The organism is Kitasatospora sp. NPDC085879, from assembly GCF_040686255.1.
Taxonomy (GTDB): domain Bacteria; phylum Actinomycetota; class Actinomycetes; order Streptomycetales; family Streptomycetaceae; genus Kitasatospora.
The window spans coordinates 1-55,370 of record NZ_JBFBJZ010000051.1; the positions used below are offsets into that span (position 1 = coordinate 1).

General features: G+C 74.0%; 46 protein-coding genes and 2 pseudogenes. 9 read left to right on the plus strand and 39 right to left on the minus strand.

All coding sequences use genetic code 11. The annotated features are described in order from the left end of the window. Window positions 1-115 precede the first annotated feature (115 nt). Together AB0P35_RS30225 and AB0P35_RS30230 are read right to left on the minus strand one after the other, a co-directional pair. Entirely contained in the window at window positions 116-415 is a 300-nt protein-coding gene (locus tag AB0P35_RS30225; protein ID WP_363517009.1) for an SHOCT domain-containing protein, read from the minus strand. A 110-nt stretch (window positions 416-525) separates the two neighbouring features. Continuing rightward, a pseudogene (locus tag AB0P35_RS30230) lies at window positions 526-723 on the minus strand (LuxR C-terminal-related transcriptional regulator); the annotation flags it as partial. A gap of 75 nt (window positions 724-798) precedes the next feature. Between AB0P35_RS30230 and AB0P35_RS30235 the strand changes: the two are divergent. Further along, window positions 799-1,371, plus strand: coding sequence for an MBL fold metallo-hydrolase RNA specificity domain-containing protein (locus AB0P35_RS30235; protein ID WP_363517012.1), 573 nt, complete (start codon window positions 799-801; stop codon window positions 1,369-1,371). Between the two features lie 142 nt (window positions 1,372-1,513). Here AB0P35_RS30235 and AB0P35_RS30240 read toward each other — a convergent pair whose 3' ends face one another. Next, complete coding sequence (locus AB0P35_RS30240) at window positions 1,514-4,258, minus strand: GNAT family N-acetyltransferase (protein WP_363517015.1); 2,745 nt, start codon at window positions 4,256-4,258, stop codon at window positions 1,514-1,516. A gap of 322 nt (window positions 4,259-4,580) precedes the next feature. Between AB0P35_RS30240 and AB0P35_RS30245 the strand changes: the two genes are divergently transcribed. Next, on the plus strand, window positions 4,581-5,117 hold the full coding sequence (locus AB0P35_RS30245) for a flavodoxin domain-containing protein (protein WP_363517018.1): 537 nt from the start codon (window positions 4,581-4,583) through the stop codon (window positions 5,115-5,117). A gap of 252 nt (window positions 5,118-5,369) precedes the next feature. After that, entirely contained in the window at window positions 5,370-7,757 is a 2,388-nt protein-coding gene (locus AB0P35_RS30250; protein ID WP_363517021.1) for a glycosyl hydrolase family 65 protein, read from the plus strand. Window positions 7,758-7,779: 22 nt separating this feature from the next. Here the strand turns inward: AB0P35_RS30250 and AB0P35_RS30255 are convergent, their stop codons facing one another. From AB0P35_RS30255 to AB0P35_RS30270, 4 genes are all read right to left on the minus strand, one after another. Then, window positions 7,780-8,418, minus strand: a complete 639-nt coding sequence (locus AB0P35_RS30255; protein ID WP_363517024.1) for a hypothetical protein — start codon at window positions 8,416-8,418, stop codon at window positions 7,780-7,782. 61 nt (window positions 8,419-8,479) lie between these two features. Then, on the minus strand, window positions 8,480-9,004 hold the full coding sequence (locus AB0P35_RS30260; RefSeq protein WP_363517027.1) for a flavodoxin domain-containing protein: 525 nt from the start codon (window positions 9,002-9,004) through the stop codon (window positions 8,480-8,482). Between the two features lie 282 nt (window positions 9,005-9,286). After that, window positions 9,287-12,214, minus strand: a complete 2,928-nt coding sequence (locus AB0P35_RS30265) for an FtsX-like permease family protein (protein ID WP_363517030.1) — start codon at window positions 12,212-12,214, stop codon at window positions 9,287-9,289. A gap of 3 nt (window positions 12,215-12,217) precedes the next feature. After that, window positions 12,218-12,949: an ABC transporter ATP-binding protein gene (locus AB0P35_RS30270; protein ID WP_363517033.1), complete on the minus strand. Its 732-nt coding sequence runs from the start codon at window positions 12,947-12,949 to the stop codon at window positions 12,218-12,220. A gap of 234 nt (window positions 12,950-13,183) precedes the next feature. On the opposite strand from AB0P35_RS30270, the gene AB0P35_RS30275 reads away from it, so the two are divergent. Continuing rightward, window positions 13,184-13,423 carry a DUF1918 domain-containing protein gene (locus tag AB0P35_RS30275; protein ID WP_363517036.1) on the plus strand — a complete coding sequence of 80 codons (240 nt, stop codon included), beginning with the start codon at window positions 13,184-13,186 and terminating at the stop codon, window positions 13,421-13,423. 418 nt (window positions 13,424-13,841) lie between these two features. Here AB0P35_RS30275 and AB0P35_RS30280 read toward each other — a convergent pair whose 3' ends face one another. The 23 genes from AB0P35_RS30280 to AB0P35_RS30390 all read right to left on the minus strand — a co-directional run bounded on the left by AB0P35_RS30280 (window position 13,842) and on the right by AB0P35_RS30390 (window position 44,782). Next, entirely contained in the window at window positions 13,842-15,017 is a 1,176-nt protein-coding gene (locus tag AB0P35_RS30280) for a SpoIIE family protein phosphatase (RefSeq protein WP_363517131.1), read from the minus strand. A gap of 379 nt (window positions 15,018-15,396) precedes the next feature. Further along, a complete protein-coding gene (locus AB0P35_RS30285) occupies window positions 15,397-16,281 on the minus strand; it encodes a hypothetical protein (RefSeq protein WP_363517039.1) in 885 nt (294 codons plus the stop codon). Between the two features lie 91 nt (window positions 16,282-16,372). Further along, window positions 16,373-17,329: a helix-turn-helix domain-containing protein gene (locus tag AB0P35_RS30290; protein WP_363517042.1), complete on the minus strand. Its 957-nt coding sequence runs from the start codon at window positions 17,327-17,329 to the stop codon at window positions 16,373-16,375. An 85-nt stretch (window positions 17,330-17,414) separates the two neighbouring features. Continuing rightward, window positions 17,415-18,185, minus strand: coding sequence for a BTAD domain-containing putative transcriptional regulator (locus AB0P35_RS30295; protein ID WP_363517045.1), 771 nt, complete (start codon window positions 18,183-18,185; stop codon window positions 17,415-17,417). A 355-nt stretch (window positions 18,186-18,540) separates the two neighbouring features. Continuing rightward, window positions 18,541-20,133, minus strand: a complete 1,593-nt coding sequence (locus AB0P35_RS30300) for a hypothetical protein (RefSeq protein ID WP_363517047.1) — start codon at window positions 20,131-20,133, stop codon at window positions 18,541-18,543. Next, entirely contained in the window at window positions 20,130-21,500 is a 1,371-nt protein-coding gene (locus AB0P35_RS30305) for a hypothetical protein (RefSeq protein WP_363517050.1), read from the minus strand. Before AB0P35_RS30305 ends, AB0P35_RS30300 begins: the two co-directional genes overlap by 4 nt. A 236-nt stretch (window positions 21,501-21,736) precedes the next feature. Beyond that, window positions 21,737-23,869 carry an ATP-binding protein gene (locus AB0P35_RS30310; protein WP_363517053.1) on the minus strand — a complete coding sequence of 711 codons (2,133 nt, stop codon included), beginning with the start codon at window positions 23,867-23,869 and terminating at the stop codon, window positions 21,737-21,739. Next, on the minus strand, window positions 23,862-25,562 hold the full coding sequence (locus AB0P35_RS30315; RefSeq protein ID WP_363517056.1) for a hypothetical protein: 1,701 nt from the start codon (window positions 25,560-25,562) through the stop codon (window positions 23,862-23,864). Before AB0P35_RS30315 ends, AB0P35_RS30310 begins: the two co-directional genes overlap by 8 nt. Next, complete coding sequence (locus tag AB0P35_RS30320) at window positions 25,559-27,703, minus strand: phage tail protein (RefSeq protein ID WP_363517059.1); 2,145 nt, start codon at window positions 27,701-27,703, stop codon at window positions 25,559-25,561. Before AB0P35_RS30320 ends, AB0P35_RS30315 begins: the two co-directional genes overlap by 4 nt. After that, window positions 27,703-29,895 (minus strand): putative baseplate assembly protein, encoded by a 2,193-nt coding sequence (locus AB0P35_RS30325; protein ID WP_363517062.1) that lies wholly within the window; start codon window positions 29,893-29,895, stop codon window positions 27,703-27,705. Before AB0P35_RS30325 ends, AB0P35_RS30320 begins: the two co-directional genes overlap by 1 nt. 21 nt (window positions 29,896-29,916) lie before the next feature. Then, on the minus strand, window positions 29,917-30,348 hold the full coding sequence (locus AB0P35_RS30330) for a GPW/gp25 family protein (RefSeq protein WP_363517065.1): 432 nt from the start codon (window positions 30,346-30,348) through the stop codon (window positions 29,917-29,919). A gap of 52 nt (window positions 30,349-30,400) precedes the next feature. After that, window positions 30,401-33,292, minus strand: a complete 2,892-nt coding sequence (locus AB0P35_RS30335) for a hypothetical protein (RefSeq protein WP_363517068.1) — start codon at window positions 33,290-33,292, stop codon at window positions 30,401-30,403. Further along, a complete protein-coding gene (locus tag AB0P35_RS30340) occupies window positions 33,282-34,838 on the minus strand; it encodes a hypothetical protein (RefSeq protein ID WP_363517071.1) in 1,557 nt (518 codons plus the stop codon). The genes AB0P35_RS30335 and AB0P35_RS30340 overlap by 11 nt, the downstream gene beginning before the upstream one ends. Beyond that, the gene (locus tag AB0P35_RS30345; RefSeq protein ID WP_363517074.1) at window positions 34,835-35,500 is read right to left on the minus strand and encodes a phage baseplate assembly protein V; all 666 of its coding nucleotides are present in this window, start codon (window positions 35,498-35,500) and stop codon (window positions 34,835-34,837) included. Before AB0P35_RS30345 ends, AB0P35_RS30340 begins: the two co-directional genes overlap by 4 nt. Continuing rightward, entirely contained in the window at window positions 35,500-36,585 is a 1,086-nt protein-coding gene (locus tag AB0P35_RS30350) for a contractile injection system protein, VgrG/Pvc8 family (protein ID WP_363517077.1), read from the minus strand. The genes AB0P35_RS30345 and AB0P35_RS30350 overlap by 1 nt, the downstream gene beginning before the upstream one ends. Next, entirely contained in the window at window positions 36,578-36,760 is a 183-nt protein-coding gene (locus AB0P35_RS30355; protein WP_363517080.1) for a hypothetical protein, read from the minus strand. Before AB0P35_RS30355 ends, AB0P35_RS30350 begins: the two co-directional genes overlap by 8 nt. Further along, window positions 36,757-38,235: a hypothetical protein gene (locus tag AB0P35_RS30360; protein ID WP_363517083.1), complete on the minus strand. Its 1,479-nt coding sequence runs from the start codon at window positions 38,233-38,235 to the stop codon at window positions 36,757-36,759. The genes AB0P35_RS30355 and AB0P35_RS30360 overlap by 4 nt, the downstream gene beginning before the upstream one ends. Next, window positions 38,235-38,804 carry a phage tail protein gene (locus AB0P35_RS30365; protein ID WP_363517086.1) on the minus strand — a complete coding sequence of 190 codons (570 nt, stop codon included), beginning with the start codon at window positions 38,802-38,804 and terminating at the stop codon, window positions 38,235-38,237. Before AB0P35_RS30365 ends, AB0P35_RS30360 begins: the two co-directional genes overlap by 1 nt. Before the next feature lie 3 nt (window positions 38,805-38,807). Then, window positions 38,808-40,772 (minus strand): phage tail sheath C-terminal domain-containing protein, encoded by a 1,965-nt coding sequence (locus AB0P35_RS30370; RefSeq protein WP_363517089.1) that lies wholly within the window; start codon window positions 40,770-40,772, stop codon window positions 38,808-38,810. A gap of 88 nt (window positions 40,773-40,860) precedes the next feature. Next, on the minus strand, window positions 40,861-41,316 hold the full coding sequence (locus tag AB0P35_RS30375) for a phage tail protein (protein ID WP_363517092.1): 456 nt from the start codon (window positions 41,314-41,316) through the stop codon (window positions 40,861-40,863). Between the two features lie 62 nt (window positions 41,317-41,378). Further along, entirely contained in the window at window positions 41,379-43,271 is a 1,893-nt protein-coding gene (locus AB0P35_RS30380) for a phage tail sheath C-terminal domain-containing protein (RefSeq protein ID WP_363517095.1), read from the minus strand. A 66-nt stretch (window positions 43,272-43,337) separates the two neighbouring features. After that, window positions 43,338-44,186, minus strand: coding sequence for a hypothetical protein (locus AB0P35_RS30385; RefSeq protein ID WP_363517098.1), 849 nt, complete (start codon window positions 44,184-44,186; stop codon window positions 43,338-43,340). Beyond that, a complete protein-coding gene (locus AB0P35_RS30390) occupies window positions 44,183-44,782 on the minus strand; it encodes a DUF4255 domain-containing protein (protein ID WP_363517101.1) in 600 nt (199 codons plus the stop codon). Before AB0P35_RS30390 ends, AB0P35_RS30385 begins: the two co-directional genes overlap by 4 nt. A gap of 146 nt (window positions 44,783-44,928) precedes the next feature. Between AB0P35_RS30390 and AB0P35_RS30395 the strand changes: the two genes are divergently transcribed. Beyond that, complete coding sequence (locus AB0P35_RS30395) at window positions 44,929-45,804, plus strand: hypothetical protein (protein WP_363517104.1); 876 nt, start codon at window positions 44,929-44,931, stop codon at window positions 45,802-45,804. A gap of 205 nt (window positions 45,805-46,009) precedes the next feature. Here the strand turns inward: AB0P35_RS30395 and AB0P35_RS30400 are convergent, their stop codons facing one another. Beyond that, window positions 46,010-46,750: a VOC family protein gene (locus tag AB0P35_RS30400; protein WP_363517107.1), complete on the minus strand. Its 741-nt coding sequence runs from the start codon at window positions 46,748-46,750 to the stop codon at window positions 46,010-46,012. A 410-nt stretch (window positions 46,751-47,160) separates the two neighbouring features. Here AB0P35_RS30400 and AB0P35_RS30405 point away from each other — a divergent pair, with 410 nt between their 5' ends. Then, the gene (locus AB0P35_RS30405) at window positions 47,161-48,471 is read left to right on the plus strand and encodes a hypothetical protein (RefSeq protein WP_363517110.1); all 1,311 of its coding nucleotides are present in this window, start codon (window positions 47,161-47,163) and stop codon (window positions 48,469-48,471) included. Next, window positions 48,468-49,211 (plus strand): hypothetical protein, encoded by a 744-nt coding sequence (locus tag AB0P35_RS30410; protein WP_363517113.1) that lies wholly within the window; start codon window positions 48,468-48,470, stop codon window positions 49,209-49,211. The genes AB0P35_RS30405 and AB0P35_RS30410 overlap by 4 nt, the downstream gene beginning before the upstream one ends. A gap of 58 nt (window positions 49,212-49,269) precedes the next feature. Here AB0P35_RS30410 and AB0P35_RS30415 read toward each other — a convergent pair whose 3' ends face one another. Both AB0P35_RS30415 and AB0P35_RS30420 read right to left on the minus strand, forming a co-directional pair. Then, a complete protein-coding gene (locus tag AB0P35_RS30415; RefSeq protein WP_363517116.1) occupies window positions 49,270-49,437 on the minus strand; it encodes a transposase in 168 nt (55 codons plus the stop codon). Between the two features lie 57 nt (window positions 49,438-49,494). Then, window positions 49,495-50,604 carry a mechanosensitive ion channel family protein gene (locus AB0P35_RS30420; protein WP_363517119.1) on the minus strand — a complete coding sequence of 370 codons (1,110 nt, stop codon included), beginning with the start codon at window positions 50,602-50,604 and terminating at the stop codon, window positions 49,495-49,497. A gap of 304 nt (window positions 50,605-50,908) precedes the next feature. Between AB0P35_RS30420 and AB0P35_RS30425 the strand changes: the two are divergent. After that, window positions 50,909-51,010, plus strand: a pseudogene (locus tag AB0P35_RS30425) (IS982 family transposase); the annotation flags it as partial. 119 nt (window positions 51,011-51,129) lie between these two features. On the opposite strand, the gene AB0P35_RS30430 reads toward AB0P35_RS30425, so the two are convergent. Further along, a complete protein-coding gene (locus tag AB0P35_RS30430) occupies window positions 51,130-51,465 on the minus strand; it encodes a hypothetical protein (protein WP_095878375.1) in 336 nt (111 codons plus the stop codon). 40 nt (window positions 51,466-51,505) lie between these two features. Between AB0P35_RS30430 and AB0P35_RS30435 the strand changes: the two genes are divergently transcribed. Further along, window positions 51,506-51,757, plus strand: a complete 252-nt coding sequence (locus AB0P35_RS30435) for a hypothetical protein (RefSeq protein ID WP_363517134.1) — start codon at window positions 51,506-51,508, stop codon at window positions 51,755-51,757. A gap of 379 nt (window positions 51,758-52,136) precedes the next feature. Here the strand turns inward: AB0P35_RS30435 and AB0P35_RS30440 are convergent, their stop codons facing one another. The 5 genes from AB0P35_RS30440 to AB0P35_RS30460 form a co-directional block, all read right to left on the minus strand. Beyond that, the gene (locus tag AB0P35_RS30440; RefSeq protein WP_095878373.1) at window positions 52,137-52,358 is read right to left on the minus strand and encodes a helix-turn-helix transcriptional regulator; all 222 of its coding nucleotides are present in this window, start codon (window positions 52,356-52,358) and stop codon (window positions 52,137-52,139) included. Then, complete coding sequence (locus AB0P35_RS30445) at window positions 52,358-52,843, minus strand: DUF2975 domain-containing protein (protein ID WP_095878372.1); 486 nt, start codon at window positions 52,841-52,843, stop codon at window positions 52,358-52,360. The genes AB0P35_RS30440 and AB0P35_RS30445 overlap by 1 nt, the downstream gene beginning before the upstream one ends. A gap of 103 nt (window positions 52,844-52,946) precedes the next feature. After that, window positions 52,947-53,690, minus strand: a complete 744-nt coding sequence (locus AB0P35_RS30450; protein WP_363517122.1) for a class I SAM-dependent methyltransferase — start codon at window positions 53,688-53,690, stop codon at window positions 52,947-52,949. Window positions 53,691-53,915: 225 nt separating this feature from the next. Next, window positions 53,916-55,034, minus strand: coding sequence for a serine hydrolase domain-containing protein (locus tag AB0P35_RS30455; protein WP_363517125.1), 1,119 nt, complete (start codon window positions 55,032-55,034; stop codon window positions 53,916-53,918). A 57-nt stretch (window positions 55,035-55,091) separates the two neighbouring features. After that, window positions 55,092-55,370, minus strand: a 279-nt coding sequence (locus tag AB0P35_RS30460) for a DUF4097 family beta strand repeat-containing protein (RefSeq protein WP_363517128.1), incomplete at its 5' end; no start/stop codon positions are given.

Here is a 55,370-nt window from a genome sequence, read left to right on the forward strand (position 1 = left end):
AGTGCCAGGGCTGGCTGTTGTGGATGGACGGCGCGGCGACCGCCGCGGCGACCAGCGTCTCCAGGGCGGCGGCGTCCAGGGCGATGGCGGGCATGAGGGTTCCTCGGTGATCAGGTCAGCCGGAGGCCGGCCAGTGCGCGGCGCCCAGGGCGTCCAAGCGCCGCCGGTACTCGTCCGTGTCTATCTCCCCGCGGGCCAGGCGCTCGGCGAGCAGCGTCTCGGGGGCGCGGGGCTCGGTGTGCGGTGCGGCCGGGGGTACGGCCGGTGTGCGGGCGGGCGGCTGGACGGTCGCGTGGCCGAGGTAGCGGGCCAGCAGCACGACGCCGGCGGTCAGCAGCCCGAGGACGAGCAGGGTGGTGAGGCTCATCATGGCGATGCCCCACCCGTTCATACCGTGGTTGTTCCAGTACATCATCGCGGGCTCCTTGGCCGGCGGGGGTGGGGGCGGATGCCCTCACCCCTACGGTGCGCCTGCGGCGCCGGACGCACATGGGCCGAGCGGCCCGATCCGCCGGGTCGTGCGGCTCAGTGGAAGTGCGACGACCGGTGCTCCGTGTCGGCCTGTGCGGCGAGTGCGGCAGCGTGGAGGCGCCGCTCGACACCGAGTTTGGCGAGCAGCCGCGACACGTGGTTCTTGACCGTTTTCTCGGCGAGATAGAGCTCCTTGCCGATCTGCCGGTTGGTCCTGCCCTCGCCGACCAGTGCGAGGATCTCCCGCTCGCGGGACGCCGCACCGAGGTCGTCCTGCACCAGCTCGCCGAACTGCGCCGCACCGGACGGCTGCCCGCCGGCGCTCCGGTGTACGTGGACAGCCCGATGGCCCTGGCCGCACTCCAGGTGTACCGCGACGCGTTCGCCGTCCGCTCCCCGGAGTTGCGGCCCGACGTGCTGAACGACACGACGGCCCTCGGCCCCGAGCCGTTCCAGCTGATCCACTCGCTCCAGGAGTCGCTGGCCCTGGAGCGCTCCGCCGTGCCGTGCGTGCTGGTCTCCGCCTCGGGCATGGCCACCGGCGGCCGCGTCGTGCACCACCTGCGGCGGCTGCTGCCCGACCCACGCAACACCGTCGTCGTGGTCGGCTACGCGGCGGAGGGCACGCGCGCCCGCCAACTGGTCGACGGAGCAAGGGTCCTGAAGATGTACGGCACTTACGTGCCGGTCCGTGCGGAGGTGGTGAACGTTCCGGCGTTCTCCGCCCACGCCGACGCGGCGGAGATCATCGACTGGCTGCGGGCCGCACCGCCGCCGAGCGCCACCTACCTGGTGCACGGCCAGCCCGAGGGGGCGGAGGCCCTCCGGGACCGGATCGACCGCGAACTCGGCTGGACGGCCGTGGTGCCGCGCTCGGGCGAGCGCGTCCTGGTCCACTGATCGGGACGGGCGGGCTCAGCCCGCCGCCGGTGGTGCGCTGTCGTCGGTCTCCCACCGGACGTGGTCCGTGAGACCGGTGGGGCCGTCGATCCGCGCGATCCGCCGGTGGAGTGCCACCGCCCGTTCCTGGTCCGCACCCGCCTCACGGCCCGCTCGCCTCGCCGGCCAGGGCCGGACGGCGCAGTCGCCGCAGGTAGGGATCGAAGGAGGGCCTGGGCTCGACCCGGATCCGGGCGTCCACGCAGACGACGCCGTCGGGCCGCGCGATGAGCGGGTTGAGGTCGACCTCGACGGCCTGGGGCTGGTCCCAGGCCAGGGCGGACACTCCGGCGAGCACCCGGCGGAGCGCGGCGAGGTCCGTCTCCGGCGCGCCCGGGCGGCCGAGGATCAGTGGGGCCGCCCGCAGGTCGGCGGGCATGGTCTCCACGTCCCGTTCGGTGAGCGGGGCGAGCCGGGCGGTGCGGTCGCCGAGGACGTCGGTCGCGGTGCCGCCGAGGCCGAGCAGGACCAGCGGCCCGAACACCTCGTCCTGGACAGCGCCGACCAGCAGTTCCAGGCCGGGCGCGGCCATGGGTTGGACCACCAGGCCGGCCATCCGGTCGCCGAAGCGGGCGCGGAAGTCCCGGTAGCACTCCCGCGCGTCGGTGTCGCTGCCGATGCCGAGGCGGACGGCGCCTTCGGCGCTCTTGTGCACCTGGCCGGGCCAGTAGGCCTTGGCTGCGACGCGGCCTTCGTGGCCGAGCGGGCGCAGCGTCCGGCCGGCGAGCACGGCCTCGTGCTCGCTCCGGGCGCGGATCGAGGCGGTGAGCGGCAGCCGGTAGCAGTCGAGCAGGTCGGCGGCGGTCTCGGGGTCGAGCCATCCGCCGTCGGGGTGGGTGGTGAGGAACGCGTCGATCAGCCGGCGGGCGCGGTCGGTGTCGGCGGCCGGCGGCGCGGCCGGAGCGGAGGGCGGTTCGGCCAGCCATCTGGCCCGGTCCCGGGCGTGGGCGAGGGCGCGCGCGGCCGCGGCCGGGTCCGCGTAGGACGGCAGCCGTCCGCCGTCCGCGCAGGTCCGGTACTGGACGGGCACCTCCTGGTCCAGCAGGACGGCCGCGACCGGCAGGTGCCGGCGGCCCGGGCCGTGCAGCAGCGCGTGGAGCGGCTGGTCGGCGTCGTCCTGGACGAGGGCGGTCGGCACGAGGCAGACCAGCAGTGCGTCGACGGTGTCGGCCCGCGCGAGTGCGTCGAGGCAGGCCCTGAGCTCGGCCGGGCCGACGGCCGCGGTCGTGTCGACGGGATTGGCCGTGCCCGCGCCGGCCGGCAGCAGGTCGCGCAGCTCCGCGACCGTGTCTGCGGGCAGCGGCGGCAGTTGGAGCCCGGCCTCGGCGCAGGCGTCCGCGGCGAGGATGCCGATCCCGCCGGCGTTGGACACCACCGCCACGCGGCCGCGTCCGTCGGGCAGCGGCTGGGTGTGGAGCAGGGCCGCGGCCTCGACGAGTTCGGCGACGCTGTGCGCGGCGGTGATCCCCGCCTGGCGGAAGAGCGTCTCCCGGGTGACGGTCGGCGTCGCGGCGGCCGCGGTGTGCGAGGCGGCGCCGCGCCTGCCGGCGTCGGAGCGACCCGCGTCGACGGTGAGCACCGGGAGCGTGCGGGTGACGCGCCGTGCCGTCCTGGCGAAGGCGCGCGGGCTGCCGAAGGATTCGAGGTGCAGCAGGGCCAGGTCGGTCCGGCCGTCGCTCTCCCACCACTGCAGCAGGTCGTTGCCGCTGACGTCGTACTTGTCCCCGAGTGAGACGAAGGTGGAGACGCCGATGCCCAGCCAGGCGAGCCGTTCGAGCAGGGCGATGCCCACTCCCCCGGACTGCACGGCGACGCCGGCCGTGCCCGGCAGGGGGAAGGCGCCGCCGAACTCCGCGTCGAGCCGGATCTGGGGATCGGTCTGGGCGATGCCGAGGCTGTTCGGGCCCACGAGACGCATGCTGTGGCGCCGGCAGCTGTGCATCAGCCGCCGCGCCTGCGCCGCGTCGAGGCCGGAGGTGAGCACCACGAGCGCCTTCGTGCCGGCCCGTCCGCAGTCCTCGGCCGCGCCCGGCACCGCCGCCGGCGGCACGGCGAGCACGGCGAGGTCCGGTACCCCGGGCAGCTCGGCGATTCCCGGGTAGGCGGGCTCGCCGGCGATCACCCCGGTGTGCGGGTTCACGGCCCACAGTGGCCCGGTGAAGCCGCCCCGGCGGATCTTCAGCAGTATCGTGCGGCCCACCGAGCCGGTGCGGCGGGACGCGCCCACGACCGCGACCGTCCGCGGGCGGAGCAGCGCGGCCAGGCTGGCCAGGTCGGCGGTCCGGCCGCGTTCGTCGACGGCACGGAGGTAGCCCTCGTCGTCCTCGTCGAGCGGGACGCGCACCCGGATCTCGCCGTGGTCGAGGTGCCGGTGCACCGGCAGCCCCAGGTCGGAGAAGACCCGGTGGACGGACCGGTTGCCGGCCAGCGTGTCGGCGACGAACTCGCGGATGCCGCGCTTGCGGGCGGCGTGGACGAGGTGCTCGACCAGCAGGGTGCCGACGCCGCGGTGGTGCCAGGCGTCGGCGACCGCCATGGCCAGCTCGGCGCTCCCGCTGCCGGGGGCGGTGGCCTCGCAGTCGGCTTCTCCCACCAGGCGGCCGTCCGCCCAGGCCCCGAGGGCCAGCACCCCGGACCGGCCGGGGCCGCACAACCGGTCGGCAACCATCTGGGGAGCCACGCGGCTGGCCCCGAGGAACCGCATGCGGCGGCTCGTGTCGGACATCCCGTGCTCGTGCAGTTCGAGGACGGCGGCGCGGTCTCCTGCCTCGACGGGACGGACGAGGACGGTCGTCCCGTCCGTCAGCAGGGCCTCGGCCGCGGACACCGGCGGCTCGGTGATGGACATGGCGGCTCCCTCGGTCCGGTCCGGTGGCACGGTCGACGGGCCCCGGGCTCCCTCCTTCCACCGTCCTCCGCCGCGGGAGGCATCGACAGGGCCGACCGGCCCCGGTGGCCGGTCCACCGGGGCGGGCCCGGGACGCCGGGACCCGCACGGCCCACCCCGTCGGGTCCGGTCGGCCCTGTCGGCCGCCGCCCCACCGCCCGACCATGGAGGTAGGTGATCGAGCCGAGCCGCACCGGAGGCCGCCGTGTTCATGAGTACGGCAGACAGCGCCCGGACCGTGCCGCGCGGCGGAGATCCGGATACACGACGAGGTGACCTAGTCATGCAGGCAGTGATCGTCTACGAGAGCATGTACGGCAACACCCGGCAGGTCGCCGAGGCGATCGCCGCGGGCGTGCACGAGGCCGCGCCGGACGCGGATGTCAGCTGCCTGCCGGTCGCCGAGGCGACCGCCGACGCGACCCGGGCGGCCGACCTGCTGGTGGTCGGAGGCCCGACCCACATGCACGGGATGTCCTCCGGGCTCAGCCGCAGGCTGGCCCACGGCGCGCAGGCGCAGAAGGCCGCCCGGGAGAGCGGGGCGCTGGCGTCCGACCCCGAACCGGACGAGAGCCCTGGCCTGCGCGCCTGGTTCCACAGGCTGCCGGAAACGGAGAGCGGCACGCACGCCGCGGCCTTCGACACCCGCGCCGACTTCCGGCTGAGCGGCGGCGCCGCGGAGGGAATCGCCCGGAGGCTGGCCCACCACCACTACGACGTGCTCGCCGAGCCCGAGGGCTTCATCGTCGAGGACGCCGAGGGCCCGCTGCGGGCCGGCGAACTCGACCGTGCCAGGACGTGGGGAGCGGCGCTGGTCTGACCACCCGCCTCCGCTACGGCGTGTCCGGCCGTAAGCTCCGGCTCCCGGCAGGCGTCCGCGAGGAGGAGGACGTCAAGGCCTCTTACCAGTGGCGGGAGGACGGTGCCGACCGTGACCGCGCCCGTCGCGGCGGAGGAGGCACCCGCCCGCGCCATCGGGAGCACCGCGGGTGGGCCGACCAGCGGATGCCGACACCCGGGCAGCGGCATAGCGTGGCTGCCCGGGTGTCGGCGCAGACGGGAGGTGGCGTGCATGGGCCCTCCCAGGGACGCATGGCGCCTCGTCCACGAGGGCTTCGACCCGTCCGCGGAGGGTGTGCGCGAGACGCTCTGCGCTGTGGGCAACGGTTACCTGGTCACCCGAGGCGCCGCACCGGAGTCCACGGCCGACGGAACCCACTATCCGGGGACGTACCTGGCCGGCTGCTACGACCGCGCGGCCACCGTGATCGGCGGACGGCAGGTCGAGAACGAGGATCTGGTCAACTGCCCGAACTGGCTGCCGCTCACCTTCCGGCCGGCCGGCGGCGCCTGGTTCACCGGGCCGCCCGCCACCCAGCGCCTGGAGCTCGACCTGCGCCGGGGCGTCCTGACCCGCCACGCCCTGGTGGAGGACGGAGAGGGACGCCGGACCCGGCTCGTCCAACGACGGATCGCCAGCCAGGCCCAGCCGCACCTGGCGGCGCTGGAGACCGAACTCCTGCCGGAGAACTGGTCCGGGCCGCTGGAGGTCCGCTCGGCGCTGGACGGCACCGTCACCAACGCCGGCGTCGCCCGCTACCGCGGCCTGACCGGTCGCCATCTCCGCCCGGTGGACCAGGGCGCCGGCCCCGACGGCCTGCTCCTGCTGCAGGTCGCCACGGTGAACTCGCCGCGGTACATCGCCCTCGCCGCCCGCACCCGGCTGCTCCGGGAGGGCACTCCCGTGTCCACCTCGACGGCCGTGCGGACCCGGCCCGGCTGGGCGGCACAGATTCTCACAGCCGATATCGCGCGGAGGGTGCCCCTGACGGTCGAGAAGACCGTGGCGGTCTTCACCGACCGCGATCCGGCCGTCGGCGCGCCGCTGCGCTCGGCGGCCGCCCTCGCGGCCTCGGCCGGGGACTTCGAACAGCTGCTGGCGGAACACGCGCTGCGGTGGGCCGAGCTGTGGCGCCGCTGCCGGATCGACGCCGACTTCGACGGGATCGGCACGCTCCGGCTGCACCTGTTCCACCTGCTGCAGACCTACTCCGAGCACTCCGTCGACCTGGACGTCGGCATTCCCGCCCGCGGACTGCACGGCGAGGCCTACCGCGGCCACGTCTTCTGGGACGAGCTCTTCGTGCTGCAACTGCTCAACCTGCGCTTCCCGGAGCTCGCCCGCGCCGTGCTCCGCTACCGGCACCGCCGGCTCGGCGCGGCCCGGACGGCCGCCCGCGAGGCGGGCCTTCGCGGCGCCATGTACCCGTGGCAGAGCGCGAGCGAGGGCCGCGAGGAGTCGCAGCAGCTGCATCTCAATCCGCTCTCGGGCCGCTGGCTGCCCGACCACAGCCATCTCCAGCGGCACGTCGGCTCGGCCGTCGCCTACAACGTCTGGCAGTACTACCAGGCCACCGGCGACCTCGACTTCCTGGCGACCACCGGCGCCGAGACGCTGCTGGAGATCGCCCGGTTCTGGTCCTCGGCCGCCGAGTGGAATCCGCAGCGCGAGCGGTACTCGATCCGCGGTGTGCTCGGGCCGGACGAGTACCACGACGCCTACCCGTGGGCCGACCGGCCGGGCCTGGACGACAACGCCTACACCAATGTGCTCGCCTCCTGGGTGCTGGCCCGCGGCCTGGACACCGTCGACGCCCTGCCCGGCTACCGGCGCGACGAACTGCTGGAGCGCCTCGCCCTCGACCGGGGCGAACTGGAACGCTGGCAGGACGTCGGCAGGCGCCTGCACGTACCGTTCCACGACGGCGTGCTCAGCCAGTTCGAGGGCTACGAGCGCCTCGACGAGCTCGACTGGGACCGCTACCGCCGCCACTACCCCGACCTCCGGCGCCTCGACCGGATCCTGGAGGCCGAGGGCGACACCGTCAACCGCTACAAGGCCTCCAAGCAGGCCGACGCGCTCATGCTCTGCTATCTCTTCTCCACCCACGAACTGCGCAACCTGCTGCGCCGCCTCGGCTACCGGGCCGGTGAGGAGCTGCTGCGCCGCACCGTCCGCCACTACCTGCCGCGGACGGTGCACGGCTCCACGCTCAGCGCGGTGGTGCACGCCTGGGTGCTGACCCGGTCGAACCGCCAGGCGTCGTGGCGGTTCTTCCGCGACGCGCTGGCCGCCGACCGCGACGACCTGCAGGGCGGCACCACCGCCGAGGGCGTCCACCTAGGCGCGATGGCCGGCACCGTGGACCTGCTGCAGCGCTGCTACACCGGACTGGAGATCCGCGAGGACGCGCTCTGGCTCGACCCGCGGCTGCCCTCGGCCCTCGGCCGCCTGGAGCTCGACCTCCGCTACCGCGGTCACTGGGGGGTGACCGTCACCGTGGACCGGCGCACGGTGGCCGTCTCGCTGCACGAGAGCCGCCAGGAGCCGATCCGGGTCCGCCTGCGCGGGTCCACCACCAGCGTCCGCCCGGGCGAGTGCCGGACGTTCTCCCTCTGACCGAACGGGACCGGTGGCCGTCCTACCGCTCGCCGGTGCCGGGCCGGTCCGTACGGCCGGACCAGAGCGGTTCGACCATGTCCCAGTCGCCCTCCCAGGCGTCGGCGGCCCGGTGGTCGAGAACGCCGCGGCGCAGGACGAGAACGACGGCGGACACGGTACCGGCGCCGGCCAGCGCGATGAGGCCGTAGCCGGCCGCCGACACCGCCAACTGACTGTCCGGCGGGGCCGGTTGGGCGGGCGATCCGGCATCGTCGACCCACAGCGGCACCTCTGCGCCCTGCGGCGTGCCGCCCGGCACCTCGACGGTTCCCGTCCGATCGGCCCCGGCGGCGGTCCACGTGGCCCGGACATGCGCCGTGCCGAGGGGCCGGTCGGGGTCGCCGACGGCCGCTGCCAGCGTCGTGGCGGTGACCCGGTGGCGGTGCTCGGCCGTTCGGCGGGCGTCGACGCGCAGGTCGTGCAGCAGCACCTGGGCGGTGACCAGCGCGGCGGCGACCGACAGCACGGCCAGCAGGACGGTGGCGACCAGCAGCCGGCTGCGGGCCCGGTCCGCCCTGCGGCAGAGCGGGTTGTGGTCGAGGCCGGCGGCCCGGCGGAGATGGCGCCGGAACGCTCGGCCGGCAGCGGCCCGACGGGGCGAGGTGGATGCGGCGGGCATGGCGCGCCTCCTCTGTCTGCCGCGGCGACTGCCGCGGACTGTCCGCGGCCCGAACGGACCGTCAGGCGCCGGTCGGACCGCGGTCCTCGCCGGCGCGGAGCGCGGCGCCGATCTCCCGCGCCCAGCGCCGGATGTGCTCGGGGTTGCGGAAGTCGCCGCCCTTCTCGTGCCTGACCATGCCGCGCGCGACGAGGCCCGGCGTTTCGGCGGTCACGCTGCCGCCGAAGGTGACGTGACCGCGGGCGCCGAGACGCTCCAACTCCTTCGCCACCTGGGCGACCGGCGGGATCTCGTGCTGCTCCGCGGAGCTGTCGACCGGCCCGCTGCTGAAGAGCCAGACCGGCCGCCGCGCCAGTTCGTCCGCGTGGCGGTGGGCGCAGCCGAGCGCGTCCCGCTGCCAGTGGTTCAGGTAGAGCGCGCTGCCGAGGACCACGGCGTCGAACGCCGCCACCGTGCGGACCTCGGCGGCCGGGACGACCTCGGTCGCGAACCCTTCCTCGCCCAGCACTCGACCGATCTCCTTGGCGATGCCGGCCGTGGCTCCGTGCTTGCTCCCGTAGGCCACGAGGACCCGCTGCTGCGTCATGGCGTGCCTCCCACGGTGTCGACTCCCGGACGGGTGCGGTACCGGCTGCGCTTCCAGCTTCGGCCCGCCGCGGGCGGCGGCGACAGGGCCGCGTGTCCCGATCCGAGGGCCGAACGGACCCGCTCGGGCAGGGCGGGAAAGGGGGTGTGACGAGACGGACCCGGGGAAGCCGGTACCGGAGCGGGCGGGCGGTACGGCGGACACACCGACTGGGGCGAGGTGGACGCGTGGACGGCGGCCGTCGCTGCGGCGCTCACGGCGACGGCAGGCGGCCGAGCACTGTCAGTCCGGGAGGCGGACGGCGAGGGCGGGCCTGATGCGTGCGGCGTGCCGGGCCGGTCCGGCGGCGGCCAGGAGGGAGGCGGCGAGGGTGAGGGTGGCGAGGACGGCGATCTGGGTCCACTCGACGGGGAAGCCGCCGTCGAGGCCGGTGAAGGCGGAGCTCCTCTGGTACATCAGCCAGGTGGTGAGCACCCCGAGCACGGCGCCCAGCAGGGTGCCCTCCAGTGCGACGATCCCGCTCTCCCAGAGGAAGGACCGCTCGACCGTGCGGGCCTGGCAGCCGAGGGCGCGCAGGACGCCGATGGTGCGGCGGCGTTCGCGGACGGCGCGGACCATGACGACGCCGAGTCCGGTGATGCCGATGAGCAGGCCGAGGGCGAGGAAGCCCTGCATCAGCCGGAAGAAGGCGGTGTTGGCGGCGAACAGCCGGTGCACGTCGGCGGCGATCGGTGTGGCGACCAGGCTCGCGGAGAGGTGGCTGCCCTGCAGCCGGCCGGCGAGGTCCTCCGGCGAGGTGCCGGGGGCGGTCCGGATCAGGGCGGCGGCGGTCCGCGCCTGTGGGTCGAACTGTGCGTGGACTGCCTGCTCGCCCATGACCAGCGGGAAGACGGTGGCGCTGCTGCCGGTGCCCGGGTAGAAGGCGAGCCCGCTGGTGAGCACGCCGGCGATGGTCTTCGGCTCGGCGCGGCCGGTGACCGGGTCGGTCAGGGTCAGGGTGTCGCCGGGGGCGTAGAACCGGCCGCTGGGGCCGCCGGTGTGGCCGAAGAAGTTGTCCAGGACGACGTAGTCGGGGTGGGTGGCGAGGGCCGCCCAGACCGCCTTGTCGTCCGGCAGGCCGGGCAGGCGGTCGCGGAAGGCGAATCCGCTCGCCGCCCCGTCGGGCACGCCGACGACGGCGGTCTCGAGCAGCTTGGCGGTGCGGTGGCCGGGGTCGGTTGCCTGCCCGCGGGCCTCCAGCAGCGGGGCGACGGCCTCGATCTGCCGCGCGAGCGGGCCGGTGCGCAGGTCTGCAAGGGGGCTCGGACCTGCCGTCTGCGGGTTGTAGTCCACCCGGAGGGTGTAGCCGGCGGTGGCGTCGGCTGCGGCCTGGTCGATGCTGGCGTTCATGATGCCGCTGATCTCGGTGAGCAGCACCAGGACGAGCACGATCAGGGTGTACATCACCATGGTCGAGCCGGTGCGGAACCGTTTGGCCAGCGGGTACGCCGCGGCGAGTCGCGCGGCGAGCCCCTGCTGGGTGGGGCGGTTCGTCAGGCGCCGCAGCGGTCGCAGCACGGCCTGCTGGTTCTCGCTGACCAGGACCACGGCGGAGAAGGCGGCCAGGGTGCCGAGGATGACGTAGACCGCCATGGACGGGGTGTCGAAGACACGGGGGCGGATCACGCTCGCCACCAGCGTCCAGAGCAGGACCAGCGCCGCCGCGATGCTGGTGGCAGCCCGGCGCGGCATCATCCGCGATGCGGCGGGCACTGCGAGGGCGACGGCCAGGGCGGGCAGCAGATAGGTCTGTTCGGCCTGGCTCCGAGCGAGGGCCGGGACTGCGGCCAGTGCGCAGAGCAGGCTCAGGGCGGTGCAGACGGCCACCCGTCGGCGGCGCGGGCGGCGGCCGGACTCGACCGGTAGGTCGCGCACGGCGGCGATGACGTTGAAGCGGCTGATCCGGGCGCTGGTGGCGGCGATCGCCGCCAGGGCGATCACCAGGCCGAGTGCGGCGCCGTTGACCAGGCTGGTCGGGGTGACGGCGAAGGCGATGTCGAGGCCGCTGCCGTCCACCGACCAGCTGCGGAAGATCTGGGCGGCGGCCACGGCGACGCCCCAGCCGACCGCGATGCCGATGGCCACGCCCGGCAGTGCGGCGGCCAGCGCGTAGAGGGCCCCTTCGATGCTGAACGAGCCGACCAGGTGGGCCCGTTTGAGTCCGACCGCCCGCAGCATGCCCAGCTGGGTCTTCCGCTCCTCGGCGAGCATCACGAAGATGTTCACCAGCAGCAGCGCACCGGCGATGATGCTGAAGCTGCCGATCATCAGGAAGAGGGCGCCGAGGGCGTCGCCGGTCGCGTCGGCCTGCGCGAGGACGGTGTGCTTCGGGGTCTCGACGGCGGCCCGGCCCGCGTCGGGGCCCAGCGCGCTGCGGATCTCGGCGGTGACGGGGTCGGTGAGCTTCTCCCCCGCCTCGACGCCGCCGCGGTTGGACACCAGGGTCACCGAGTGTGTCTGGCCGGCTCCGGCCGCGTCCAGCGTGCCGGGCGGCAGGAAGGCGTCGCGGTTGACCCGTCCGCCGAGTCCGGCGCCCGCGAGGCCCTGCTGCGGGACGATCCTGGCCACCGTGAAGTCGGCGGCGTGCCCGTTCAGGTACAGCGTGACGGGACGGCCGACGCCGGTCTTCAGCGAGCGGGCGAGGGGTTCGTTGAGGACGACCTGGCCCGGGGGTGGTGTCGGTCCGGCGAGCCCGGAGGGACCGCCGTCGGCGCCGAAGCGTCCGGCCGCGTCGAAGTCGAGCTGCCAGGCGAGCACCCGGGGTTCGGCAACGGGTTGGGCGGCGTGGGTGTTGACCGCCGCGGCCTGCGCGACCTCGGCGGTCAGGACACCGTCGACGTCGGGATCGGCCGCCAGGGGCAGCAGCCGGTCGGCGATCGCGCGTCCTGCCGCCGGGCCGGTGCTGACGATCCGTTCGTCCACCGGCCCGAGGGTGCGGTACGCCTCCTGGCGGACCGAGAAGTTCAGGGTGTCACCGACCACCAGGGCGCCGACGATGATCGCCGTGCCGAGCACGGAGCCGGTGACGACCAGGGCTGCCTCGGTGCGGCGCCGGGCGACCTGGCGCAGCGCCAGGCGGCGCACCACGGGCTTGCGGACGGCGACGAGCAGCAGCGTCAGCAGGGCGACGCCGAGGACGGCGAGGAGCGGGAGGAGGAGGTTCGGGTACATGGGTCAGCCCGCCGACTGCAGCGTGGGCTGCCGGGTGTCGGAGACGAGCCGCCCGTCGCGCATCCGGATGACGCGGGGCAGCCGGGCGCCGATGGCCTCGTCGTGGGTGACCAGCACGATGGTCTGGCCCTCGTCGCGGTTGAGGGTGTGCAGCAGGTCCATCACCTGGGCGGCCATGGTGCTGTCCAGGTTGCCGGTGGGCTCGTCCGCCCACACCACGGCCGGGCGGGCGACCAGGGCGCGGGCGATGGTGACCCGCTGCTGTTCGCCGCCGGAGAGTTCGCTGGGCCGGTGCGTCGTGCGGTGGCCGAGGCCGACGCGTTCCAGCATGGCCCCGGCCCGGGTGCGGGCCTCGCGTGGTGCGGTGCCGGTGAGCAGCAGCGGGAGTTCGACGTTCTCGGCGGCGGAGAAGACCGGGATCAGGTTGAAGGCCTGGAAGACGAAGCCCATCGTGCGGGCGCGGTGCTCGGTGCGTTCGGCGTCCGACATGGCGAACAGGTCGCGGCCGTCGACCTCGACCCGGCCGGCGTCGATGTCGTCCAGACCGGAGAGGCAGTTGAGCAGGGTGGTCTTGCCCGATCCCGACGGGCCCATCACGCCGACGAGTTCGCCGGGCAGGACGGTGAGGTCGAGGTCCCGCAGGGCGGTCACCTGGACGGTGCCGGTCCGGTAGACCTTGCGGACACCGGTGGCGGCCAGCAGCGGCACCGGCGCATCGCTCGTCCGGGTGGCCATGGCCGTCTCCTGTTCGTCGCCGGGCGGTCCCCGACTCCGAGCCTCGTCCGGGTTCCGTCCGGTCCCAAGTGCCGACCGGCTCCAATCCCCGGGCGGACGGGGCCTCCGGTCGACGGGCCGTTCGGCCCGGGTGAGGGGTCCACCCGGCCCTGGTGGGACCTCGGGGCTTCTGTTGGTCTGGACCCGAGGAGGGGGCCCGGATCGCCCGGGACCATTCGAGGGCGGAGGCCCGCCATGAAGGCCGACATCGGAGATCGGGTCATCGTGAACGCCACCCGGCCCGGCGCCGCGCGCCGTGACGGGGAGATCGTGGCGCTGCACCACCCGGACGGCAGCCCACCGTGGGACGTGCGCTGGTCCGAGACCGGCCGGGTGTCGATGTTCTTCCCCGGCCCGGACACCCAGCTGCACCACTTCGAGCACCACGGGCAGGACTGGCGGGCGGCCGGTGTGTTCCACACCTTCACCGACTGAGGACGGCCCCCTCCGGCACGGTCAGGTGCGTTCGGCCGGGAGGGCCGCGCTCCCGGCGAGTGTGGCCATGCGCGGGTAGTCGTCCTCGTCGATCCGGGACCGCACCCTTGGGGGTGCCGGTGATCCCGCTGGTGAAGTGGAGCAGCTCCATGTCCTGCGGGTCGGTGTCCGGGACGGTGAAGTCGTCGGACGCGCCGGCCGTCAGATGGACGCCCGCCGTCTCAACGCCGGCCCGCACATCTCGCCCACACCCACACGGTGCCGTCCTGGCTCAAGGCCAGGACCGGTCCTGTCACTGGCGGGCGAGGGCGGTCATGACGATGCGGGTCTTGGACTCCTCGGGCTCCCACCGGTGCGGGTTGCTCGCTTCAGGCCTGTCGCCGGGCCCGGTCGGCGGCTGCGCGGGGCCTGCGGCGGTTCAGAGCCGGACGACGACGAGTGCCGTGTCGTCGGTGGCGCCTCCGGGCGGTAGCAGTTCGGCCAGCACGCTGTCGGCCAGGGCTTCGGGCAGGGCGGCCGGTCGTGCGGACAGCGACCGGGCGAGGCGGTCCAGTCCGACGTCGATGTCCTCCCGGCGGCGCTCGATCAGGCCGTCGGTGTACAGCACGAGCGTGTCACCGTCCTCGAAGCGCACCTCGGCCTGCGGACGCGGTACGTGCTCGGGCCGGGCTCCGAGCGGCGGGTCGGTGGCCCGGTCGAGGAACTCGACGACGCCGTCGCGGTGCAGGAGTGCGGGGGGCGGGTGCCCGGCACTGCTGTAGGCGACCGTCCGGGTGTCGTGATCGATGAAGGCGGTCGCAGCGGTCGCACTCTCGGCACCGTCCACGAAGCGGGAATAGAGGCCGAGTACGTCCAGCGACCGGGCCGGCCCGTCGGCGACCCGTGACGCGGCGCTGAGGGCGCTTCGGAGCTGGCCCATGACCCCTGCGGCGGCGAGTCCGCTCCCGACGACGTCGCCGACGGCGACGGCCGTCCGATGCCCGGGCAGGGCGACCAGGTCGTACCAGTCCCCGCACACGTGCAGCGTGCCGACCGCGGGCCGGTACCGAACGGCCGCGCGGACCTCGCCGATCGCCGGCAGGGTGGGAAGCATGGCCGCCTGGAGGGCGAGGGCGACCTCCCGCTCACGTGCGTGCGCCTCACGCAGGCCCTCGTTCACCTCCTGCAGTTCCCGAGCACGGGTGTAGAGCTCCGCCTCCAGGACACGGGCACGGTTTCCCTCGGGGAGGCCGTGGGCCCGGATCAGCTCGGTGATCTCCTCGACCCGGTGCACCAGGAGCACCACGCTGCCGTCCGGTCCCAGGACGGGGGCGTTGACCGGACTCCAGTAGCGTTCCTCCCACTCCCCGGGCCGCTCCGGGTTCTCCACGTCGTAGCGTTGCAGAGCCATGGTGTCGCGCTCGCCCGTCTCCAGGACCCTTCGCAGGGACGCCTCCAGGTTGCGGGCGCCGGTCGCCTCCGGATCGTTCGGATTGTCGGGGAACACGTCGAACAGGTAGCGGCCGACCAGTTGGTCGCGTGTCCGGCCGGAGAGCCGGGCGAACTCCTCGTTCGCGTCGGCGTACACCAGTTCCGGGGTGAGCAGGGCGACCATGCCGGGCAGGGCCTGGAAGACCGCCCGATAGTCGATCACCGGTCCGTCGCAGGTTGTGGACGGTCCGCGGCGCGAACCGCGGCCACGGGGCCTTGCGCATGCCGGACGCGGTGCTGCCCCACCGGTCCGAGCAGGGCCGTCCGGGCGGCTTCCGAACCGTCCACTCCGACCACGATCCCCGGCTCATCGCCGTCTCGGTCGTCCACTGTGTGCCTCCCGGTTCGCGTCCTCCTTCACGGCAACGATCCGCACAGCGCGCCGGGGATGCCATCCGAGCGCCTCCGGTCGGGCTCCTCTGCACCCGGCCGAGCCGGACGCGGCGTCCCCATGGCGGCCGGGGCGCCGCCACCGCTCGGCCCGCCCGACTTCGGCTCGCCTACTACTCGGGAATGAGCTCGGTGCGTAGTTCGTGGCTGCCGTCCGAGGTACGCGCCTCGTAGTAGATCCGGTGACCGCCTGCAGGCAACGCCAGCACCTCAAGGTATCGAACGTCCGCCACCGGATCCTTGGTGAAGGCCATGAGCGGCGAGCCCCCGGTACTCACAGCGGGTGCCGCCAGGCCTGTGCGTTCGAACCAGTTCTCCTCCGCGGTGGCTCGCCCGTCGTAGGAGAAGCGGCCGTCGGGCAGGACGCTGGTCACTCGAGCGCCGCGGGCATCCCAGGCGCCCTCGCGACCGGCCAGGACCGTACCGTGCCAGTGCCAGGTCAGTCCGTCCTCGCTGGTGGCGTATGCAGTGCTCATCCGGTCCTCGGCTCCCGGAACGTCCAGTGGATGACAGCAGATCCATGCGTGCCAGACCCGACCGTCGTAGCGGATCAGCGGATCCTTCACGGCCGTGGCCTGGTCGCCGTCGAAGACGTGATGCACATCGGCATCGGCCAGCCCTTCCGGATCGGAGGCCTCGAGCAGGCCGATCCACCAGTGCTTGCTGTCCGGGGTGGCGCAGCTGACGTACAGCCGCCATCGGCCTTCGTCGGTGCGCACCAGTGCCGGGCGCTCCACCATGCTCGCGCCGAGGTGGTCCCGAGTCAGTGTGCAGACGGGGGTGAAGCGTTCCCCGTCGCCGGAGCGGGCGATGACGTTGAAGTCCTCTCCGGCTCGTACGCGGTAGGCGAGGAGTACCGACCCGTCCACGTCCAGAGCGGCACTCGGTGCTCCGGCCCAGCGCTGCGGTCCTGCTTCCGGCGCCGGAACCGCCACGACCGCGGGGGAGGTGCCCGGCAGCGGGAGGTCATGGCCGGTCTTCGGTCGGATGGCTGTCATGCCGGAAGTCTCGGCTCCCGGCGTCCCGCGGGAACAGTGGCACAGATGCCATGGTGCGGGAATTTTCTGCCGGGCGGACTGCATGGAGGCGCTATGCGGAGCGGAACGTGCGCCGATGGGTCGCGGGGCCGACGCCACGCCGGGCGGCGAAGTGGTGGCGCAGGGTGTCGGCGCTGCCGAAGCCGGCGCGTCCGGCCACCGCGTCCACGGTCAGGTCGGTCCGTTCGAGGAGTTCCTCGGCGAGCTGCAGCCGCTGGTCCAGCAGCCAGCGGTGCGCCGTGGTGCCGGTGGCGGCTTTGAACCGTCTGGCGAACGTCCGAGGCGACATCGCTGCCCGGGAGGCCAGCGCGTCCACGGTCAGGGGCTGGTCGAGATTGGCCTGCATCCAGTCGATCAAATCGGAGAGGCCATCCTCCGCTGCAGGGGTGGGCATGGGCATCTCGATGAACTGGGCCTGCCCACCGGAGCGGTGTGCCGGCATCACCATGCGGCGCGCGAGAGCGTTGGCTGTGGCGGCACCGTGCTCCTGGCGCACGAGGTGAAGGCAGGCGTCGATCCCGGCAGCTGCTCCCGCGCTGGTGATCACCGGTCCGTCTTCGACGTACAGGACGTCACTGTCGACCTTCACCTCGGGATATCGCTCCGCGAGTCGGTCGGTGAACTGCCAGTGCGTTGTGGCCCTGCGCCCATCGAGAAGGCCTGACTCGGCCAGCAGAAAGGCACCCGTGCACACGGACAGCACGCGGGCCCCGCGGCCGGCCGCACCACGCAGTGACTCCAGCAGCAGCGGCGGGGCCGCACGGTCCATCTCCGGCCAGGCCGGGACGGTGATGAGGTCGGCCTCCGCGATCCGGTCCAGCCCGTGGTCGACCTGGATCGGGAAGCCCGACGTGGTCATCACGGGCCCTGGGTCGGGCGAGCAGACCGCGAAGTCGTAGCTCGGCAGGCCGGCGGTGTCGTCGGAACGGTCGAGGCCGAATGCCTGACACACGACACCCAGCTCGAAGGCTGCAGCCCTGCCTCCGACCACGGCGACCACGTTCGTCATCACTGAACCACCTTGGCACAATATGCCCGGCTACGAAATTTCTGCCACGGTCCGGCTGGAATACGCCCGCGGCCCGGTCCGCCGGTCAGCCACCCGCCGCCAGCCGGTCGGGTGTGCGCACGCCCGACCGGCGGACCGACTCGCAGTGCGTCCGCAGCAGCAGCGAGAGCTCCCGGCCGGGCTCGACCCCGAGTTCGCGACAGGTCATGCCGCGGTAGGCGTCGTAGCTGCGCAGCGCCTCGACCAGGTTCCCCTCGGCCAGGTGCGCCTCGATCAGGACCCGCTGGGCGCTCTCCCGGAGCGGCTCGACGCCGACCGCCACCATGGCCGACTCCACGGCCTCGGCGCAGCGGCCCGCCCGTACGAGATGGCGGCTCAGAGCCTCCAGGCCGTGCAGCAGCCGCTGCCGGATCCGCTCGCGCTCGATCAGCACCCAGTCGTCGTACCAGCCGGGGAGCAGGTCCAGCGCGTCGGCGCGCCACTTGAACGTGCAGAGGTCGGCGGGGGTGGCGGTGCCGGCGATCAGGCGCCCGGCCCAGTCGCACAGGACGTACAGGTCGACGACGGTGTGCTCGCGCACCGAGAGGGAGCACTTGTCGGAGTCGAGCACGTCGATGCCGGCCGCCTTGAGCCGCCACAGCGCCGAGCGGAGGTTGCCGGCCGCCCGGAGGTCGTCGCCCAGCGGCCAGAGGGTGCCGGCGGCGTGTCGGCGATCCACCCACCCGCCGTTGAGGGCGACGAACGCGAGCAGCCGCTTACTGCCCTCGGGCACCTCCAGCCGGCGCCCCGCGTGCTCCACCCGCGGAGTGCCGAAGAGGTGCAGTATCGGCGCGTCGCCCTGAGCAGGGATCAGCATCGGAGATTTCAGGAACGGTGCACACATGGCGGTCCTCCCGGTCGAAGCCCGGCCCCGATGCTATGCGCGCCCCGTCACTCATTCGTCACTGTGCGCAACCGGATGGTGGCTCTGCCCGTCCTTCTCTCCCGTGCACCCGGTCGGCTCTGCCCGCTTCCGACGCAGCAGCCCCGCAGGAAGTCCGCCACGAGGGTCAGAACGGCTCCCGCATTGGTCTCCCGGCTCCGCGACTCGGCCGACGAGCGCCGCAGGTCGGTGGTCGCCGTGACCGTGATCAGGAACCGGCCCGGTGCCTGCGGCTCCACCCGCACCACGCACACCCCTCCGTAGGGCGGTTCCTCCTCGTCCACCTGTCTCACGGCCCGTCACCCGACCCGGCGAGCGGCGACTCGTCAACGGTCCGCTCGCTGTCACCGTCCTGCGCGTCCCCGGTGGCCTGCGGCACGTCGTCGCCGGGCGGAACACCGGCCGGAACGCCGGACGGAACATCCGTGCCCTGTGCCTCCCCCCGTTCCACGGGGCCGGCCGCACCGTGCCGGTCGTCTCCCGGCGACTGGCAGTAGACCTGCCGGCTCCGGGCGAACGCGACCCACCCGCCGGTCCACGTGCCGCCCTCCCCGAAGGTCGTCACCGGGATCAGGATGTCCACGTCGGCGCCCGAGTCGAGCGGGATGCGGTCACGGTGCTGTGCCTGCTGCACGGCCTCCGCGATGTCGGCCCGCGAGGCGAAGCAGAAACGGAGACTGAGCGTGTCGCCGAGCACTCTGTACACCTCGCGCTCCACCAGGTCGCGGTCGCTCTGGAGTGGCAGGTAGCCGGCCGGTGGCAGCTCGCCGAAGCCGCGCCCGGTGAGCGGGGGCAGGGGCCGTTTCGCGCCGCCCGGCTCGGCCGCCCGCTGCTGACGGACCTTCTCCGCGATCTCCTCCAGGGCGTTCTTCATCTCCACGGCGATCCGCGACCGGGCCGCCCGGGCCTTGCCCAGGACCTCCCTGAGCTCCGCCTCCAGCTCCACCAGCGCCTCGCCCGTCGCCGGATCGGCCGCCGTGTCCGGGAGGACGTCCCGCCACTGCGCCAACTGGGCCTGGAACTGCAGGATCTGTGCCACGTAGACGTTCCACGGCCGCATGCCCAGCCGGCCCTGCCACCAGCGCTCCGGCGGCGGCGCGCCCACCTCGCGGCGGGCCGACCAGGCGTCCACGATCCACCGGCCGACGTCCGACCCGACCGGGATCACCAGGGCGACGCGGACCGGGGGCCGCGCGTGGTCGACCGGTGGGTCCCACGCGGCCGGCAGGACGGACGGATCGGCCGGCCAGGGCGTGTCGTTGTGCTGCTCGGTCTCGAACAGCCGGGAGGCCAGCCAGTTCCGGCGGTTCGGGCTCAACTGCTCCTCCAGCCCCGCCACCCTGTCCGCCCTCAGCTCGATCCGCACGCCCTCGGCGGTGAACTGCCGGTTGGTCGTGGCGCCCGAGCACGGGTCCTCGCAGAGCAGCCCCTGGACGGCGGTCTCTCCGTAGTCCCAGGTCGCGCGGGACACCTCCACCCACCAGAAGGTGTCGTTGCCCGCCCGCAGGTCCTTGAGCGGCAGCGACACCTCGTGCCGGGAGCGCAGCGGCCGCCCCGCCGCGTCGATCGCCAGCCCCGCGCCGACCTTCAACTCGCCGTTGTCGATGGCCACCTGGAAGCCGTCGACCACCCCGGGTCCGCCGGACCTGCCGACGGCCGAGCCGAACTCCCGGGCGTAGTCCTGGATCCGGTTCAGGTGCTCGGCCCGCAGGAACAGCCCGTCGAAGACGTGCAGGCGGTCGATGTCGCCGCCCGCGGTGTCCGGCGTTCCGGCGGAACGCTCGTCCGGCGGGCCGGCCGACGGGGTGGTGGTCCCGGCGGCTCCTCCCGATCCTGAGGCTCCGCCCGGTCCCGCGGCGGCGCCGCTCTCGGCGATGGTCATGATTCGGCCCTCCCGGCGCCGGCGGCACGGTTCTGCAGGTACATGGTGACCACGGCGTCATGGCCGTCGTGCCGGCCGGCCGCCGGCCCGTCCTTCACTCCGGCGAACGGCACCCACGGGTCCGTCCCGTAGCAGGGTTCCGGACCGGTACCCCGGATCAGGACCCGTACCAGCCGGTGCGCGGGCGGGTGTTCGAGGTCGACGACCGCCCGGGTGCCCTCGTCGGTCAGCCGCACCCCGGCCACCCCGCTCTGCGCCCAACCCGCGCCGTGCTCGGAGAGCGAGGTGATCGTGACGGCCTGCTCCAGCGACCGGCGGTCCACCGGCTTGTCGAAGCAGAAGTTCAGGCAGGTGTTGCCGCGGGACCACTGCAGCGTGCCCGGATCCAGCCGCGGCCCCCCGGCGTCCTCCCGCAGGGTCTCGCCGAGCAGGGCGGGGGCAAGTCCGCACAGCAGCTCCTGGATGGTGCCGGTGGGCAGCAGCACGGCCCGGGCCTGCTGATCCACCTCCACGTTCGCGATCTGAACGGGCCCGGGCCGGGTGACTATGTCGAAGGTCAACCTGGCCAGCGCCACCGGTGCGTGGTCCTCCGTCACCGGGAAGAGCTGCGGGCAGCTGTCACCCTCCTCGTGTTCCGGTGCGTCCTGGACCGCGTCGCACGCGGCCAGCCGACTGAACTCCGCCAGCAACCGCTCCGGCCTGCGCCCGGGAGCTGCGGCCCGCACCCGTTCGGCGGCCTCCGCCGCCTGCAGGCCCGCCGCGTCGTCGGGGCCTGCGACCTCGTCCAGGCCGAACAGCACCCGCACCCTGTGGTACGGGCGGCGGCGGGGCGGTTCGTCGCCGCGGATGACCACCCGGACGGTCTCGGCGATCCGGGAGTAGTCGTCGTGGCGACGGGTGATGTCGCACGGGTCGGCCAGGGCGGGTACCGGCCGGCCCGCACAGGTTCCGAACTCGGCCACCAGCCAGGCCGTCACCCGCCGGCCCTCTCCGGGGTAGGGCTCCCGTCGCCCAACGGGCTCGGCCCGGCCGGACGTTCCCCCGGACGCGTCCTCGCCGTTCCGTTGCGAGCCGCCCGACGCAGGGTGGTCCGTGGCCCACCGGGTGGCCCACTCGGTCAGCGACGCGCACGCCTCGGCCTCCAGGGCGAGCTCGCGGCCCCAGCCGTCCACCGCGAGGCCGGGCCCGACCCGGAGCCGCTCGCCGTCGGCGTCGAGCCGCACCCCGTACCCCCGGACCACGCCGGGGCCGTGCAGCCAGGCCGAGTGCAGCATCTGCTTCCCGCGCGGATTGCCCATCAGCACCCGGAAGTCGTCCTCGCCGAGCAGCATGCCGAAGGCCACTCGCAGGGCGTTGAAGGGGGTCACCGGCAGCTCGTCCTGCCGGCACGGGCCGTCGGAGGTGCCCCTCGCCGAGCCGCACGGGCCGCACGGGGCCGACGCCCCGGAGCCGCCCGGGTAACCCGCGGCTCCCGGGTAACCGGACGGGTCCGGGGAGCCGCCGCCGGACGTGCCGGTCCCCGGACCGGTCGCACCGCCACCGGCCGCACCGCCACCGGCCGTTCCGCCGCATCCGCACGGTGCGCTGCTGCTGCCGAGCGCCGTCATGGCTTCTCCTCCCTGTTGGACTGGGTGGTGGTCGCGCCGAGCGCGCACCGCGCCCGTTCGTCCGCGGCCTCGCCAGGTGACACGGCCGCATCCGCCGGGAACGGCCGGTTCGCCTTGGCGTACTCCCGACGCATCGCGTCGATCAGCTGCGGCTGTCCGACCCGCCCGCCGGCCGCCGCCGCACGGAAGGCCGCGGCGATCGCGGCGTTGCGGATCCAGCCGCCGGGGACGGGGTAGCGGTGGGCGAGCGCGGCGAGGTCGACGCCGTCGTCCCGCACGGGGGCCGGCAGGTGCAGCTGCCAGAGCCGGTGGCGGTCCGGCTCGCCCGGGAGGTCGAAGGTCACCACGAAGTCCATCCGGCGGACGAACGCGGCGTCGATGTTCTGCCGCAGGTTGGTGGCCAGCACGGCCAGACCGTCGAAGCGGTCCAGCCGCTGGAGGAGGTACGCCGTCCCCAGGTTGGCGAAGCGGTCGTTGGCCTCCGAGATCTCCGTCCTGGTCCCGAACAGGGCGTCCGCCTCGTCGAGGAGGAGCACCGCCTGCATGCGCTCCGCCACGTCGAAGGCGGCGGAGAGGTTCTTCTCCGTCTCCCCGATCCACTTCGAGACCACCTGCGAGACGTCCACCACCAGCAGGTCCGTCCCGGCCGCCGTCGCCAGCACCTCGGCCGCCAGCGACTTGCCGGTGCCGGGCGCCCCGCTGAACAGCAGCCGGACCCCACGGTCGGCGCGGGCCGCGTCGCGCAGCCGCCAGTCGTCCAGCACCACCGACTGGTACGCCAACCGGGAGACCGCGTCGCGGAGTTGGCGGTCGGGCTCGGCCGCGAGCACCAGCCGCTCCCACGGCGACTGCGGGCTGAGCAGGTCCACGCCCGGCGGGAGGACGGCGCCGGCCCTGGTCCGGATCGCGGCCGAGACGTCCGTCCGGCCGCCGTCCGGCAGGAGCTCGTCGCAGCTGTGCACGTCCAGCGCGACCTGCGCGGTCAGCGCCGGGTCCAGTGGGTGACGGGCCGCCAGCTGCGGGGCCTGCCCGGCCGCGTCGGGCAGCGCCGCCCGCCAGGCCGCCCGGCGGTCCTCGGTGTTGATCGGCCCGACCGGCACGGTGAGCACCGGCCGCTCCGGACCGGGCCGCACGGCACCCGGCTCGGCACAGACCAGGATCGGCCCGACCACCCGGCGCAGGTCCAGCAGCGCAGGTCCCGCCCCCTCCTCCGGCCGGGGCGCCACCAGGACGGGCACCCCGCCGCGGGCGGCCGCGTGCAGGCCCAACAGGCCCAGCCCCGAAGGGTGTTCGGGGCGCGCCCGCCCGGCGACCGGCCGCAGCCCGGCGGCGCGGGCCAGGGCCGCGCACCGGCTCAGCGCGATCGTCTCGTCCCGCGCGGTCACGATCACGGTCCGCGGCGCCGTGGAGCGCAGCGCGGCCACGGCCCGCTCGGCGGCCGGTCGTGCGAGCCATCCCTCCAGCCCTGCGACCGGCGGCCCGACCTCGACCTCGGTCAGCGCGTCCGGCCAGGCGGCACAGCCGTGCAGCGCCTCCCAGAGCCGGTCGGCCAGCCGCAGGCTGCGGTCGTGGAACGTCCCCTCACCGGAGACGGCGAGGGCGCCGCTGCGCACGGCCGCGCCCTCGTGGAGCAGTCGGCGCAGCGCCGCCCGGTCGACGGCCGGGCCTTGCGGCGCCCCGAGGTGCCGGTCGTGGTCCAGCAGGAGGGCGGCGAGTCCGACGCTCGGGTGGGAGTCGCTGCGCGGGTGCATGGTGCGGAAGGTCCTGGCCAGGCCCTCGTGCTCCTCGGGAAGGCCCGCGAGCAGGAGCAGGTCGAGCTCCACGTCGGTGAGGCCCAGCCGGTCCGCCAGCCGTTCGATCGGTGCCGGGCCGGCCTGGTGCGGTCGCTCACCGTCGTCGGCTGCGGCTTCGGCCCACTCCCGGAGGAAGCCTACGGAGGAGGAGGCGGACTCCGTGCCGCAGGTGGCTTCGAGCAGCACGGCCAGCCGGCGGGCGAGCACGGCCGCCCGCGCGGTGAGGCCGCGGCTGCCTGCCTCGGCTGCTTCGGGGGCCCGGGCTGCTGCGGGTGCCCCGGCCGCTGCGGGCGTGGTGGGCGGGCGCGTCTGCGGAGGTCCGGGCGTCTCAGGCATAGTCGTACCTCACCACCGCGCCGAGCCAGGGCACCCAGCCCGGGTCCAGGTCCAGACCGGCGCGACGGACCGTCAGGTCGGTCTCGGCGACGGCGAGCCGGACATCGATCCACCCGGGTTCGGCGAACACCTGCCCGCCTCGGCGGGCGATCGCCCGCACGACGGCCCGGCCGTCCGCGGGAGGGCCCGCCGGGCCCGGGCCGAGGCGGGCGGCGGTGACTGCGGCCCATGTGGCGGCGAGGGCCCGCACCTTGGCCTGTTCGGCCGGTGTCGGCGGCGGGGCGGCGAGCAGGGCACCGGCGTGGGCGGGGCCGAGGCCGGCCAGGGCGAGCAGCGCCGCGTCGTCCGGGGCCGCGTCGGGCAGGAGCTCGCGCCCGATGCGGTACAGCACCCAGCGCAGGGGGCGGGCGGTCAGGGCGGTGTCGTCCAAGGCCCGCTGCGGGAGCCCTGCGTCGGCCGCGGTCGCCAGCAGGAAAAGCAGACCGGCCCAGGTGGTGGGCACTCCGCTCGTCCCGTCCGGGTCCAGGTCCGGGCATGCGGCGGCCGGCTCGGCCGGCCGGGTGTCCACCGGGTGCTGCCGGGGCTCCTCGGCCGATCCGGCCGATCCGGCCGATCCGGCCGATCCGGCCGACGGTGCCCCCGCGGTCCGCTCGTCGGCCGCCGCGTCTGCCCGGTCCGGCGGCATCTCCCCGGACGGCGCCGGCTCCCGCGCACCACCTGCCCGTTCCCGGCCCTGCCGGGTGCCGTCGGCCACCGGGTGCTGCGCGCCGTCCGGGCGGCCCGAGGTGGGTGCCGCCGAGGCCGTTGCCTCCGCCGGCCGGACCGGTGCGGGCGGCTTCACGGCCTGCCCGAGCATGGTCCGCAGCTCGTCCGTGAGCGCCCGCGGCAGTTCGGGGTGCTGCCTGCGGTGGAGCGAAGCGGGGTCGGCCTCGGCGGCCGCCAGCACCGCCCAGGCGGCCAGCGTCGCGGGCCCTGGCCGCAGCCGGGCCGACCGGGCCAGCCCGGCCAGCGAGGAGCCGGCCAGCAGGGTCCGGGCGAGCGCCCGGACCTGCGCGGGCGGCGGGCCGTCGGGGTTCGTGCCACCGCCCGGCCCGGGCACACCGGGCCCGCACCAGGACGCCACCGCCACCAACGCGGCCACGGCCTGCCACCCGTCCTCGCCGAGCACCCGGTCCAGGGCCGGCAGCCCGCAGCCGGCCGCTGCTCGGAGCAGCGCCGCCGCCGCCTGCTGCGGGGCCCGGCCGAGCGCCGCGAGCACGACCGCCCGGGGCTCGGCGGTGGGTGCGGGATCTGCGGGCCGCACCGCCCCCGCCTGCTGCCACGCCCAGAGCCGCTCGGTCCGTCCGCCGGCCACCCCGGCCACCACCTCGGCGAGCAGCTCGACGTCGTGCCGGTAGTGGACGACGTCGCCGCGGCCCTCGCGGATCGTCCGCTCGATCGCCGCGGCCATCGCCGCCGACCAGTCCTGCCCGCCTGCGAATCCGGGACGGTCGAGGTCGAGCGGGACGGTCAGCGTCAGCCGCCGGACGCACCACCGGCCGGCCGGCAGCCGCGCCTCTCGCAGGGCGCGCTCCAGCCCGCCCTCGACGACGCACCGCAGGGATGCCTCCAACCCCGCGCGGCCCGCCTCGGCCGGACCGTCGTGGTGCAGCGCCGTGGAGAACCGCCCGATCGTCACCGTCGGAGCGCTCATCCCACCCTCACCGCCCCCACGGCCGCCGACTCCCCCACCCGCGCGGCCGGCGACGGGATGCCGACCACGCCGTCCTCGCCGACCCGGACGTGGCCGACCACGGCCGGCCCCCAGGCCGCGCCGGGGCCCACCACCGAGGTGAGGTCGAGGTGCAGGCTGCGGCCGATCCGCATGCCGACGCCGAGCGGGCAGATCTCGGCCAGCGTGTGGGCGGGCTTGTGCAGCTCGACGATGCTCCGGACCACGTCGAGCCGCTCGCCCTCCAGCGGCGCGGCGATCAGGACGGTGAACCGGTGGGCCGTCGCCGTGTAGCCGTCCTCGCCGGGTTTGACGCCGCCCACGGCGAACCGGCCGAGGGTGGCCGTCGCCCGGGCCGCCCCGCCGACCGCGGGGGCCGGCGGCCCGCCCGGCCCGGTGCCGAGGACGGCCCCGCCGAGCCCGCGCATCCGCCAGTTCTCGACGATGGCGACCGGGACGGGCAGGTACAGCCGGAGGATCCGTTCCAGGCAGGCCAGGGTGCCGCGGATCCGGAACAGGTCGTATGCCTGGGCGACGAGCTCGCGCCGGGCGGCGATCGGCCAGCGCCGGTCGAGGGCGAGCCCGAGCAGGCCGGCCAGCCAGCCGAGGGCCTCCTGCGGGGTGGCGGTCGGGTCGAGCAGGACCGTCCGCAGGGCCGCCCGCCCGTCCAGCTCGTGCAGCAGCCCTTCGGCCGGGGCGAGGTAGCGGTGGAGGAAGTCGGCGTCGTCCTCGTCCCTGCTGAAGTTGCGGGGCAGTTGGGTGAGCAGCCGGTGGCCGGGGCGTTCCACCCGCAGGGCCCGGACCCGCGGGGTGAGCCGGGCCGTCCCGCCGAGTCCGAGGACGACCCACAGGTAGCGGCCCGGCGGCGCGGAGACCGGGGCCTCGTAGGTCTCGAACGCGTCGTCGGGGGCGATCTGCGCCCAGGGCCACTCGCGCCCGGTGGGGCGCCGGAACAACCCGCCCGACGGCTCGATCCGGTCGAGGTGGAGCTCGGAGGGCAGCGGCGGGGTCAGTTCGCCGTGGCGGATCGCACGCTGCCCCTGCACGGCCGGCGTCCACGGCAGCGGGTCGGGGACGGTGTCCTCGTCGCTGCTGAGGAAGCCCACCCGGACGTCGGTGCCCGGGGGGACGCAGGCGTCGAGGAAGATCCGGCCCCAGCGGGTGCGGTACGCGCCGGCGTCGAGCCGGTAGGTGACGACCCGTCCGCTCTGGACGTAGCGCGCCGCCGGGCCGGCCGTCCAACCGAGACCCTGGTCGGAGGTGTACGCCGTCCGCCCGTCCGGGCTGGCGGTGACGGCGCCGCCGTCGTAGCGGGGAGCCCGGACGGGCTCGATCTCCGCCCAGCCGTCGTCGTCCGGCCGGAAGCGGCGGAACGGCTGCCCGGGGCGGTCGGCGACGGTGAGCAGGCCGTCGGCGGCGAAGGCGAGGTCGCTCGCACCGGCGACCTCGATCCGGTCGGTGCCGTCGGGCCGGGCGACCACGGTCCGCCCGCCGTGCGGCGCGGACCACAGCAGGTAGACCTGCCCGGCCCGGACGGCGACCCGGGTGGGCGTCAGGCCCGCGGCGAGCAGTGGCCCGCGGAGCGCCGGGCCGCGTTCGGGGCCGCGCCGGCCGCGCAGCAGGACCAGGCCCGCCGGGTTCGCCAGCAGGACGACGGCGCCGTCGCAGAGCGCCGCCACGTCCAGCGGTCGGCGGGCGCGATGGGCCGCGGTGCGCACGGGCACCCGGCGCAGCAGCCGCCCGGCCCAGAGGTCGACCACGTGCACCGCGGCGCCGCAGGACTCGGCGATGTAGAGGCGCTGCGCGCTGTCCACGGCGAGGCCGCGGGGGGTGCGGAGGCTGCCCGGGTGCGGGTCGGCGGGGGCGGACGGCGCGTTCGGGTCGAGGACGTCGACGCGGCCTTCGGCGGGGTACGAGCGGTAGGCCCGCCCCCAGCGGTCGAAGGCCAGCCCGGCGGCGCCCGGCCCGGGCGGCTGCGCCTCCGCGGCCGGCTCCGCCTCCGGCTTCGGCAGCCACCAGGCGAGGCTCACCCCGCCGCCGTCCGTCAGAGCCGTGCCGTCATGGGCGCAGCGGGCCCACTGGTCGGGGTCGGTGAGGGTGGTGATCGCCCGGTCGCCGTTCATCAGCACACCTCCGGGGGCAGCGGGACGAGGACGGGGTCGCCGCCGGGGAGCGGGGTGGTCCCGTAGCCGGCGCCGGGCGGCAGGGGTGGTCCGGTGACGACGGTGATCTCGCCGAGCCGGGGGACCTGCCAGGCTTTCAGCGGGACGAGCGGGGCGGCCCTCCAGGCGGCGGCCGGGTCCGGGCGGACGGCCAGCCCGAGTTCGCCGTCGAGGTATTCGACACCGTCCACCTGTACGGCGACGGCCTCCAGTTCGGCGCGCCGGACCGTCCGCCCGAGCGGCCAGCCGGTACCGTCCGGCCCGTACGGCGGCACCGGTGCGAGGTACTGGCGGAGGATCAGCTCGACCCAGCGGCGGACGGCGTCCGCCTGGTAGCCGTCCCGGACGTGGACGCCGACGGAGACGGCGATGTCCACGTACGTCGGGGGGATGACGTAGAGCTCGGTGGTGAGCAGCCGGCGCGGGTCGAGGTAGGCGGCGACGCGGCGCAGCAGGGCGAGGTCGGGCAGCGGCGCGCTCAGGTCGCGCAGGTCCTCGGTGGGGAAGACGACGACGCTGACCACCCCGGCGGCGGACCTGCTCAGGGTGTCGGGGTGGAACAGCGGCAGCGTCTCGGCCCGCCGTACGCCGGGGACTTCGAGGGTGAGGGCGCGGAAGTCGTCGGCGGTGACGGCCCGGTCGCGCCGGTGGAGTTCGGCGGGGAGGCTGTCCAGGGCGTCGGCGAGCGAGGCCTGGTCGGCGCCGTCGGCGGCGGCCAGGACGTTCCTGGCCTTGATCCCGGCCACGCCGGTGAGGCTGCCGATCGCCCCGGCCGGGACGTTCCCGGCGGCCCCGCCGCCGTAGCGGTAGGAGACGGCCCTGATCCGCTCGCCGATCTGCGGGACCTTGCCGCGGGTGCCGAAGTGGACGAGTCCGGCGGTGAGGTCGACGGTGTAGTGCCGGTCGAGGGGGCCGCTGTCGGCGAAGGTCTCGACCTCCGTCCAGGGTTGCCAGCCGCCGGGTTCCTCGACCTCCAGCCGGGCGGTGCCGGCGACGACCGGATGCTGAGTCAGGCGGTAGGTCTGGCCGGCGTCGGCGGTGCCGGTGCCGAGCAGTTCCGGGCCGGCCGTCCGGGCCTGGACGACTCCGACCGCGTTGATGCCGACCCAGCGGATGCGGTGGATGCCGTCGTTCTCGGTCGCGGGGCGGCGGACCCGCAGCCAGGCGATGACGCGGGCGGCCGACTTCTCGTCGTCCAGCGGGGGTGGGCTGAGCAGGTCGCCGGTGGAGGCGGGCGCCTCGGCGTGAGTGGGGAAGGCGTCGGGCAGCTGCAGGGTGACGACACCGGTGGCGGTCAGGCCGCGGGTGGTGTCGGCGAGGACGGCGAGGTTGGTGAAGGCGGTCTCGGCGCTGCCGGCCCGGTCCGGCCCGTTCCAGAGCTCCCAGAGGAAGGCGGGCGGGTCGGCGGTGAGGCCGTCGGCACGCAGCCGGTCGCGGCCGGGGTCGCGCGACTCCAGGTCGAAGGGCCTGGGGAGTTCCGCGTCCTGGACGATCCCGAGGAAGATCGCGCGGTTGCGCAGTTCCTTCGGGTCGGTGGTGTTCTTGCCGAGCAGGGCGATCCAGAGGCACTGGTCGAGCGTGCTGCCGACGTCGAGCGAGGGCTGATCGGTGGCGAGCGGGTCGGTGGGGACGGCGGTGGTGACGTAGAAGCCGGCGGCGGCGCCGCTGTGGAGCCGGTTCCGCTGCTCGGTCGGGAGGGCGGCGACGGCGTCCGCCCGCCGGCGGGCCTCGCTGCTGTGCGCCTCGGCGTCCCGGGCGGCGGTCTTGCCGACGGCGCAGGTCTCCAGCGGCCAGGCGACCACCTCGCCCTCGGTCTCGAAGGGGACGGCCCCGGCGCGGGCCTCGGTGCCGCGCAGCACCTGGACGCCGGCGGGGCGGTCGGTGTCCAGCACCAGGAGGGTGTGCGCGAGTCGGGCGGACCTCGGGCGGACGCCGAGCAGCCGCAGGAAGGCGACCTTGGTCGCGTCGGGGATCTGGTTGAAGCGGAACAGCAGCGACTCGCCGAGGTAGGCGAACAGCTCCAACAGCGCCACGCCGGGGTCGGTGGCGTTGTGGTCGGTCCACTCGGGGTTGTAGACCGGGATGCGCTTGATCAGCTCGTCGCGGAGCTGGGCAAAGGTGCGGTCGTCGAGGATCGGACCGATCAGGGCCATGGCCGGCTCACCCCTTGCCCGTCATCGCAGGTAGAACGGATAGACGAGGTTGTCGGACCGCAGGTCGACCAGCCGGACGTAGGCGATGTCGATCCAGACCATGGTCGGCTCCTCCCCCGGGGTGACCGACACCTCGGTCACCCGGATCCGTGGCTCCCAGCGGGTCAGCGCCTGCTCGATCTCCTCCCGGAGCGCGGCCCGGGTGGCGGCGGTGTTCGGCGCCATCAGGTACTGCCGCAGTCCGCAGCCGAAGTCCGGCCGCATGACGCGCTCGCCCGGCTCGGTGTCCAGGATCGTCTCGATCGACTGCCGGACGAGCACCATCCCGCTCGCCCAGGCCAGGCCCGGGCCCGGCCCGCCGGCGGCACCCTGCGGCCGGAAGGGCAGACGGACCCCGGTGCCGAGCCACGCGTCGGCCGGTGCTCCTGTCGGAGCGTCAGTTGCTGCTGCCATGGTGTCGATGATGGTCGGCGGGCGTCACCGGTGCGTTATCGCCCGGCGGCGCTCACCAGCCCGCGGGGAGGCTGTTCCGCATCTCCTTGATGGCGTCGTCGTACTTCTCCTTCCCGCCGGCGGGAAGGAGGCCGCGGATGTCGTTCACGTCCATGGTGATCGCCTGTCTGAACTTCCCGTCGAGGAGCAGGTCCGTCTGCTTCTTGCGCCAGTCGACGGCGTCGCTGCCCGCCCCCCAGCTCCTGGTCATCCGATGGTCGGCGGTGTCCATCTCGATGGCGGGGGCGGTGTAGCGCGAGATGCCGTCCAGCTTGTTCTTCACCCCGGCGGCCTTGCCGCCGGACGTCTGGGCGTCCTTGACGGCCTTCCAGGCCGGCATGTGGTTGCGTTCCGTTCCCTTGACGGCCCTGCGCCTGCCGCCCTTCTTCGCCGGCGCCTTGCCCAACTCGTTGTAGGGGCCGCCCCGGTACACGTGGTTGGTGGCCCTGAGGCGGGGTTTCTTCTTGGTCTCCGGGCTCATCCGGGCGTCGATCAGCCACTCGTCGCCCTCGCGGTCGGCGGCCAGCCTGGTGAAGCCGTAGGTCTTCTTGATCCCGGCCAGTGCCTCCCGGACCTCGTCCTCCTCGTAGGGCTCGGCGAGCGACTGCTGGGCGAGCTCGCCGATCGCCTGGAGGCCGCCCTGCCAGCGCTTGGCCTTGGCCGGGTCCGGCACCTCGCCGGCATCCTTCCCGGGCTTCAGCGGTCCCGGCTTCAGCGGTCCCGGCTTGCCCGGTTTTACGGCGGCGGGGGCCGCTGCCGGTGCGCCGCCGCCGGGCTTGGCCCCGCCCTTGGCCCCGCCCTTGGTAGGGGCCGCACCGGGGCCCTCGTTCCAGGCGCCGGCCTTCTTCTCGTCCCTCCCGGTCTTCCCGGGGACGTGGTCGTTCATCAGGTCGGTCATGAACTTGTCGGCGCTGAAGGCGACTTCGCCGAACGTCACCTCGGGGACCTTGCCGGAGCCGAGGACGTGCTCGACGTCGGCGCCGATCCCGAACTCGCCGGGGAGCGGGTACTCCAGCTGGAACAGCGGCCAGGTCCAGCGGTGGCTCGGGGCCGGGGACCACCATGGGCTCACCAGGGCGACGAAGAGGTCGCCGCCGAGGCCGAGGAAGGGCTGGGCGGCGATCTCCATGTGTCCGCCGATGAAGAACTCTCCCTGCTTGCCGCTCTTCGGGTCGGCGACCTCCCGGTAGCCGATCCGCGGGGTCGCCTCCACGTAGCCGCGGATCCCGGCGAGGGCGTTCAGTGCGACGCCCGCCTTGATGTCGTGGCCGAGGAGTTCGAGGCCCGCGCCGCCCTCCGCGACGAGCCGGACACCGGCGAAGGCGGAGATGTTGAGGGTGCCGGTGATGCCGAAGTTCTTGAGCACCTCGGGCTTGGTGGACCACGTGCCGGTGAGCTCCATCCGGTCCAGCGTGGCCGGGCCCAGCTTGGCGAGCAGTTCCAGGCCGATGTTGGCGAAGACGAAGATGTTGCCGACCAGCGGGATGCCGTAGAGGGCGCGGACCTCCAGCTTGGGCAGCGGTTTGACGTAGTCCTTCTGCTCGAACAGCGGCTTGGTCATCTTCGGAGTGATCCTGCCGACGAGGGTGACGTCCCCGTCGTGGTCGACCACCACCAGGGCCTCGCCGCTCAGCCATTCGGCGAGCCGGACGTTGACGGTGCCCCAGCCGGCGACCACGCGCGGCCCGGGCCGCGGGCCGGCCACGGCGGGCGCCGGCGCGGCGCTCCCCTCCGCCGGTCCGGCCGCCGGGGCGGGGCCCGCCGCCGCCCCCTCACCACCGGGTACGGACGGCTTCGGCACCGCCGCCTTCGCCTGCGCCGCGGCGACCTGGTCGTCCGTCAGGTGCTTGGCGCTCTTCTCGTCGGTGGCGACCAGGGTCACCTCGCCGTCGAATGTGTCGTTGCCGTAGTGAACGGTGCCGCGGACGTCGACGACGCCTCCGGCGAATGTCGCCGCCACCGACCCTTTGAAGCCCTTCAGTGCCACCTCGACCTGGGCCTCGCCGGACAGCCTGCCCTCGGCGTCCCGCTTGACGGGGACCGTGATCGCGCTGAGCCCGGGCACCGTTCCGGTGGCGATCGCGTCGAAGGTGACCAGCTCGTTCGCAAGGCCGATCGAACCCGTGGCGTCGAGGAAGCCGCCGAGCCTGAAGTGCAGCCCGCTCGCCCGGACGAGCAGCCGGGGCCCGTCGAGCCGGTTCTCCACCGCGGGCAGTTTCAGGTCGCTCACCCCGGCGAGACCCACCTGCTCGGCGTGGCTGACGACCTGCCCCAGCAGTTCGGCTGGGCCGGTCAGCAGTCTGCCCTTCACGACGGCGGACGCATGTCCCTCCAGCAGGCCGCCCTGCACCCGTACGGCGAGCACCGGTTCGATGCCGTACCGGGCGAGCGGCAGGAAGAACGGGTGGGCCAGGGGCAGCGCCTGGTAGTCCTTGCCCGGGCCGGTGGTCAGGCCCTCGTCGGTCTTCCGCAGGTTCAGCGTCCCGCCGGCGAGGGTACTCAGCCTGGCCCGGACCGGGCCTCCGGCGGGGCCCTTCTTCTCCAGGTACTCGGTCACGGCCGGAGTGGCCGTCAACGCGGCGCCGCCCTGGAGCTCCAGCACGTCCTTGGGCACGTCGGGCGCGACCGCGGCGGTCGGGGCGGCCGGGCCGCCACCGGCACCGGCACCGGCATCGGCGGCTGTTCCCGGGCGCCTGGGAACGACGCCCGAGAGCCGGTCGGCGAGGCCGCCCGCCGCCGGGGCCGTCGCCGACGCGGTCGGGGCCGGGGCCGGGGTCGGGGTCGGCGGCGCGGCCTTCTGTGCGGGCGCGGGCGGCTTGGCTTCGTGGGCGGCGGCCCCGGCTGCGGCGGCCATCAGCGGCGCGCGCGGCGGCGGGCGGGCGGATCGGTCCGGTTCATCGGCCACCTCCGCAGAGCGGGTCGGGCGGGGAGCTTTCGGCGGTCGGCGGCGCCGCCGTGGCGGCCGTCCTCGGATCGAGGGTGGCCACCAGGTCGGCGGCCGCGGCGTTGGCGGCGGCAGCACCGACGACGGCCGGATCGAAGGCGTCGGTCCCGGCCATCGCGGCCGTCGCACCCGGTGCGCCGAGGAGCTCGTCCAGCTGTCTCTCCTCCGGGAGGCCGTGCACCGTGGTGAGGTCGTTGGTGCCGACGTTGAAGTAGGCCTGGAGGGCGCCCAGTGCGACGACGTCCGGCGGCAGGCAGAAGCGCAGGGCGAGCAGCCACCAGAGTTGGAAGGCGAGCACCACGATCGGCAGGAAGAGGCTGAACAGGAAGAACGCCACGATCATGAAGAGTTCCAGCGCGAAGGTGCACACCCGGAAGTCGGCGCCCCCCACGTGGCCGGTGCCGGGGTCCGGGATCTTGCCGGTCACCTCCAGCCGGGAGCCCGGCGGGCTGGTGATCGCCACCCCGCCGGGGCCGGCCGGGCGTCCGGCGCGGGCGGCGAGGGCGCGGAGATCCGGCATCGTGATCGACACCTTGTGGTTCTTCGTCCCCTCCGGGTCGTAGAACGCGGCCAGGCTGAACGGCTCGGTCGTGGCGCTCCACGATTCCTGCGGCGGGCAGTGCTCGTGGCCGGGTGCGGGCGGCCGGCGGGCAACACAGCGGATCTCGTACACGTGCTGGTCGTCCAGTTTGGGGCTGCCCTGGTCGTCGTGCTCCCCGGAGGTGGTCGGCACGAGGCCGAACCAGAGTGACCGGGTGGCAGCCCGGTCGCACACCCCGCCGGGCTGCGGGATCCGCCACATCGGCAGCTCCTGCTCCGGCTCGGGTCTCCCGTCGGTGTCCACCGTGCCGACCGGCACCCAGTGCGGGCCCTTCGCCCCGGTGGTCCAGCTCTGGACGACCGGTGGCCCGAGCTCGGCGAGCAGCTCGCTGTTCTCGGCCTCGAACCTGGCACGGTAGGCGCGGTCGGCCCAGAGCACGTTCGGCAGGTCCCGGTCGTGCAGGTGCCGGGGCTTCATGCCCTGGGCCGCCAGCAGATCGGTCGTCAGCCGCTTGGCCAGCCGGCGCACCGCCGCCGCGTGCTCGGGGGCGGGTACCGGTCGCTCCTGACGCCGCATCACCATCTGTACCTGCACGTCGGCGGCGGCGCCCGGCCGGGGCAGGCCCGGCCGGTCGCAGAAGAGCTCGACGACCACCGCGTAGAAGCGGTGGTGACCGGGCTGGTACAGCTTGCGCAGCGGGGTGGCGGTCATCGTGTGGGTGGCGAAGCGCAGCCGTCCGCGCCGGACCTGGCCCGCCGGCACCGCCACCGGGTACGCGTACACGTCCTCCACCGGTTCGAAGACCAGTGAGACGCGCGGGTCCGCCGCCAGGCGTCGGACGAAGTCGGGTGTGTCGTACTTCTGGATGGCAGGGGCCGTGGCCCGCGGGTCGAAGCGGTCGAAGTGGCCGCGCTCGCAGACGTACCAGGGCGCGCGCAGCTGGAATCCGTGCCCCACGGCCGTCACCAGATGTTCCCCGCGCCCGGCGTGTAGGCGGGCGACATCACCATCTGCTCGGCGACCAGGGTGCCGACCTGGACGATGCCGCTGAAGGTGGCCAGCGGCGCGTCGACCTTCACCACGGGGGCGGTGACGTCGACCGACATGGTGGCCCTGATCTCCACCGAGGCGGCGGTCAGCCGGATCTCGCAGCCCGCGGCGTGCCTGACGGTGACCGTCCGGGCCGCGTCGTCCAGACTCACCTCGTGTCCGGACGCCATGGTGATCCGCACCTTCGAGGCACCGCCGGTGTCGTCGAACTCCAGCCGGCTGTCCGCGCGGGAGCGCAGCAGCCGGATGTTGTTCGCCGCCTCCGGGTCGTGCGGCAGGCTCTCCCGGCCGTTCCAGGCGGCGCCGAGGATGTACGGGCGGCGCAGGTTGCCCATCTCGAAGACCACGACCACCTGGCTGCCGACCTCCGGCAGGACGAGCAGGCCCTGCTCGTGGTCGGCGTACGGCGAGCAGAGCGTGGCCCAGGCCCGCACGTCCCGGTCGCCGTCCTCGCCGAGCCACGGGAAGCGCACCTCGACCCGGCCCAGCTTCTGCTCGTCCACGATGTTGGTGACCAGCGCGGGGTAGGCCCCGTGGTAGCCGGGTGCGGCGCCGTCGGCCGGTTCGGGCAGGGCCATCAGTTCACCTCGTTCAGGGTGGCCCGCTCCGCCTCGAAGCGGGTGCGGAATCCGTGTTCCAGGTCGAAGCCGTGGCGCAGGCGGGTGACGTAGTAGCCGCCGCCGTCGAAAGGGGCTCCGACGTCCTGCAGGGTGAGTCGGCTGCCGACGACGAGGTCGGGCGTGCCGTTGGTGAGGCCGGCCACGGTGACGAAGCGCCGGCCCCGGCGGAGCATCTCGGCCCGTGCCCAGGCGGCCGCCTCGGCCGTGTTGAGGGCGGCCTCGCGGACGCGCAGCGAGGTACTGGGGCCGAGTGTCCGGCTCAGCAGCCGGACGCCGGTGCGGCCGCCGGTGGTCTCCGCCTCGACCACCTCCGGGCCGGCCCGCTCGTCGACCGTCTCGCGCCGTTCGGCGTCGTACCCGGTGACGACCACCTCGCTGCGCTGGTGCGCGAGGTCGGCCGTCAGCCGGGCGGACAGCAGGTCGCGGCCGAGGACGAGGGTCACGGCGGTGCCGGGCCGGGTGTCGCGGGTGCGCAGGTGCAGGGTGGTGCCGGTGCACCAGAGTTCGGCCTGGATCAGGCGGGCGCGTTCGCGGAGGAAGGCGAGGTCGCTCTGGTTCAGCTGCTGGACGACGTCGTAGCGCGGGCCCGGCGCGTCGACGTCTGCCCGCAGACCGTGCTCGCGCGCGACGGCCTCGGCGAGTTCGGCGTCGGTGACGTGCGAGTAGGTGCGCATCCGGCGGGCCATCCGCAGCCGCATCAGGGCGTCCTCCGCGTGGGCCACGACCGCGGGTGGGTCGCCGTCGCCGAGGACGAGCTCCAGCGCGGAGACCGTGCCCTCGAAGACGGTCCGCTGCTGGGCGTCTGGGCCGAGGGCGACCTTGAGCGCGCTGCCGAGGTCGATCGTCCTCCCGTCCAGGTGCAGCAGGCTCTCCTGGGGGCCCTTGGCGCCGACGCCGCTGGCCAGGAAGGTCGCCTGCAGGGTGCGCAGGCCCTCGACGCCCTCGCAGACCTCCAGGCGCACGCAGTCCCGGCCGAGGTCCCGGACGAGGTCCCCGCCGACGGTGAAGACCGGTGAGACCGCGGTGACGGCCGGCTCAGTCATCGAAGCCCTCCGCCGCGACCCGTCCGGCGAGCCACTTCGCCCGGTCGAACGCCGCGCGCAGGCGCTCGACCAGCTCCGCCTCCTTGACCGGGCCGCCCTGGCCGGCGGCCGGCACGGGGCCCGGGGCGCCGACGGGGACGACATCCGTGTGGACTTCGCCGATGTGCACACTCATGGCAGGCCTCCCTGGTCGGACACACCGTGGGGTCGCCACCTCAGGGTGCTGGGCCGTGCGTCACGGCGGCGTTGCTCGCAGTCCGCCGCGGTGCGCGCGGGCGTCACCGGCGGCAGTCGTTCCCATGGGGCCGTCGTTCCGTCGGGCGGCGGAGTCTCGCGGGCCCGGGCCCGGCCGGCCAGGCTGCGGGCGCCGCCGGCCGCCACCTCGGCGAGCGTGCCCGGGTCGGCGCGGCTGCGCAGCGGCACGCCCCGGCCGTACGTCAGGGCGCGCGGATCGGCTGCGGGAGGCGCCACGGTGGGGCCGGCCCCGGTGGGGCTCGCCGTGGTGGAGCGCACCGGGGTCGGGGGCTGCCCGCCGTAGCGCGGGCCGCCGCTACCGAGGGCGGGCGTGGCGGGGACGGCGGAGAGCCCGGGCGGCCCCGGGACGGCGAAGGCTCCGCGTGCCTGATCGACCGCCAGGGCCGCCCGGGCGTCGGCCACCGTGTTCACCGAGGCGGCGATCCCGCCGCCGGCCGAGAGCGCGAAGCCCGCCGCCGTCGCGTCGTCGGCCGCCGCGCCCGTCACCGCCCCTGACGTCCCGGTGCCACCGGCGGCACCGGCCCGGGCTGCCGGGGCCCCCGGCGGCGCGGCCTCCGGGCCGATGCCCAGGGCCCCGGCGAGCCCGGCGACCGAGGTGGCCGCGACCTCGCCCGCGAAGCCGGCCGAGAGGCCGACGCCCCCGCCGGTCTCGACCTCGACCCCGAGCTGGACGTTGAACCCGGCGCTGAGCGAGAGCGGGCTGTCCAGCCCCTGCATCGCCCCGCGCCAGGCTGCCGGGTCGAGCCCGAGCCGGGCCAGCAGTTGCTGGGCGCTCTCCCCGGCCTGGGCCTGGACCAGCTGTTGCGGCCGGTTCGTTCCGGCGGTGCCGGGGGTGGAGCCGGCCCGCGGTGCGCCCGGGTCGGTCGCGGCCCGGGCGTCGCGGCCGCCCGCGCCCTTCTCGTTCGCCTCGAAGCTGAAGTCCTGCTCGGCGATGGTGACGGCGACCTTGGCCCGCAGCGGGGTGCCGTCCGGGGCGAAGAGGTCCAGTTCCTCGTTGAGCTGGGTGACGATCCCGTTGAAGCGGAACGTCCCCCAGACGAAGCGGACGATCGGCGGCGGGTCGCCCTTCTTCTCGGGCGGCGGCTCGACGAACTGGCGGACCACCGCCGTCCAGTCCCGCACGTCCACGTACTGGCCGGCATCGCCCTGTTCCGCGGTGTCGAAGGCCAGGTCGAAGGTGAGGGTGGCGCCCTCCTGCGAGGGGTTCTGGCGCTTCTGGGTCCGGGTGCTGGTGCCGCCGCGGTCGACGTTGTTGTTCCGGCTGAGCCGGAGCGAGACGGGGTTGAACTGGACCTCGACGACGGGCCCCTCGCCCTTGACCAGCGGCGGCCGGTCCTTCGCCCCGGCCTTGGCCACCCTGAGGCGTTGCAAGGTCGCGTGTGCCAGTTCCGCCATCAGGAGCCCTCCAGTCGCAGGCCCTCGTGGGCGATGTGCAGTTCCTCCATGGCGATCTCACCGGTCCTCGCGTTGAGCGCCGGTCCGGTGAGCTTGACCGGGAGTCCGCGGGTGAACCGCCAGTGGGCGACGGTCCGCCCCCCGGTCGCGTCCAGGACCTCGATGTCGCCGTCGTAGCGCGCCGCCCGGCGTTCACCGCCGACGATGCCGTGCAGCCAGTCCCACAGGGCGGTCTCGGCACGGCCGCCGGGTATCGGGACGAGCATGCCGCGCTTGAGCACGATCGGCTGCAGCTTGACCCGGCCGATCCCCCGGACGAGCCCGTCGTTGCGGCCGCCCTCGGGGTGGTCGCCGAGCTCCATCTCCAGCTCCAGGCCGGTGCACTCCTGGAAGCCGCCGTCGCCGAGCTGGTCGGGCGGGCCCGCGGCCGCGCCACCCGCCACCGGGCCGGTGCGCGACGCCTCGCCCGGCTTGTCGGTCAGTGCGGGCGGCGGCGTCGAGGTCGGTCCTGCGGAGGTGCTCCGCCGCAGCGAGACCCGGAAGTTGAATCCCTGAACCAGATCGGGCATCGCTCACTCCGTCACTCTGACGTCGCCGTCCGCGTCCTGGGCGATCCGCAGGACGAGGTACTCCAGCGGCTGGGCGGGCGCCACCCCGATCTCGGCCACCAGCCGGCCGAGCCCCTGCGACCAGCCGGGGTTGAGCTCGTCGTCGCAGCGGACGAAGAACGCCTGTGCCTCGGTGGCGCCGCTGAACGCCCCGGCCCGGAACAGGTCGCGCAGCAGCTGCGTCACCGCGCCCCGCAGTTCACTGCGCAGCTGCGGCGAGTTCGGTTCGAAGGCGAGGCTCTGGGCCTGGCGTTCGACGACCAGTCGGAGCATCGTCATCAGCCGTCGGACGCTCAGCTGGCGGTAGTCCGGATCGCGCGAGAGGGTCCGGGCGGAGGCCAGCCGGAAGCCGTCCCGCTCGGCGGCGAAGACGTCGATGCCGAGCAGGTGGAGTTCGTCGCGTTCGGCCGGTCCGGGCAGGTCGGCGGCGGTCACCGCCCCGACGGCGATGGCGTTGGCCGGCCCCCACGGGAGGCCGAGCCGGTGCTCGCGGTCGGCGGTGATCCCGGCGGCGAACGCGGACGGCGGCACCAGGACGGCCTTCAGCTGCGGATCCTCCGGGTCGACCACGCCGAGCCACGGGTGGTGGGCGGCCGCGTAGGAGCTGTCGAAGCCGGCCCGCCAGCGCGCCGTCAGGCGCAGCGGCAGCCCGGGTGGGACGTCCAGCAGGGCGACGAAGCGGCGCTGGCGCTCCGCCAGGTCCACGAGCCGGCGCTGGCGACGCAGGATCTCCGCGAGGGCGCCCGGGTCGCGTCCGTCGAGCAGCACCGCCCGTTCCGGCGGTGCCGGGTAGACCACGGGGACGGGCGGGGGCGGGCAGGGCCCGCCGTCACTCGGGCGTGGCTGCTCCGGGAGGTCGGTGGTGCCGGTCGGCACCGGGTAGTCCCAGAAGAGGTCGGGCACGGAGAGCAGGGCGGCCTCGGGTTCCAGGGCGAGCCGGTCCAGGCCGATGAACGCGGCGGTGCCGTCGTCGGCGGTCTGGTCTCCGCCGACCGGGAACAGCTCGGGCGGGGTGTCCGTGAAGAAGCTGTCCGCCGTGACGGCCGCCCAGCGGTCGGCGCCGGGGCGGTCCCGGGTGGCGTCGACGGCCGGGAGGGAGGCGTCCGGGGGCAGCAGCAGGTCGGGCCAGCCGCCGTCGGGGGTGACCAGCAGGGACTCGTCGGCGAGGACGTCCCGGACGAAGCGCGGGTGCGCCGCGCAGAGACCGAGGCCGGTGAAGCGCTCCTGGCGGGCGAGGTACGGGTCTGCGTCGGTGACGGTGACGGTGGTGGTGACGACGCCCACCTCGAGCTCGGCGCCGGGCGGCGTGGAGCCCGGCGGCCGGTCCAGGACGGCGGTGCGGCCGCGTGGCGCCTGCTCCTCGACCGACCGGACGAGGAGGAATTCGCCGGCCGGCGGCAGCCCCGGGCCGCGGACCCGCAGCAGGGAGCCGGCCGGCACGGCCACCGCGTCGGGCAGGGGGAGGCGGTCGCCGTCCGCCCGACCGGTGAAGTGCCCGGCGGCGTCGAACTCCCAGCGCAGGGCGAGGCGTCCGCCCCAGCTGCCCTCGTCGGCGGCGTGGAGGCCGATCTCGGTCGGGGCGGCGGCGTCCGGGCCGGCCAGCCGGACGGTGTACCGGGCGGTGGCGGCGACGGCGGCCGGGTCGGGGGCGCGGGGCAGTGGTGAGACCCGCAGGACGTATGCGCGGCTGCCGCCCTGGGCGAAGAACGCCCGGACGGCGTACGGCAGTAGGCCCGGGCCCTCGAAGCCGCCGAAGCGCCGGCGGTAGTCGGCCCAGCGGTCGACGGCGACCGGCCGGTCCATCGGGCCGCGCGGTGCCACCCCGACGAAGCCGGCCACGTCCAGGCGGACCGGCCGGAAGGCGGGCGCCGGGCGGCGGGTGTCCCGGTAGACGCCCGGCGTGCCGAGCCGCAGGCCGGGGGCGCTCATCGGGACGCCCCGCGAACAGCCGGGACGCTCATCTGAACACTCGTCGGGACGCTCGTCGGAACACCTGCCGGGACGCTGATCGGAACGCTCATAGCGATGCGAAGTCGATCCGCTCGGCGACGAGGTGCAGCTCCTCCATCGCGACCTCGCCGCCGCCCTTGCCGGCCAGGGTGGGCCCGATCCACTTCTTGGGCTGGGCGGCGTGCAGCGTCCAGGCGCAGACCGGGGTGCGGGCCTCGTCGTAGAGCGTCACGACGACCGTGCGGGGGTCGAAGTTGCCCTCCCGGGTGTCCTTGATCCAGTTGAACAGCCGGAGGTCGCCGATGATCCCGCGCTTGAGGGTGACGTCGTCGGTGACGTTGGTGTTGGCGATCTTGCGGACGTGGTTCTCCTTGTCGTTGCCGTTGCGGTACTCGGAGAACTTCACCTCGTTGCCCGCGCCGGTGAAGTCGGAGAAGCCGCCGGCGATCTGGTCCTCGCCCCCTGCGTCGCCGAGTTTGACGAGGAAGTTGAAGGCGCCGTACGGGTTGTTGCGCATGGCCATGTGCTGCCTCCTGCTCGAGGACGGGAGTTGTGAGGACGGGAGTTGTGACGGGACGACGCCGGTCAGACGGCCGGCGCGTCAGCGGTGAACTGGCCGATCCGGAAGATCACGAACTCGGCCGGGTAAGTGGGGGCCACCCCGATCAGGCAAATCATGCGACCGTTGTCGATGTCGTTCTGCGTCATCGTGGTGCGGTCGCAGCGGACGAAGAACGCCTCCTCCGGCTTGGTGCCCATCAGCGCGCCGCTCTTCCAGGTGACGAGCAGGAAGTCCTCGACGGACTGCCGGACGGACGCCCAGAGCCGCTCGTTGTTCGGCTCGAACACCGCCCACTGCGTGGACTTGTCGATGGAGTGCTCCAGGTAGATGAAGAGCCGGCGGACGTTGACGTACTTCCACTCCGGGTCCGAGCTCATCGTCCGGGCGCCCCAGACCCGGTTGGACCGGCCCTCGAAGAAGCGCAGCGCGTTGATCCCCTCGGGGTTGAGGACGGCCTGGCGGTCGTAGGTGACGTTGGTGACGAACTCGCTCATGCCGTGCACGACTTCGTTGGCCGGGGCCTTGAACACGCCGCGGTCGGTGTCGCTGCGGGCGTAGATCCCGGCGACGAAACCCGAGGGCGGCAGGTCCAGCGTCGGCGTCGGCGCGCCCGGGTCGGGCCGCCGGGTGGGGTCGGTGATCCTCAGCCACGGGTAGTAGAGGGCCGCGTAGGTACTGTCGAACTGCGAACGGAACCGGCGCACGTCGGACATCGAGCTGTTCTCCGGCGGGTCGACGATCGCCATCCGGTAGCGCAGCTGCTCGCAGTGGGCGATCAGTCCGTCCACCGCCTCCTTCTGCTGCTGCTCGCCCAGGACCACGGTGTCGGGCATGGCGACGACGGCGATGTCGTCGATCTCGCCGAGCGCGGTCAGGCCGGTGGCGGGCCGGTTGAGGTCGTCGGGGTCGGCGCGCCTGCCGAGGAGGTCCGCCTCCTCCGGATCCAGCCCGTCGCCGCCGCCGCTCAGGTGACCGGGGTGGTCGGCGTCGAGCTTCAGCAGCTCGGCCAGCCGGGCTCCCGGGGTGGGCGGCGGGGCCCCCGGGGCGGCGGGCACCGGATACTCCAGCCGGACGAGGGAGAACTCGTCGGCGGGATCACGGGCGCTCAGCACGTTGGCCACCGAGCGCGGGTGGCGGTCGTCCAGTTCGAGCTCGTTGTAGACGTCCAGCCGGTCCGCGCCGGAGCGGACGGTGACGGCCAGGGTGATGTGGAAGGCCGCCTTCCCGCCGGCCGGGGGCGCGTCGACGCCGCCCTGATCGTTCAGGAGACCGAGGCTGCCGTCCTCACGGCGCGCGACGATCCGGATGGCGCCGGGATCCGGCTTCGTCCGGTCGTCGATCCTCGGCGGTGCGCCGTCGACCAGGTCGGCCATCTCGACGGCCGCACCCGGCTGGACCCCGGTGAGCCGGACGGTGGTCGCGCCGTTCACGGTGGAGGAGATCAGCACGTTCTTGCTGCGCCGGAATGCCACCGCGACGTTGATCCGCGCCCCGGCCTGCCCGGGCCAGCGGGCCCACCACCGCAGCAGCGCCTGACCGGTCGCGGGCGACGGCAGTGAGGCGAAGTTCTTCGGCGCGTCGATCACCGGGTCGGTGCCCGCGGTCATGACGAAGGAGAACACCCGGGAGACGTACAGCCGGCGGCCGCCGTTGGCGAAGAAGGCACGGGCGGCGAGCGCCAGGTAGCAGGGGCTGTCGTCCCCCAGTGTCAGCCCGCCGAACGCGCGCTCGAACTCGGTGAAGCTGGTGACCAGCGTCGGGCCGGGCACCAGGATCTGCCCGCCGGCGATGTACGGCACCGGGCCGTAGGCCGTCCGCCCGGCCATGCCGAAGGTACTGGTGGGCACCCCTTCGATCGACCGTGAGCGAAAGCTGGTCTCCTCGACGTAGACGCCTGGGGTCAGGTACTCGGGCATTGCGCGGGCCTCCTCGGTCGCGGCTCGGATGTCGCGGATCGGATGTCGCGGATCGGATGTCGTTGGTCAGCTGTGCGGCAGGTCGGTTTCCGGGAGCACCCGGCCGACGGTCAGACTCCGGACGACGTCCCGGGTGGCCGTCCGGTAGCCGGGGGGCGCGGCGATGCCCCGCAGCACCGGGTTGTCGAGGTCCTCGCGGGTGGGCGGCGCCTGGCTGCGGGGGATGTCCTCGACCACGAGGTCGGCCAGCGGGTCGAGCGGGTCGACGGGCGGGAGGTGCGCGCGGTCGGGGACGGCGGTGCGCAGGGCGACGTCGAAGGCGGAGGGCGCGGGGTGCGGCAGCGTGCCGGTGCCGTCCACCAGCAGCAGAACCTGGCCGTACTCGTCGCCGTGCGCCCAGCCGACCCGGACGCCGCCGGGGCCGAAGGCCTCCACGCGCGGCCAGCGCACCGGCAGGCCCAGGTAGGTGACGCGGAGTCGGAGGCCGGTCAGGCCGCCGGTCACCGGATACGCCACACCGGGGAGCAGCCAGGGGCGCAGCAGTCGGGAGGCCGCCGGCACGTAGCCGGCGGCGGGTGGGCGGCCGTCGGCGCCGGTGAGTTCGGCGGCCGTCCAGAGCGGAAGGCGGAAGCGGCGCGGGACGAGACGGCGGGCCGGGTCGTCGAGCCGCAGCACGACGGTGCGGTTGCGGACGCCGCCGGTGCCGTGGCGCAGCACGGATCCGGCGGCGCCGTGGCTCTCCAGGGGCCGCACCGCACCACCGGGCGGCGGGGCCTCGCGCCCGACCCGGATGCCGGTGGCCGGGGCGGCGGTCCGCGCGTCGAGCGGGCGGACGGCCAGCGCGAGCCGGTGGAGGACGTCGACCCGGCCGGCGTCCACGGTGATCGTGTCGCCCGCTCCGGTACCGGCCGTCACCGCGGGATCCCGGAGAGTCGGGAGGCCACCGTGGTGACCTCCTCTGCGGTGGCCTGGCGCGCGCCGTCGATCCGCACGACCCTGGCCAGGTAGGGCAGGCAGAGCCGGTAGTCGGTGGTCATCGCCTGGAAGGCCTCGCTCAGCGAGTCCATCGCCAGTTCGTCCGAGACGACCTGGATCATGTCCCCCGGATCCCAGTCACCGCTCGGGTCGAGCAGCGGGCCGGTGAGGACGCTCTCGCTCTCCAGCGTCCGCGAGGCCAGACCGAGCCACTCCAGTTCGGCCTCGACGAACTGGTCCCAGGCGGCGAGCATCATGTGCATCCGCAGCGGCAGCCGCGGCAGGCCGTCCTGCGCGGAGACGGCGCCCCAGCCGGCCCGCGTCTCCCGGTCGATGCTGAGCCGGTAGCAGTACACGGAGACGGCCGGATAGCGGATCACCGCGCCCGCGGTGTCCACCTTCTCGAAGTCCAGCGGCCCGGCGAGCACCGCCAGCGGCCGCCGGCCGGCGCCGTCGGGGATCTCCTCCTCGAAACGCCGGTTGAGCAGCGCGACCACGCTGCGTCCGACGGCGGCGAGTGCCCGGTATCCAGCCATGGTCCGATGCTGGCCCTCGGACGTCACCGCAGCGTTGCCGCTGTCCGGCGATGGCCGGGCGACGGTGCGGTGACAGTGGTCGGCGCACACTCGACGGGCCTCCGCTCCTGCACCCGGGAGCTCCCCATCACAACCGGAGAAGGCCCATGAGCTACGGAACCCCACACCCTCCCGGACACCCCGGCTGCTGTGACACCGACGCCATCGACGCGCTCCACTGCAAGGCGCAGGGCATCCAGCGGCGGGCCGAGGTCACCCACGAGAGCCTCACCACCCTGGAGGCCTTCAGGACCGCCTTCGGCACCGCGAAGCGGGACTACGGCCGCGCCCGCGACACGGCCGCGCGCGACGCCAAGGCCGCGGAGGACCAGCTGAAGGCGATCCGCGAGCAGCTGCGCTGCCGGCTCGAGGAGGAGCAGCGCGACTGCGCCGAACGCTCCGAGCAGAAGGTCTATGCCCGGATCGAGGAGTGCGTCGGGGAGCCCGGCTGCCGCGAGTTCCCCTGCGACTTCACCACCGAGGGTCACGAGGACGACCCGGCCGCCAAGCTCGACGGCCTGATCGCGCACTACCGGGGCGAGGTCGCCCTGGCCTCGGCCTACTTCCAGGAGCTGCAGAAGGAACAGACGGACCTGCCGCAGCGGGCCGCCAGGCTCAAGGCGGACGCCGCACAGCTCGCGGCGGACACGGCCGACCCGAATCGGAGCCCGCTGGAGCTGTACGTGCGGCTGCTGGTCCTCGACCGGCAGGTGAAGGGCGTGTGGCACGGGTTCACGGGTGTCCAGGAGTACGTCGACTGCCTGTGCCGGACGCTGGTGTACATCCTCAGGGGGTGGGAGGCGGTGGCCACCCTGGAGGGCTGGCGGGCCGTCCGGGTGTGCAAGGACCAGGGGCGGGAGGAGCAGTGCAAGCAGCTCCGGGAGCACACGGTGGACGAGGTGATGGCGGAGGTCGCCAAATGCTCGGACGACTGCGGCCCGCACCAAGGCCCCTCCGGGCCGTACTCCCCCAAACACTGTTGAGGAGGCGTCATCGGGGGCGATGTCCGGGGCCTCACGCGACTCCGGAAGCTGTCCCGGCGCCGTCGGGCCGGCCATCGGGCAGATCCTCGTCCTGATCGTCTGCCGGCTCCTGGCCGCAGGCCGGCGACCGCGGCGGCTCCGCACGTGTCGGGTGTCGTCAAGGCTCCGATGTCGTTGAGGCTCCCGCTGTCGTCAAGGCTCCGCGTCAGGACGGGGCGAGGACGCAGAACTCGTGGCCCTCCGGGTCGGCCAGGCACGTCCACGGTACGTCGCCCTGGCCGACGTCGAGGTCGGTGGCGCCGAGGGCCCGCAGCCGGGCCACCTCCACTCCTCTGTCGTCACCGGGGTACGGGAGCAGGTCGAGGTGGACGCGGTCCGGCACGGTCTTCACGTCGGGCGTGCGGAGGAACTCGAGATACGGGCCGCCGCCCTTGGCTGCGCGCAGACTCGCGTGATCGTCGGCCACCTCGTGCACGGTCCAGTCCACCGCCTCACCCCAGAACCGGGCCATGGCCCGCGGATCCGCGCAGTCGACCACCACCGCGGCGATCGGCCCGGTGTCCCGGTAGATCTCCCGAGGCTCCAGTACGCAGAACTCGTTGCCCTCGGGGTCGGCGAGGACCGTCCACGGCACTTCGCCCTGGCCCACGTCGACCGGCGTCGCACCGAGAGCCCGGAGGCGCGCGACCAATTCGGCCTGATGGGCCGCAGAGGTGGTGGCGAGATCGAGGTGCACACGGTTCTTCGTCGTCGTCTTGGGTTCCGGGACGGGAACGACGTCGATGCCGACGGCGACCGGGTCCGGCCAGACGAGGCCGCCGCCGGGGCCGACGTAGGTGGTCACGCCGGGGCTGTACGCACTCCAGCCGAGCGCCTCCGCCCAGAACCGGCCGACCGCCGAGTGATCAAGAGCCTTGATGTTCACCATCACAGGTCGCAGTGCCATGCCGGCGATCCTATGCATGCAGGGGTCGTCTGCCCCGGTCGTTCTACCCCGGGATGTGCCGCCGGGGCATAAACACAGCGTCACCCCGGCGCCGACAGGGTCACGCTGTGTCCACAAAGCGCCGCCAAGGAAGCCGCTTGAACGGTGCCGTCGACCGACGACGCGTCAATCCTGAGCGGGAAGGCCACTCTCCGGGGTGCGCCGGTTCTTTCCACAAAGAGGTGGTACGTGTACGTCCGGTAGGTGATGATGGGGAGTAGGAAGCAAGGAAGGGCGGTCGGTGATGACCCGACACCTGCGCCGCTCGGCCGGCAGGGCCCCGTACGGCCCGGCCAGGTCGTCCGCTGACGTCGACTCCCGCCCCGGGTTCTCCGCCCGGTAGGCCAGGGACTGCCCGGCGGGTGGTCGCGATGCTGCTGTTACGGACCGGCCGGCCAGTGGGCCGTGCTCTGACCGCGTTGCTGCTCGGCATCGTGGTCTGGGCGGCCTTTGCCGTGCTGGCGCCGGGGGCATGGGCCCAGTCGGTGTCGCTGTCCCGAACGAGCGGACCTGTCGACACCGAGGTCACTGCGACCGGCACCGGCTTCACCGGGTGCGCTGCCGGCGCGTCCGCCGGGCTGCTCTGGGACGGCGCGCCCCTCCCGGGTGCGACCGCCGCCGTCACCACTGCCGAGACGGTCACCGGAACCGTGATCGTCCCTGAGGGCGCCGCCCCCGGCCGGCACTCCATCACCCTGGAATGCCTGGTCAAGCCGGTGCTGAAGGAGACCTCGGAGCCGGCCGAGTGGGTGAGGGGCACTGCCCCGTTCGTCGTGGAGGAGACGCCGGTCGCGAACGCCGACCTGACGCTGGACCCGCAGCGCGGCCAGGCCGACGACCCGTTCACCGCCTCCGGCACCGGATTCGTCTGCCCGGGCGACGAGGTGGTGCTGGCCTGGGACGACGGCAACGAGCTCGCCACGTCCGTCACGGGGAGCACGGGCGACTTCGAGCTGCCGGTCACCGTGCCTTCGGACGCGTCGCCCGGTGACCACACCGTCGAGGCGTACTGCGCCCAGCGCGCGGAGGTCGGAGACCAGGAGACGTTCACGGTCGACCACGGCGGCGGGGGCGGTGGCGGTGGCGGTGGGTCGACGGACGAGCCGATCCTCACCGTCGACCCCGGGAGTGGGACGGCGGGAGAGCCGGTGGAGGCCAGCGGCACGGGGTTCTCCTGCCAGGCCAGCGACGTCGAGCTCTCCTGGGAGGACGCGAGCCTGTCGGTCCGCACCCCGGTCGACCAGGCGGGCGAGTTCGCCGTGGAAGTGTCCGTGCCGGCCGACGCACCGGCGGGCAGCCTGATCCTCACCGCCACCTGTCCGGACTTCCCGGCGATGACCGACGACGCCGCGTTCACGGTGGAGCCGTCCGATAACGGGGGCGGTGGCGGCGGCGGTGGTGGCGGTGGTGGGGGTGGCGGTGGCGGGTCGACGGACCCGGCCGGGGTGGTCGGCCCCGCCCTGGGCGCTGGGGTGCTGCTGGCCGCCGGCGCCGCATACCTGCTGAGCCGCCGCCGCGGGCCGCGCTGGGCGGACCGGCACATCCGGCTCGAACCCCACCCTGCCGGCACCACAGGTGTGGTCCTGACCGAGCACACCGACCAGGCCGGACCCAGTCGCACCGTACGGCTGGAACCGCGCCCGGCCCCCGGCACCCCCACCATCGAGGAGGCGGACCCATGACCACGACCGCGGCGGCGGAGCCGGTCACCGTACGGGACTTCCTGTTCGACCCCGGACGGGAGAATCCGGTCGACGCGATCGCCGGATCGCTGCACGAGCACGACACGGTCGGCAGCCTGGTCGGTGGTGTCCGCGGACTCACCGCCTCCGCCGGGCGCGCCGTCGAGGGCGAGGTCGCCGGAATGCTGGACCGATTCCTCGGACTCGAACTCCTCGACGTCGCGGTCGGCGGCTGGTGCCGCCACGCCGAACTGCGGGCCGCCGCCCGCCGGACCCGCGACACCCCGGGCAGCGAGGAACTGGTGGCGATGGCCACCCACCGCATCTCGTCCACCAACAGCCCGAGCGTGGCCCTGCTGCTGGACGGCGCCCAGCTCGGCAGGGTCACGATGGAGCTGTCGGTGAAGTTCGCGCTGGCCGGGCTGGTCGCGGTGGTGCGGGAGGGGCGGCTGGAGGCGGTGCGGTCCGGGCACTGCACCGTGGCCGGCACCCTCACGGTCGAGCGGCACGTCGTCACCCAGCGGCAGCGCAGGTTCGACCTGCCGGGTGCGGTGGAACTACGGCACGGCGTCGCACTGCTTCCCCCCGACGAGCGACACGCGCCTGCCGCGGCCGGGGAGGTGCCGGTGGGCGGTACGGAGGCGCCGACGGTCGCCGCCAGGACACCCACAACGGCCAGGGGCGGGCCCGCCGCGCCCTCGGAGGCGCCGACCGTGCAGCGGCAGGCGCCGATGGGCTAGGGCCAATACCGGTGAGTTCGGTGCGGTGCGGTCGTTGATTGGGTTGTGCTGTCGCGCGTCACGGCCTGGACAGGTGAAGTCGCCGACCAAGCTGCGAGCCGGTGCGGAACGTCCAGGCGATCGCGTCGATAACCTGGCGATGATCCCGCCAACGCCCGCCCCGCTTCGGCATCCGGTCCGGCAACAACGGCTCTGTCCGCGCCCACTGCGCGTCAGATAACGGCACGGTCGGACCAACAATCCGATGATCGGAAAGAAACGGCCTACCTAGCCCCCGCGCCGGCTACCGCCGCCGGTCCGCCAGCACCTCGGACGACGCTTCCCACTGGTGCGGAACCGACGGGAGGGACGACGGTGCGCCCGCCCCGTCCTGCTGCAGCGAAACCGTGCGTGTGGGCGCGGGGATCGAGATGCCCTCCGTCCGGTACCGCTGGTGCAGGCGCTTGATGAACTCGTGCTTGATCCGGTACTGGTCGCTGAACTCGCCGACGCCCAGGATCACCGTGAAGTTGATCCTGGAGTCCGCGAAGGTGTGGAAACGGACGGCGCCCTCGTGGTCGGGCACGCCACCGCTGATGTCGGCCATCACGCTGTCGACGACGTCGAGGGTGACCCTCTCCACGTGCTCCAGGTCGCTGTCGTAACCGACCCCGACCTGGACCAGGATCGACAGCTTCTGCTCGGGCTGGGAGTAGTTCGTCATGTTCGTCCGCGCCAGGCGGCCGTTGGGGATGATCACCAGGTTGTTCGACAGGTTGCGCACCACGCTGTTGCGCCAGTTGATGTCGACGACGTACCCCTCCTCCCCGCTGGTGAGCCGGATGTAGTCACCCGGCTGGACCGTCTTCGAGGCGAGGATGTGCACACCCGCGAAGAGGTTGGCGAGGGTGTCCTGCAAGGCCAGCGCGACCGCGAGACCGCCCACCCCGAGGGCGGTGACCAGCGGGGCGATGGACACCCCGAGGGTCTCCAGGGCCACGAGGACGCCCATCGACAGCACCACGATGCGGGTGATGTTGACGAAGATGGTCGCGGACGCCGCGACGCCCGTCCGGGACGCGGCCACCGACTGCACCAGCCCGGCCACCACCCGGGCTGCGCTGAGCGTCGCGATGACGATGAGCACGGCCGTCAGCGACTGGTCGACCAGCCCCCCGATCCGCGCGGTGAGCGGCAGGGCCGAAGCGGCCACCGCGGCCCCGGCGATCACGGCCGCCCAGGGGACGATGGTGCGCAGCGCATCGACGATGATGTCGTCCCCGCTCCACTTGGTCCTGCCCGCGTGCTTGCCCAGCCACCTCATCAGAGCCCGCAGCACCAGAGCGGCCACACAGCCGGAGGCCAGCGCGATGCCGGCCACCACCCAGTCGTGCAGGACCAGGTCCCGGGTCACCGTCCCGCCCCCGCAGCGTGGAGGGCGAGGGAACGGGCCGCCGCCGGCCGCCGTATGTACTGTGTCGTCACCTTGTCGCCTGTCAGGTCGTGTTGTGCGCAGCCGCGTCGGAGCGGATGTACGCATTCCGAACGGACTGCCATCCTGCCCCATGGCCCGGCTGCCGCCACAACCGGACCCCGGCTTTCCGACCGCTCGACCGGCCGGCGGGAGGACAGCGGGACTACCCCGTCCATGCGACAGCGGGATTGCCTGTTCCGGGCGGTCGACGCGCCCCAGCCTTCGGCGGGAGGGCCCCTCCGCCCCCGGCGGCGTGGCCGTCCGCGTCCTGCAGCGCATCCTCGCTCTCACCGCCGCGATCTGGCACAACGGCCACACCGAGCAGCCCGTCATGCGCGCCCTGACCCCTACGACCACTGACCCCTTGGAATCATCATCCAGCCGCCGCGGCCCGGCGAGCCCACTGCCGGAAGGGGGAGGGCGGCCCAGCCAGGACAAGGGCGCCGGGGCGGGGGCTGCCGGGGGTCAGTGGTCGAGGCGCAGGTTCCAGACCGTCAGGTTCGCGTCCAGCTCGCCGTAGGAGCCCTGGTCGTAGTGGGTCGCCGTGATGGTCACCAGGCCGATCGGCGAGCGGTCGTCGACCACACAGACCCGGTCGCCCTCGGCAACGTCGACCTCCTGGCGCGACCGCGTGAGCAGGAGGTCCCGGCAGCCTTCCGCAGTGGGATCGCCCGATCCGTCCCAGGGGGCGACCTGGCCCTTGATCTTCATCCCGCTGCTGCCGCTGCGCTGTGCGCTGGGCCAGCCGACGGTGTCGGTGCCCTTGCGGGGAGGCATCGCCGACAGGTTGATGCCCTCCATACCGAAGAGGATCTTTCCCGACCAACGGACCGCAGCCGCCGTGCCGGCGGCCGCCGGTGTCGGGGAGACGGCCGCCGCGGCGCCGCCCGTCGACGCCGACGAGCCCTGCCCGGCGACGGTGACGGTCACCTGCGGCGCCGGCCTCGGCGCGGGCGATGTGCCCGAGCCGCCGCCTGTGAACGCCGCGATCGCACTCGCCACGCCCGCCGCCGCGCTGACCACCGCGGCGACCACACCCCAGGTCTTCACGGGCGAACGGTGCGCCGTCACCGGTCGGCCGACCGTCGGGTAGTCGGTCGGCGGAGTCTGCTGCGGCGACGGGTCCTGCATCGGATTCTGCATCAAGTCCCCCGCTCGGTACCGGAATCGCCGCCTGAGCGGCGGTAGTCTGCCGGAACGATATCGGAACCGCCCACCGGCCCGCCCACTCCGTCCGGGTGGTGCCGAGGGAGACCGACAGTCCGTCACGGATCGAACGTCAAGCGGCTACGGCCTCGGCTGCCCGCCCAACGACGAACCCCCGCCCTTCCGACTGCCGGAAGGACGGGGGTCTGCGGTGGGGAGGTCACGTTCGCAGGGCTGCGGGCGATCGGCGATCCACGTTCACGCGGTCCACGTGCCGTGTCACGGGCCGGTGGTGCCACGCGTTTTCACGCCCGCCCTGGGGCACGTCATCCGCTCGCGGCGTCCTCGGCCTCCCAGCGCAGCAGGTCGCCCGGCTGGCACTTGAGCACCTCGCAGAGCGCGGCGAGTGTCGCGAAGCGTACCGCCTTGGCGCGGCCGTTCTTGAGTACCGCCAGGTTGGCGGGGGTGATCCCTACGCGGTCCGCGAGCTCGCCCACGGACATCTTCCGCCTGGCCAGCATCACGTCGATGTCGACGGTGATCGGCATCAGATCACCTCGTCCAGCTCGGCCTGCATCTGCGCCGCTTCGACGTCGCGCGCGACGGCCTGGGCGAGCAGCATCCGCAGTACGAGCACAATGAGCGCGACCCCCAGGATGGCCACGCCGATGCCGCCCATGATCACGGTGACGCCCGGGTCGTCCCGCTGGCCCGGCGCATTGATGGCCGTGACCGCGAACCACACGAGGGCAGCCGCCACGATCGCGCCGATCACGCCGTCCACGTACCGGAAGGCGGCGTGCGAGAACACGGTCCCGCGTCGCACCATCGCCACCAGCCGCCACACACAGACCAGTGCGACCTGGGCCGACACCAGCCCCAGGATCGTGATCAGGCGCAGCGGCGTCAGCGGGAGCGACCCGTCCTCCGGATCGGTGGCCAACGCCCACACCATCAACGCCTGCACGAACACGGTGCCGACGAGCACCACCATGAGGACGGCGCGTAGCGCACGCACTGCCAGCTTTCCCATGACCCATCCCTCCATCGAGTTGCGATGGGAATCTATCGATTTTCGATAGGTTGAGCAAGGGCTGGGGCGGAGGACGGGCGGCGGTCTCGCAGCCCTGGCAGGATCACGCGCGGCAGCGCAGCATCTCCAGCGGCGGCTTCGCGAGGAGGTCCGCCCAGAAGTCCTTGCCGAACTCGCGGACGCCTGCTTCGGACACTTCCAGTGGAACCCACTCGACCGCGCTGAATCCGGTCGCTCTCAGACAGTCCTCGTATACCTCGCGGCGCGGCGCGGTGGTCACGATGCTGATCGGCTGCGGGTCGAGCAGAGCCGTGACCCGCACCCGCGGACCGGTCTCGGCTTCCTCGCCGGTCGGCTCGCACCGGAATCCGTACGTCTCCAGGGACGGACAGTCGAACCGGTAGTCGGGCTTCTGGGCGAGCACGAAGAACTCCCCGCCCGGCACCAGGCTCCGGTGGATGTTGCGGCACATCCGCCGCATCGCCGCGACGTCCTCGGCGTAGTTGAGGCACTGCACTCCCACCGCGACGTCGAAGTGGCCTTCGAAGGGCCGTAGTTCGGCCACGTCACCGACCTCGTAGCGCACGCCCAGCGGGTCACGCTGCTCGATTCCCTGCGCGGCGGCGATCATCTCGCCGGATATGTCGACGCCCAGGACATCCGAGGCTCCGCGCCTCCTGAACTCCCTGCTGTAGAAGCCGGTGCCACAGGCCAGGTCGAGCACCGACCTGCCGCTCACGTCCCCGACCATGCCCAGGAAGCTCGGCACCTCCCCGTAACGCATCAACGGAAGGGACTTGAACCCCTCGAACGCCTCGCCGATCTCGTCGTACTGCTGCACGCTCACGTGCCGCCCCCTCTTGTACGTCGCCAGGTACGCGGTCCCGCCGACCCGCCGGGCTCAGCGGCCCACCGGGTCGCGGTCGTTGCGGACATCCTCCTCCGCCCTGCGCGGCTGCCGTACTGGCAGATGACACAGAGGAGTCGGCCCGGCGACGCGAGGACACCATGCCGTCGACCAGCGTCGGCCTCCGGCGAACACTCGGCTCAGGTGCACGGTGCCCCGGCGCCGTCAGCCCTTGGCCTGCTCGCCGCAGAAGACCGCCTTGATGAGCCTGTCCAGCGCCTTCGGGAACTCCTGAGCCGGGTCGATCGCGGCGTCGCCGGTGGTCAGTCCGGCGGTGAGGGTCCTGCTGCCGTCGGGCGTGCTGATCATCAGCGCCCCGTAGCCGCCGGGGGCGCCGCCGTTGTGGTGGACGATGATGCCGCCGTCGGGGCCCAGGTCCTGCACGAACAGCCCGAGGCCATAGCCGAGGAGTCCGTGCGGCGTGCGCATCTCGGCCAGGAGGTCGGCCGGCAGGAGCTTGCCGCCGAGCAGCGCGGAGAAGAACGTGCCGAGGTCCCGGGTGGTGGAGATCAGGTCACCGGCGCCGACCAGGAGGGAGAGGTTCTGGCGGGTGACGTCCGCGATCTTCCACTGGTCGGCGTCCTGGTAACGGTAGTAGCCGTGGGCGTGCGGCCCGGGGAGCTCCGGCGAGCTGCCCGGCACCGCGGTGCCCGACAGGCCGAGCGGCCCGAGTATCCGTCGCTGCATCTCCTCGGCGTAGGGGCGGCCGGCGGCCTTCTCGATCAGCAGCACGGCCAGCGTGTAGTTGGTGTTGGAGTAGCTCTGGTCGGACCCCGGCTCGAACCGCGCCGGCTTGGTGAGGGCGAACCGGACGAGCTCCTCCGGCCGGTAGGTGTGGAAGCGGTTGTCCACCCACGCCTTGCCCGCGGCGGGGATGCCCGGCACGAAGGCCCCATCGGAGTCGAGCTCGCCGGTGTAGCTATGCAGCCCGCTGGTGTGCTGCAGCAGCATGCGTACGGTGATCCGCCCGTCCAGCCCGAGGCGGGGCAGGTGGTCGGCCACCGGGTCGTCCAGCCCGATCATGCCGTCGGCCACCAGTTGCAGCACCAGGGTCGCGACGAACGTCTTGGTGGAACTGCCCACCCAGAACCGTCCGTCCGTCGGCGGCTTCTCGACGTCGCCGAGCTTGCGCACACCTGCGCTGCCGACCCACTCTCCCCGCTCGTCGCGCACGCGCATCTGCACCCCCGCAAAGCCGGAGTCGACGAACTCCTCGATGGCCTTCTGCAGCTCCGGGCGGTCCTGCCCGGCGTCGTCCGCGACGGTCTGCAGCATGTCAGTCATGGTCGTTTCCTTGTCTGGTGAGGGCATGTGTTCGGCCGGCCGTGACGGGCACCGGCGTCAGAGGCTGCGGGCGGTGATGTCGCCATAGGCGGTGGTCGCGCTGACGGTCAGGGCCGCGGCGGCGCCGTCGGCGTTCTGCAGCGCGTTGTGGATCCGGCCGTAGGCGGTGCCGGCGTCCAGCGAGGCGGAGACGCCGCGGGCGGCGCCGACCTCGATCCCGCCGGCTTCGGTGCGCAGGGTCACCGCGCCGCGGACGGCCTCGGTGATGCGGATGTCGCCCTTGGTGGTGGTGATCTCGGCGGGGCCGGTGAGGCGGCCGACGGCGATGTCGCCGGC

Coding starts and splice junctions, on each gene's coding strand:
- AB0P35_RS30225 (WP_363517009.1), bottom strand. CDS start 415: ATGATGTACTGGAACAACCACGGTATGAACGGGTGGGGCATCGCCATG.
- AB0P35_RS30240 (WP_363517015.1), bottom strand. CDS start 4,258: ATGTCCATCACCGAGCCGCCGGTGTCCGCGGCCGAGGCCCTGCTGACG.
- AB0P35_RS30245 (WP_363517018.1), top strand. CDS start 4,581: ATGCAGGCAGTGATCGTCTACGAGAGCATGTACGGCAACACCCGGCAG.
- AB0P35_RS30250 (WP_363517021.1), top strand. CDS start 5,370: ATGGGCCCTCCCAGGGACGCATGGCGCCTCGTCCACGAGGGCTTCGAC.
- AB0P35_RS30255 (WP_363517024.1), bottom strand. CDS start 8,418: ATGCCCGCCGCATCCACCTCGCCCCGTCGGGCCGCTGCCGGCCGAGCG.
- AB0P35_RS30260 (WP_363517027.1), bottom strand. CDS start 9,004: ATGACGCAGCAGCGGGTCCTCGTGGCCTACGGGAGCAAGCACGGAGCC.
- AB0P35_RS30265 (WP_363517030.1), bottom strand. CDS start 12,214: ATGTACCCGAACCTCCTCCTCCCGCTCCTCGCCGTCCTCGGCGTCGCC.
- AB0P35_RS30270 (WP_363517033.1), bottom strand. CDS start 12,949: ATGGCCACCCGGACGAGCGATGCGCCGGTGCCGCTGCTGGCCGCCACC.
- AB0P35_RS30275 (WP_363517036.1), top strand. CDS start 13,184: ATGAAGGCCGACATCGGAGATCGGGTCATCGTGAACGCCACCCGGCCC.
- AB0P35_RS30280 (WP_363517131.1), bottom strand. CDS start 15,017: ATGGTCGCCCTGCTCACCCCGGAACTGGTGTACGCCGACGCGAACGAG.
- AB0P35_RS30285 (WP_363517039.1), bottom strand. CDS start 16,281: ATGACAGCCATCCGACCGAAGACCGGCCATGACCTCCCGCTGCCGGGC.
- AB0P35_RS30290 (WP_363517042.1), bottom strand. CDS start 17,329: ATGACGAACGTGGTCGCCGTGGTCGGAGGCAGGGCTGCAGCCTTCGAG.
- AB0P35_RS30295 (WP_363517045.1), bottom strand. CDS start 18,185: ATGCTGATCCCTGCTCAGGGCGACGCGCCGATACTGCACCTCTTCGGC.
- AB0P35_RS30300 (WP_363517047.1), bottom strand. CDS start 20,133: ATGACCATCGCCGAGAGCGGCGCCGCCGCGGGACCGGGCGGAGCCTCA.
- AB0P35_RS30310 (WP_363517053.1), bottom strand. CDS start 23,869: ATGCCTGAGACGCCCGGACCTCCGCAGACGCGCCCGCCCACCACGCCC.
- AB0P35_RS30315 (WP_363517056.1), bottom strand. CDS start 25,562: ATGAGCGCTCCGACGGTGACGATCGGGCGGTTCTCCACGGCGCTGCAC.
- AB0P35_RS30320 (WP_363517059.1), bottom strand. CDS start 27,703: ATGAACGGCGACCGGGCGATCACCACCCTCACCGACCCCGACCAGTGG.
- AB0P35_RS30325 (WP_363517062.1), bottom strand. CDS start 29,895: ATGGCCCTGATCGGTCCGATCCTCGACGACCGCACCTTTGCCCAGCTC.
- AB0P35_RS30330 (WP_363517065.1), bottom strand. CDS start 30,348: ATGGCAGCAGCAACTGACGCTCCGACAGGAGCACCGGCCGACGCGTGG.
- AB0P35_RS30345 (WP_363517074.1), bottom strand. CDS start 35,500: ATGGCCCTGCCCGAACCGGCCGACGGCGCCGCACCCGGCTACCACGGG.
- AB0P35_RS30350 (WP_363517077.1), bottom strand. CDS start 36,585: ATGACTGAGCCGGCCGTCACCGCGGTCTCACCGGTCTTCACCGTCGGC.
- AB0P35_RS30355 (WP_363517080.1), bottom strand. CDS start 36,760: ATGAGTGTGCACATCGGCGAAGTCCACACGGATGTCGTCCCCGTCGGC.
- AB0P35_RS30360 (WP_363517083.1), bottom strand. CDS start 38,235: ATGGCGGAACTGGCACACGCGACCTTGCAACGCCTCAGGGTGGCCAAG.
- AB0P35_RS30365 (WP_363517086.1), bottom strand. CDS start 38,804: ATGCCCGATCTGGTTCAGGGATTCAACTTCCGGGTCTCGCTGCGGCGG.
- AB0P35_RS30370 (WP_363517089.1), bottom strand. CDS start 40,772: ATGAGCGCCCCCGGCCTGCGGCTCGGCACGCCGGGCGTCTACCGGGAC.
- AB0P35_RS30375 (WP_363517092.1), bottom strand. CDS start 41,316: ATGGCCATGCGCAACAACCCGTACGGCGCCTTCAACTTCCTCGTCAAA.
- AB0P35_RS30380 (WP_363517095.1), bottom strand. CDS start 43,271: ATGCCCGAGTACCTGACCCCAGGCGTCTACGTCGAGGAGACCAGCTTT.
- AB0P35_RS30390 (WP_363517101.1), bottom strand. CDS start 44,782: ATGGCTGGATACCGGGCACTCGCCGCCGTCGGACGCAGCGTGGTCGCG.
- AB0P35_RS30395 (WP_363517104.1), top strand. CDS start 44,929: ATGAGCTACGGAACCCCACACCCTCCCGGACACCCCGGCTGCTGTGAC.
- AB0P35_RS30400 (WP_363517107.1), bottom strand. CDS start 46,750: ATGGCACTGCGACCTGTGATGGTGAACATCAAGGCTCTTGATCACTCG.
- AB0P35_RS30405 (WP_363517110.1), top strand. CDS start 47,161: ATGCTGCTGTTACGGACCGGCCGGCCAGTGGGCCGTGCTCTGACCGCG.
- AB0P35_RS30410 (WP_363517113.1), top strand. CDS start 48,468: ATGACCACGACCGCGGCGGCGGAGCCGGTCACCGTACGGGACTTCCTG.
- AB0P35_RS30430 (WP_095878375.1), bottom strand. CDS start 51,465: ATGGAGGGCATCAACCTGTCGGCGATGCCTCCCCGCAAGGGCACCGAC.
- AB0P35_RS30440 (WP_095878373.1), bottom strand. CDS start 52,358: ATGCCGATCACCGTCGACATCGACGTGATGCTGGCCAGGCGGAAGATG.
- AB0P35_RS30445 (WP_095878372.1), bottom strand. CDS start 52,843: ATGGGAAAGCTGGCAGTGCGTGCGCTACGCGCCGTCCTCATGGTGGTG.
- AB0P35_RS30455 (WP_363517125.1), bottom strand. CDS start 55,034: ATGACTGACATGCTGCAGACCGTCGCGGACGACGCCGGGCAGGACCGC.